58 protein-coding genes and 1 pseudogene (1 of these 59 running past the window's edge) are annotated in these 57443 nt (G+C 70.2%); 35 read left to right on the top strand and 24 right to left on the bottom strand.

Going from position 1 to position 57443, the window contains the following annotated elements; all coding sequences use genetic code 11:
- The 3 genes from KG102_RS16140 to KG102_RS16150 all read left to right on the top strand — a co-directional run.
- Window positions 1-806, top strand: the end of a protein-coding gene (locus KG102_RS16140; RefSeq protein ID WP_208288099.1) for a type I restriction-modification system subunit M. Its footprint begins 1165 nt before the window's first position; 806 of the gene's 1971 nt are visible here — the last part of the coding sequence; its start codon lies off the left edge, out of view; it ends in the stop codon at window positions 804-806.
- A gap of 461 nt (window positions 807-1267) precedes the next feature.
- Window positions 1268-2119, top strand: coding sequence for a restriction endonuclease subunit S (locus KG102_RS16145; protein ID WP_208288098.1), 852 nt, complete (start codon window positions 1268-1270; stop codon window positions 2117-2119).
- Window positions 2119-5307: a type I restriction endonuclease subunit R gene (locus KG102_RS16150; protein WP_208288097.1), complete on the top strand. Its 3189-nt coding sequence runs from the start codon at window positions 2119-2121 to the stop codon at window positions 5305-5307. The genes KG102_RS16145 and KG102_RS16150 overlap by 1 nt, the downstream gene beginning before the upstream one ends.
- Window positions 5308-5406: 99 nt before the next feature.
- On the opposite strand, the gene KG102_RS16155 is transcribed toward KG102_RS16150, so the two are convergent.
- Both KG102_RS16155 and KG102_RS16160 read right to left on the bottom strand, forming a co-directional pair.
- Complete coding sequence (locus KG102_RS16155) at window positions 5407-6582, bottom strand: hypothetical protein (RefSeq protein ID WP_208288096.1); 1176 nt, start codon at window positions 6580-6582, stop codon at window positions 5407-5409.
- A 280-nt stretch (window positions 6583-6862) separates the two neighbouring features.
- The gene (locus tag KG102_RS16160; RefSeq protein ID WP_208288095.1) at window positions 6863-7840 is read right to left on the bottom strand and encodes an FRG domain-containing protein; all 978 of its coding nucleotides are present in this window, start codon (window positions 7838-7840) and stop codon (window positions 6863-6865) included.
- A gap of 140 nt (window positions 7841-7980) precedes the next feature.
- Here KG102_RS16160 and KG102_RS16165 point away from each other — a divergent pair, with 140 nt between their 5' ends.
- The 6 genes from KG102_RS16165 to KG102_RS16190 all read left to right on the top strand — a co-directional run bounded on the left by KG102_RS16165 (window position 7981) and on the right by KG102_RS16190 (window position 15024).
- Entirely contained in the window at window positions 7981-8142 is a 162-nt protein-coding gene (locus KG102_RS16165) for a hypothetical protein (RefSeq protein ID WP_208288094.1), read from the top strand.
- Between the two features lie 22 nt (window positions 8143-8164).
- Entirely contained in the window at window positions 8165-8791 is a 627-nt protein-coding gene (locus tag KG102_RS16170) for a hypothetical protein (protein ID WP_208288093.1), read from the top strand.
- A gap of 896 nt (window positions 8792-9687) precedes the next feature.
- Complete coding sequence (locus tag KG102_RS16175) at window positions 9688-11040, top strand: phospholipase D-like domain-containing protein (RefSeq protein WP_208288092.1); 1353 nt, start codon at window positions 9688-9690, stop codon at window positions 11038-11040.
- A 697-nt stretch (window positions 11041-11737) separates the two neighbouring features.
- Window positions 11738-12775 (top strand): hypothetical protein, encoded by a 1038-nt coding sequence (locus KG102_RS16180; RefSeq protein WP_208288091.1) that lies wholly within the window; start codon window positions 11738-11740, stop codon window positions 12773-12775.
- A gap of 915 nt (window positions 12776-13690) precedes the next feature.
- Window positions 13691-14344: a hypothetical protein gene (locus KG102_RS16185; protein WP_213363007.1), complete on the top strand. Its 654-nt coding sequence runs from the start codon at window positions 13691-13693 to the stop codon at window positions 14342-14344.
- Between the two features lie 239 nt (window positions 14345-14583).
- On the top strand, window positions 14584-15024 hold the full coding sequence (locus KG102_RS16190) for a hypothetical protein (protein WP_208288089.1): 441 nt from the start codon (window positions 14584-14586) through the stop codon (window positions 15022-15024).
- A 28-nt stretch (window positions 15025-15052) separates the two neighbouring features.
- On the opposite strand, the pseudogene KG102_RS19060 reads toward KG102_RS16190, so the two are convergent.
- Both KG102_RS19060 and KG102_RS16195 read right to left on the bottom strand, forming a co-directional pair.
- A pseudogene (locus tag KG102_RS19060) lies at window positions 15053-15181 on the bottom strand (IS5/IS1182 family transposase); the annotation flags it as partial.
- Window positions 15182-15387: 206 nt separating this feature from the next.
- A complete protein-coding gene (locus KG102_RS16195; RefSeq protein WP_208288088.1) occupies window positions 15388-15912 on the bottom strand; it encodes a GNAT family N-acetyltransferase in 525 nt (174 codons plus the stop codon).
- 320 nt (window positions 15913-16232) lie between these two features.
- Between KG102_RS16195 and KG102_RS16200 the strand changes: the two genes are divergently transcribed.
- The 5 genes from KG102_RS16200 to KG102_RS16220 all read left to right on the top strand — a co-directional run bounded on the left by KG102_RS16200 (window position 16233) and on the right by KG102_RS16220 (window position 21866).
- Window positions 16233-17393: a hypothetical protein gene (locus KG102_RS16200; RefSeq protein WP_208288087.1), complete on the top strand. Its 1161-nt coding sequence runs from the start codon at window positions 16233-16235 to the stop codon at window positions 17391-17393.
- A 404-nt stretch (window positions 17394-17797) separates the two neighbouring features.
- Complete coding sequence (locus tag KG102_RS16205; protein WP_208288086.1) at window positions 17798-19096, top strand: MFS transporter; 1299 nt, start codon at window positions 17798-17800, stop codon at window positions 19094-19096.
- Window positions 19097-19158: 62 nt separating this feature from the next.
- Entirely contained in the window at window positions 19159-20136 is a 978-nt protein-coding gene (locus tag KG102_RS16210) for a DNA polymerase III subunit beta family protein (protein ID WP_208288085.1), read from the top strand.
- A 287-nt stretch (window positions 20137-20423) separates the two neighbouring features.
- Window positions 20424-20774: a hypothetical protein gene (locus KG102_RS16215; protein WP_208288084.1), complete on the top strand. Its 351-nt coding sequence runs from the start codon at window positions 20424-20426 to the stop codon at window positions 20772-20774.
- A 747-nt stretch (window positions 20775-21521) separates the two neighbouring features.
- Complete coding sequence (locus KG102_RS16220; RefSeq protein ID WP_213363008.1) at window positions 21522-21866, top strand: hypothetical protein; 345 nt, start codon at window positions 21522-21524, stop codon at window positions 21864-21866.
- Window positions 21867-22140: 274 nt separating this feature from the next.
- Here KG102_RS16220 and KG102_RS16225 read toward each other — a convergent pair whose 3' ends face one another.
- Window positions 22141-22824: an MOSC domain-containing protein gene (locus KG102_RS16225; RefSeq protein ID WP_208290380.1), complete on the bottom strand. Its 684-nt coding sequence runs from the start codon at window positions 22822-22824 to the stop codon at window positions 22141-22143.
- 212 nt (window positions 22825-23036) lie between these two features.
- On the opposite strand from KG102_RS16225, the gene KG102_RS16230 reads away from it, so the two are divergent.
- The gene (locus KG102_RS16230; RefSeq protein ID WP_208290379.1) at window positions 23037-23345 is read left to right on the top strand and encodes a hypothetical protein; all 309 of its coding nucleotides are present in this window, start codon (window positions 23037-23039) and stop codon (window positions 23343-23345) included.
- 90 nt (window positions 23346-23435) lie between these two features.
- A complete protein-coding gene (locus KG102_RS16235; RefSeq protein WP_208212961.1) occupies window positions 23436-24272 on the top strand; it encodes an alpha/beta fold hydrolase in 837 nt (278 codons plus the stop codon).
- A 165-nt stretch (window positions 24273-24437) separates the two neighbouring features.
- On the opposite strand, the gene KG102_RS16240 is transcribed toward KG102_RS16235, so the two are convergent.
- Together KG102_RS16240 and KG102_RS16245 are read right to left on the bottom strand one after the other, a co-directional pair.
- On the bottom strand, window positions 24438-25037 hold the full coding sequence (locus KG102_RS16240) for an ATP-binding protein (RefSeq protein WP_208212962.1): 600 nt from the start codon (window positions 25035-25037) through the stop codon (window positions 24438-24440).
- Between the two features lie 62 nt (window positions 25038-25099).
- Window positions 25100-25807, bottom strand: coding sequence for a DUF72 domain-containing protein (locus tag KG102_RS16245; RefSeq protein WP_256440363.1), 708 nt, complete (start codon window positions 25805-25807; stop codon window positions 25100-25102).
- A gap of 221 nt (window positions 25808-26028) precedes the next feature.
- On the opposite strand from KG102_RS16245, the gene KG102_RS16250 reads away from it, so the two are divergent.
- Window positions 26029-26454: a hypothetical protein gene (locus KG102_RS16250; protein WP_208212963.1), complete on the top strand. Its 426-nt coding sequence runs from the start codon at window positions 26029-26031 to the stop codon at window positions 26452-26454.
- A gap of 66 nt (window positions 26455-26520) precedes the next feature.
- On the opposite strand, the gene KG102_RS16255 is transcribed toward KG102_RS16250, so the two are convergent.
- Window positions 26521-27390, bottom strand: a complete 870-nt coding sequence (locus KG102_RS16255; RefSeq protein WP_208290378.1) for an AraC family transcriptional regulator — start codon at window positions 27388-27390, stop codon at window positions 26521-26523.
- Window positions 27391-27517: 127 nt separating this feature from the next.
- Here KG102_RS16255 and KG102_RS16260 point away from each other — a divergent pair, with 127 nt between their 5' ends.
- From KG102_RS16260 to KG102_RS16270, 3 genes are all read left to right on the top strand, one after another.
- Window positions 27518-27877, top strand: coding sequence for a VOC family protein (locus KG102_RS16260; protein ID WP_208212965.1), 360 nt, complete (start codon window positions 27518-27520; stop codon window positions 27875-27877).
- Window positions 27878-28096: 219 nt separating this feature from the next.
- Window positions 28097-30841: a glycoside hydrolase family 9 protein gene (locus KG102_RS16265; protein WP_208290377.1), complete on the top strand. Its 2745-nt coding sequence runs from the start codon at window positions 28097-28099 to the stop codon at window positions 30839-30841.
- 82 nt (window positions 30842-30923) lie between these two features.
- On the top strand, window positions 30924-31181 hold the full coding sequence (locus KG102_RS16270) for a VOC family protein (RefSeq protein ID WP_249667364.1): 258 nt from the start codon (window positions 30924-30926) through the stop codon (window positions 31179-31181).
- Here the strand turns inward: KG102_RS16270 and KG102_RS16275 are convergent.
- The 9 genes from KG102_RS16275 to KG102_RS16315 all read right to left on the bottom strand — a co-directional run bounded on the left by KG102_RS16275 (window position 31171) and on the right by KG102_RS16315 (window position 40258).
- Entirely contained in the window at window positions 31171-32235 is a 1065-nt protein-coding gene (locus tag KG102_RS16275) for a S66 peptidase family protein (RefSeq protein ID WP_213363009.1), read from the bottom strand. The genes KG102_RS16270 and KG102_RS16275 overlap by 11 nt on opposite strands.
- Window positions 32236-32379: 144 nt before the next feature.
- A complete protein-coding gene (locus KG102_RS16280) occupies window positions 32380-32928 on the bottom strand; it encodes a cysteine hydrolase family protein (protein ID WP_249667365.1) in 549 nt (182 codons plus the stop codon).
- Window positions 32925-34427, bottom strand: coding sequence for a purine-cytosine permease family protein (locus KG102_RS16285; RefSeq protein WP_208290406.1), 1503 nt, complete (start codon window positions 34425-34427; stop codon window positions 32925-32927). Before KG102_RS16285 ends, KG102_RS16280 begins: the two co-directional genes overlap by 4 nt.
- 157 nt (window positions 34428-34584) lie before the next feature.
- Window positions 34585-35751 carry a hypothetical protein gene (locus KG102_RS16290; protein ID WP_208290375.1) on the bottom strand — a complete coding sequence of 389 codons (1167 nt, stop codon included), beginning with the start codon at window positions 35749-35751 and terminating at the stop codon, window positions 34585-34587.
- Window positions 35748-36827 carry a VWA domain-containing protein gene (locus tag KG102_RS16295; RefSeq protein WP_208290374.1) on the bottom strand — a complete coding sequence of 360 codons (1080 nt, stop codon included), beginning with the start codon at window positions 36825-36827 and terminating at the stop codon, window positions 35748-35750. Before KG102_RS16295 ends, KG102_RS16290 begins: the two co-directional genes overlap by 4 nt.
- Entirely contained in the window at window positions 36824-37819 is a 996-nt protein-coding gene (locus KG102_RS16300; RefSeq protein WP_208290373.1) for a VWA domain-containing protein, read from the bottom strand. Before KG102_RS16300 ends, KG102_RS16295 begins: the two co-directional genes overlap by 4 nt.
- Window positions 37813-38310 carry a hypothetical protein gene (locus tag KG102_RS16305; protein WP_208290372.1) on the bottom strand — a complete coding sequence of 166 codons (498 nt, stop codon included), beginning with the start codon at window positions 38308-38310 and terminating at the stop codon, window positions 37813-37815. Before KG102_RS16305 ends, KG102_RS16300 begins: the two co-directional genes overlap by 7 nt.
- Window positions 38297-39262, bottom strand: coding sequence for a DUF58 domain-containing protein (locus tag KG102_RS16310; RefSeq protein ID WP_208290371.1), 966 nt, complete (start codon window positions 39260-39262; stop codon window positions 38297-38299). Before KG102_RS16310 ends, KG102_RS16305 begins: the two co-directional genes overlap by 14 nt.
- A 3-nt stretch (window positions 39263-39265) precedes the next feature.
- Window positions 39266-40258, bottom strand: coding sequence for an AAA family ATPase (locus tag KG102_RS16315; RefSeq protein ID WP_307802410.1), 993 nt, complete (start codon window positions 40256-40258; stop codon window positions 39266-39268).
- Window positions 40259-40442: 184 nt separating this feature from the next.
- On the opposite strand from KG102_RS16315, the gene KG102_RS16320 reads away from it, so the two are divergent.
- The 5 genes from KG102_RS16320 (at window position 40443) to KG102_RS16340 (ending at window position 42695) form a co-directional block, all read left to right on the top strand.
- Window positions 40443-40784 carry a YciI family protein gene (locus tag KG102_RS16320; protein ID WP_208290370.1) on the top strand — a complete coding sequence of 114 codons (342 nt, stop codon included), beginning with the start codon at window positions 40443-40445 and terminating at the stop codon, window positions 40782-40784.
- 209 nt (window positions 40785-40993) lie between these two features.
- Complete coding sequence (locus KG102_RS16325) at window positions 40994-41341, top strand: hypothetical protein (protein ID WP_213363010.1); 348 nt, start codon at window positions 40994-40996, stop codon at window positions 41339-41341.
- Window positions 41342-41352: 11 nt separating this feature from the next.
- Window positions 41353-41577 carry a hypothetical protein gene (locus tag KG102_RS16330; protein WP_208290369.1) on the top strand — a complete coding sequence of 75 codons (225 nt, stop codon included), beginning with the start codon at window positions 41353-41355 and terminating at the stop codon, window positions 41575-41577.
- 127 nt (window positions 41578-41704) lie between these two features.
- Window positions 41705-42283: a dihydrofolate reductase family protein gene (locus KG102_RS16335; RefSeq protein ID WP_208290368.1), complete on the top strand. Its 579-nt coding sequence runs from the start codon at window positions 41705-41707 to the stop codon at window positions 42281-42283.
- Window positions 42273-42695 (top strand): RidA family protein, encoded by a 423-nt coding sequence (locus KG102_RS16340; RefSeq protein ID WP_208212977.1) that lies wholly within the window; start codon window positions 42273-42275, stop codon window positions 42693-42695. The genes KG102_RS16335 and KG102_RS16340 overlap by 11 nt, the downstream gene beginning before the upstream one ends.
- Here the strand turns inward: KG102_RS16340 and KG102_RS16345 are convergent.
- Both KG102_RS16345 and KG102_RS16350 read right to left on the bottom strand, forming a co-directional pair.
- Complete coding sequence (locus tag KG102_RS16345) at window positions 42619-43188, bottom strand: HIT family protein (RefSeq protein WP_249667366.1); 570 nt, start codon at window positions 43186-43188, stop codon at window positions 42619-42621. The two genes, KG102_RS16340 and KG102_RS16345, sit on opposite strands and share 77 nt — an antisense overlap.
- Window positions 43185-43676 (bottom strand): DUF402 domain-containing protein, encoded by a 492-nt coding sequence (locus KG102_RS16350; RefSeq protein WP_208290366.1) that lies wholly within the window; start codon window positions 43674-43676, stop codon window positions 43185-43187. The genes KG102_RS16345 and KG102_RS16350 overlap by 4 nt, the downstream gene beginning before the upstream one ends.
- A gap of 244 nt (window positions 43677-43920) precedes the next feature.
- On the opposite strand from KG102_RS16350, the gene KG102_RS16355 reads away from it, so the two are divergent.
- From KG102_RS16355 to KG102_RS16380, 6 genes are all read left to right on the top strand, one after another.
- On the top strand, window positions 43921-45507 hold the full coding sequence (locus KG102_RS16355) for a cellulase family glycosylhydrolase (RefSeq protein WP_208290365.1): 1587 nt from the start codon (window positions 43921-43923) through the stop codon (window positions 45505-45507).
- Between the two features lie 33 nt (window positions 45508-45540).
- On the top strand, window positions 45541-46521 hold the full coding sequence (locus tag KG102_RS16360; RefSeq protein WP_208290364.1) for a DUF2332 domain-containing protein: 981 nt from the start codon (window positions 45541-45543) through the stop codon (window positions 46519-46521).
- A gap of 116 nt (window positions 46522-46637) precedes the next feature.
- Window positions 46638-47186, top strand: a complete 549-nt coding sequence (locus KG102_RS16365; RefSeq protein ID WP_208290363.1) for an AAA family ATPase — start codon at window positions 46638-46640, stop codon at window positions 47184-47186.
- A 45-nt stretch (window positions 47187-47231) separates the two neighbouring features.
- Entirely contained in the window at window positions 47232-47729 is a 498-nt protein-coding gene (locus KG102_RS16370; RefSeq protein WP_208290362.1) for an AAA family ATPase, read from the top strand.
- A gap of 413 nt (window positions 47730-48142) precedes the next feature.
- Window positions 48143-48382 (top strand): hypothetical protein, encoded by a 240-nt coding sequence (locus KG102_RS16375; protein WP_208290361.1) that lies wholly within the window; start codon window positions 48143-48145, stop codon window positions 48380-48382.
- A 378-nt stretch (window positions 48383-48760) separates the two neighbouring features.
- The gene (locus KG102_RS16380) at window positions 48761-49570 is read left to right on the top strand and encodes a Nif3-like dinuclear metal center hexameric protein (RefSeq protein ID WP_208290360.1); all 810 of its coding nucleotides are present in this window, start codon (window positions 48761-48763) and stop codon (window positions 49568-49570) included.
- A 7-nt stretch (window positions 49571-49577) separates the two neighbouring features.
- On the opposite strand, the gene KG102_RS16385 is transcribed toward KG102_RS16380, so the two are convergent.
- Window positions 49578-50513, bottom strand: coding sequence for a cold-shock protein (locus tag KG102_RS16385; protein WP_208290359.1), 936 nt, complete (start codon window positions 50511-50513; stop codon window positions 49578-49580).
- Window positions 50514-50617: 104 nt separating this feature from the next.
- Here KG102_RS16385 and KG102_RS16390 point away from each other — a divergent pair, with 104 nt between their 5' ends.
- Together KG102_RS16390 and KG102_RS16395 are read left to right on the top strand one after the other, a co-directional pair.
- Window positions 50618-51019, top strand: a complete 402-nt coding sequence (locus KG102_RS16390) for a VOC family protein (protein WP_208290358.1) — start codon at window positions 50618-50620, stop codon at window positions 51017-51019.
- Window positions 51020-51088: 69 nt separating this feature from the next.
- Entirely contained in the window at window positions 51089-51526 is a 438-nt protein-coding gene (locus KG102_RS16395; RefSeq protein WP_208290357.1) for an NUDIX hydrolase, read from the top strand.
- A 37-nt stretch (window positions 51527-51563) separates the two neighbouring features.
- Here the strand turns inward: KG102_RS16395 and KG102_RS16400 are convergent, their stop codons facing one another.
- Window positions 51564-52532, bottom strand: a complete 969-nt coding sequence (locus tag KG102_RS16400; RefSeq protein ID WP_208290356.1) for a helix-turn-helix transcriptional regulator — start codon at window positions 52530-52532, stop codon at window positions 51564-51566.
- 91 nt (window positions 52533-52623) lie between these two features.
- Between KG102_RS16400 and KG102_RS16405 the strand changes: the two genes are divergently transcribed.
- Window positions 52624-53037, top strand: a complete 414-nt coding sequence (locus KG102_RS16405; RefSeq protein WP_208290355.1) for a VOC family protein — start codon at window positions 52624-52626, stop codon at window positions 53035-53037.
- Between the two features lie 85 nt (window positions 53038-53122).
- Window positions 53123-53647, top strand: coding sequence for a GNAT family N-acetyltransferase (locus KG102_RS16410; RefSeq protein ID WP_208290354.1), 525 nt, complete (start codon window positions 53123-53125; stop codon window positions 53645-53647).
- A 64-nt stretch (window positions 53648-53711) separates the two neighbouring features.
- On the opposite strand, the gene KG102_RS16415 is transcribed toward KG102_RS16410, so the two are convergent.
- The 3 genes from KG102_RS16415 to KG102_RS16425 form a co-directional block, all read right to left on the bottom strand.
- Window positions 53712-55592: an FtsX-like permease family protein gene (locus tag KG102_RS16415; protein ID WP_243885143.1), complete on the bottom strand. Its 1881-nt coding sequence runs from the start codon at window positions 55590-55592 to the stop codon at window positions 53712-53714.
- A gap of 5 nt (window positions 55593-55597) precedes the next feature.
- Window positions 55598-56347 carry an ABC transporter ATP-binding protein gene (locus KG102_RS16420; protein WP_208212994.1) on the bottom strand — a complete coding sequence of 250 codons (750 nt, stop codon included), beginning with the start codon at window positions 56345-56347 and terminating at the stop codon, window positions 55598-55600.
- A gap of 152 nt (window positions 56348-56499) precedes the next feature.
- Window positions 56500-57336: an alpha/beta fold hydrolase gene (locus tag KG102_RS16425; protein ID WP_208290352.1), complete on the bottom strand. Its 837-nt coding sequence runs from the start codon at window positions 57334-57336 to the stop codon at window positions 56500-56502.
- Between the last annotated feature and the right edge of the window lie 107 nt (window positions 57337-57443).

Genomic DNA, 57443 nt, shown 5'->3' on the forward strand with positions numbered 1-57443 from the left:
TCTGGGTGCTCGATAACACCAAGGCACCCGAGCGCTCCGGCAAGGTCCAGCTCATCGACGGGTCCAAGCGGTCCACCAAGATGCGCAAGTCCCTGGGCTCCAAACGGGTCGAGATCAGCGACGACGACCGCGCCGCGATCTTGGCCGACTACGCCGCGTTCGAGCCGAGAGCGACCTCGAAGATCTTCGACACTCAGGACTTCGGCTACTGGAGCATCACGGTTGAACGCCCGCTGCGCCTGAACTTCGCCTGCACGTCTGAGCGCGTCGAGCGGGTAAGCAACGACCCGAAGCTCAAGGGCACCGACCGCCATCGTCTCGCTGAGGTCCTCGCCACGTTCGGCGAGCTTGTCTACCGAAACCGTGACGCCTTCATGCACGACCTGGGCAAGCACCTCGGCTCGAACGGCATCGGGCTGACCACTGCCCAGCGACGGTCCCTGTGGCTCGCCCTCGGGGAACGTGACGAGACCGCCGACGAGGTCCGCGACGTCAAGGGCGACCCGGAACCGGATTCGAAGCTCCGCGACACAGAAAACATCCCGTTCGGGTGGAACAGCACGCCCAAGACCGCCGCCGCTGAGGGCGCCACCAGCGCGGTCATCGAGGCGTACATGGCTGCCGAGGTCCTGCCCCACGTCCCCGACGCCTGGGTTGATCAGACCAAGACGAGGGTCGGGTACGAGGTCCCGTTCACCCGGCACTTCTACACGTACATGCCGCCGCGGCCGCTTTCGGAGATCGACGCCGACCTCAACAAGATCGTCGCCCAGATCCTAAACCTGCTCTCGGAGGTCGAGGCGTGAGGCGGCCCTACGCAAGTTACCGGGATGAGGAAGTTCTGTGGCTCAAGCAGGTCCCAGCGCATTGGCGAGTGGCGCCCCTTTTCGCCGTGATTGACGAGCGCCTCGCACCCAACTTGGGCATGAAAGAGTCCAACCTACTTTCACTGAGCTACGGGCGTATAATCAGGAAAGATATTGAGTCCGCGGAAGGACTCCTCCCGGAGTCGTTCGAGACTTACCAAGTTGTGGACCCTGGAGACATAGTATTTCGGTTCACCGACCTACAGAACGATCAGCGGAGCCTCCGAACGGCACTCGTGAACGAGCGCGGCATCATCACCTCGGCTTACCTCGCAGTCACTCCTCGAGACATTAGTTCTCGGTACCTTGCATACTTGATGCGAGCGTACGACTCGAACAAGGTCTTCTACGGCATGGGAGCTGGGGTCAGACAGTCTCTTCGGTTCGCTGACGTCAAGCGCATGCCAGTGTTCGTTCCGCCGCCCGACGAGCAGCGAGCAATTACAGACTTCCTCGACGAGCAAACGTCGCGAATCGACGCGCTGATCGCAAAGCAGACCCAACTCATCACCACCCTCCGCGAACGGCGCACCGCCGCTGTCATGACGGTCCTGGCGAGTGGCTTGAGAGGGGGCGAGGCTCGACCCGACGGGCGTATCAGTTGGCTCACCTCCGTACCCGTCAGCTGGACAGTGTCACGCCTGTCCTGGGTCTTCGGTCAGATTGGCAGCGGGACGACGCCAGCCAACGAGGACCAACTCGACGCTGAAGCGGGAGACGTCGCTTGGGTTACGACCAGCGAGCTGCGAGAGGCGACGATCACAGCAACGCGTAGGACGGTTTCGCTACAAACGGTCGCGAATCTCAGCGCGCTTCAGGTCTACCCGCAAGGCTCCCTGCTCATCGCAATGTATGGAGCGACCGTGGGTAGAATCGGAACCCTTGGGATCCCGGCAGCAACGAACCAAGCATGTTGCGCGCTCGCGAAATGCACGAGCGGCTCTGCCCGTTTCTTTTATTTTGTCCTGCTTGCCGCTCGCGAACACCTAATCGCTCGAGCGGTTGGTGCTGGCCAGCCGAATATCAATCAGGATACCATTCGTTCACTTCGCGTCCCGGTGCCGCCGCATCATGAGCAGTTCGAGATCGCAGCACATTTGGACCAGTTGACCGCGCGAATTGACAGGCTGATCGACGAGACTGAGCAGCATATCGCGCTCGCCACAGAGCGCCGCGCGGCGCTGATCGCGGCGGCAGTTGCGGGCCAATTTAACGTGCGGCTACGCGAGGGTGTGGCCGAGGAAGTGGCGTGATGGCGGACTACAAGGAGCAGCCGTTCGAGTCGGAGCTTTGTGCGCACCTCGCGGCGCACGGATGGGCGTACTCATCCTCGGACCACGAGCCTGGCGCGATATACGACCGGGAACGAGCGATCATTCCGGAGGACGTGTTCGGCTGGTTGGCGGACACGCAGCCAGAGGAGTTCGCGAAGGCGGTCAAGGCAGGGACGGCGCACGAGTCGAGCGCACGCAGAGGTTTGCTGGACCGGTTGTGCAAGGTGCTGGACACCCCGGTGGACCAGGGTGGCGGGACGTTGAACGTGCTGCGGCGCGGGTTCAAGCACGTGTCGTCGTCGCTGCGGATGTGCCAGTTCCGGCCGGCAACCGGCCTGAACGCGACCACGCTGGCGGACTACGCGAAGGTCCGCGTACGCGTGATGCGGCAGGTGCACTTCTCGACCAAGGACAACCGGTCGCTCGACCTGGTGCTGTTCGTCAACGGGTTGCCGGTAGCGACGCTGGAACTGAAGACGGACTTCACGCAGTCCGTCGCCGAGGCGATCGAGCAGTACAAGAAGGCACGCCAGCCCAAGGACCCCGGCGGGCACGTGCAGCCGCTGCTCGGGTTCGGAAACCGGGCGCTGGTGCACTTCGCGGTGTCCAACGAGGAGGCGTGGATGACCACGCACCTGGATGGGGACAAGACGTACTTCTTGCCGTTCAACGCCGGCGACGGGCACGGTGGCAAGGGCAACGCGCCCAACCCGCACGGGTCGGCGACCTCCTACCTGTGGGAGAAGGTGCTCGACCGGGACAACTGGCTGATGATCCTGGGAAAGTTCTGCCACGTGGAGACCAAGCAGACCCGCGACCCGATCAGCGGTGCGGTCTCTAAGTCCACGACGCTGCTGTTCCCGCGCTACCACCAGTGGGAGGCCGTCACGGCGATGGTGTCCCACGCGCGCGAGCACGGAGCCGGGCAAAGCTACCTGATCCAGCACTCGGCTGGCTCGGGCAAGACGAACTCGATCGCGTGGACCGCGCACCGCCTGGCCCGGCTCTTCGACGAGAACGACCACAAGGTCTTCGACACGGTCATCGTCGTCACCGACCGCACGGTCCTCGACGACCAGCTCCAGGTCGCCGTACGGCAGATCGACTCGGCCGACACCGGCTCGGCAAGCGGCGAGGGCATCATCGCGACGGTCGACGAGACCGAGGCCCGCAAGGCCGGGTCGAAGTCGTCGGCGCTGGCCGACGCCCTGACCGGCGGAAAGCTCATCGTCGTCGTGACCCTGCAGACGTTCCCGTTCGCGATGGACGCCATCGCGCAGAACAAGGGTCTGGCCGGTAAGCGGTTTGCCGTGATTGCCGACGAGGCGCACTCGTCGCAGTCGGGCACGACGGCTGGCAAGATCCGCGAGATCCTGTCGGACGCCGAGCTGGCCGACCTCGACGACGGCGGCGAGGTCTCGGCTGAGGACCAGCTCGCCGCGTTGATGACCGCCCGCGCGACGACGCCGAACGTGTCGTTCTTTGCATTCACCGCGACCCCGAAGGCCAAGACGCTGGAGCTCTTCGGCACCCCGGACGCCGACAGGATCCCGCACCCGTTCCACACGTACACGATGAAGCAGGCCATCGAGGAGGAGTTCATCCTCGACGTGCTGCGCGGCTACCAGACCTACGACACCGCGTTCCAGATCGCGCGCACAGCGGTGGACAGCGGGCTCGCCGAGGAAGCCGAGCTCGAGCCTTCGGTCCCCGAGGAGGCCGTCAAGGACCTGCTCGTCGACAAGTCCGCGGCGACCAAGGGCCTGATGCGCTGGGTCAAGCTCCACCCGACGAACATCAGCCAGAAGTGCGCGATCATCGTCGAGCACTTCCGGGAGAACGTGGCCCACCTGCTTGATGGGCACGCCAAGGCGATGGTGGTCACCGACTCGCGCAAAGCGGCCGTCCGGTACAAGACGCAGATCGACGCGTACATCGCCAAGCGCGGCTACACGGGCATCGGGACGCTGGTCGCGTTCTCTGGGTCGGTGGACGACCCTGAGACCGGTCCCGAGCCGTTCACCGAGACCTCGATGAACCCGACCAAGATCGGCTCCCAGATCGCCACCGCCTTCGCCGGCCCCGAGTACAAGGTCATGCTCGTCGCCAACAAGTTCCAGACCGGGTTCGACCAGCCCCTGCTGTGCGCGATGTACGTCGACAAGCGCCTGTCCGGCGTGCTGGCAGTGCAGACCCTGTCACGCCTCAACCGGACCTACCGGGCGCCATCCGGTGAGCGTAAGGACGTCACGTTCGTCCTGGACTTCGTCAACGACCCCGAAGAGATCCGCAAGTCCTTCGAGCCGTACTACACCGACGCCCGCCTCGAGACGACGACCGACCCGAACGTCGTCCACGACATCTCCGCCAAGCTCGATCAGGCCGCCGTGTTCACCGAAGCCCAGGTCGACGCCTGCGCGACAGCCTGGCTCAACCGCGCTGGCAACAATGCCCTCGCGGCGATCATCAAGCCGCCCCGTGACGAGTTCGCCAAGCGGTACACCGACGCCCTCAAGCGCGACGACACCAGCGAGATCGATGCTCTCGACCAGTTCCGCAAGGACGTCGGCACCTTCGTGCGGCTCTACGACTTCATGAGCCAGGTCGTCGACTACGCCGACGCCCAGCTGGAGAAGCGCGCCATCTTCCTGCGTCTGCTCGAGCGGTACATCCGCCCGACTACCGTGACCGCCGACATCGACCTGACCGACGTCGTGCTTACGAAGATCAAGCACACCAAGGGCGACCAGCTCGACATCAGCCTCGGCGACGGCACCGGCCTGCGCGGCGTCGTCGCCGCCGGCTCCGGCACCACCCCCGACCCCGTGCTCGTCGCGTTCCAGGCCGTCATCGACCGACTCAACGACCTGTTCGGTGCCGAGTTCTCCCGCGCTCAGGTCGAGGGCTTCGTCGACACCCTCGGCGCCGTCTTGCTCGAGGACGAGGACCTCGTCGGCCAGGCACGCGCCAACTCCCGCGCCCAGTTCCTCGAGTCACCCGACCTCGGCGACGCCGTCGTCGACGCCGTGTTCGCCAACCAGCACTCCCACAACGCGATCGCCGACTACATCGCCTCCGGCCACGCCGACGCCCACAAGGTCATCGTCGAGGTCGGCGCCATGATCCACGCTGCCGTCGCCGCACAGCTGAACGCGCCGGCCAGCTAGATCCCGACCCGCTACCCGCCCAGAAGTAGTCTCGGTGTGCGTGCGCTTTGCTTTGGTACCTGCCGCTCGGGGGAGCTTCGGGCAGACGGTGACCAGCGCTCAATCCGGTCGGTACACCGTCATGTACGTAAAGTTGTCGCCCGGAGCGAGGCCAGGGCTGTCACTGAGCTCGACCCCTGAGGCCCGCTCATCGAGTAGCGCGCTGGCGAACTCGATCAATGTCTGCCGCAGTGCCGCCAAAGGAACCGGCATCCACAAACCAAACTCCGCGAGTTGATGGGTGAACTTGGAGAACTCCTGCCCGTCGATGTCTATCCGCAAATCGAGCCGTCCGTTGGACCGCTCCGGCACCAGCGCGACAACCGAACCGTCGTGGTCGAACTCCGCGGCGAGACCGCCCACGTCGGCAAGCCTCACCAATTGCAGTGCACCCTCAAGCAGTCGCGACCGGTATTCACCGCCAATCGGGTAACTGGACGGCGCCATCAGACGGTAGCTCGCAGTTTCGATCAGTTCGGAGTAGAACGCAATCGCCGTGTGCGCCGCCTCCCCGCCCTTGGGTACGACATCCATGAACTGCTCCGGCGTCGAATCGGAGATAGCGGCCACGAGGGTATCGGCTGGCCCGAGCGAGTACGCCGCGGTACCGGACGGGGATGCATCGCACCTGTCGAGCAGGTCGGCGACCGCGTCCCAGTCAGGGGTCGGCAGCGACATTTCGTATGCCTGCCGCACGATGTCGCCTTCGTCGATTCGGCTGGCAGTCAGATAGGTCTCGACCTGTTCACCACGCCGCCGCTGTCGGGCAAGCCGCCCGGTCGTCGCCTCCCGCGCCGGGACAGGCCGGTTCTTGCACTCAAGCACCACCACTCCGTCACCGCTCAAGCCGACGATGTCACCAACGCCAATGAGGGTGGTCAAGTCACTGATGATCGGGGTCAGGCCCAAGCTCAAGAGTCCGTTCGCCTGTTCAAAGACGAAGTCGAAATCCACGCCCTGCGCCGAAAGGGACGCTGGCTTGCCCGGGTGACGTGACAGCGACCGAATGGTGTGTTCGGGCAGCAGCGAATGCACTAGCCCGTCGGCAATCACCCGTAGCAGGTGTCTGTGCCACCTGGCTTCTGCCCGGTCGACGCCAGCCGGGGGACTCTCCGCGTCGATGATCGCGTCAGCCAGACGCCGCTGCCACTGCAGGAGGTCACCCTCCCGAGGTAGCGCAGCCAACTCCAGCATTAGCGCATGCCGGGTCTGCACCCAGGACGAGGGAACTGCCACGCACCCATCCTCGTCGGCGGCCCACCCGGGTACGCGCACTGACTCGCCGCGGCGAGCCAGTCGAATCAGACCGGATGGCGCGCAAACGGCCCGCGAGCGTACGACGCAGGCGCCGGACGATTCCGCTGACGAGAAGCTCGGCCCAACGTCCGCGCAGGCACGCCCGCCGGTGTGCCTTGCCCTCGAGTGCGAGACCACCCACAACTCTCAGATTGCAGTCACCGCCCGAGGCCACCCGGCACCTATCCGTGCAGCAGGACGCCAGAGGATTCGTGTCGGGTCAGTCGCCGCGACCGAGCCGAGCGACAACGGCATAGTTGGCGAGCCGCCAGACTTCGTCGAGCGGTGGGTACATCGTGTCGCGACGTATCGAGTCCGCCTCCGCATTCAGCAGTTCTCGCAGTCGTGGCTTCCACTCTGCCTTCACAAGAACGGTCCACCCGGTCGCGGGCCAACACTGATTTCGCGTCCCCGCTCTGGTCAGGAAGTTGATGCCGAGCGTCGTCACGTCTGCATACAGCTCACTCGGGACCTTGCTGGTTGGCGCGTGCCTACTCTCGCGGGCGAACATGTCTCGCCCGCCGTACCGGCGGTTGAGCCCGCCCACGAGAAACACCCCCGCCTGCGCGACCATTCGCGGATCAAGGTCGTCGGGGTCAACGAGGGCAACGGTCTGCGTCCATGCCGAGGACGCGTACTCGTCACCGCGAGCGAGGTTCTCCCAGGGCAGTGCACGCGACCCATCCGCCGCGAAGTCAAGGTTCACCGTCATCGAGCCTCTGTGGCCATGAGCGTGGACGACAAAAAGGCGTCCGTCGATCGTGTCGTGGTTCTCGACTGCGAAGTAGAGCGCTTCGAGCGGGGTCCGAGAGAAGTCGAGCAGCCGAGTTGGCACGCCATGGTGCTGAAGCACGGAAAGTAGTTGTCCATCGCTCATCCGGCGGCCAATGCCTTCGGCGCGCATATCGTTGATCAGCTGAGCTTCGACCCCGGCGATGGTTCGCTCCGAAACGCCGTTGGGGCGCGCCTCGCGACAGAGACGGTACAGCGACGATGTGAGCCCGTAGGAGGATCGCGCCTGACCCCTGTAGACGACTTCAGAGCCCGACGGCAGCGCCGTTGCTCCCCCAGCCACTGGGGAGGTTGCGCCAGCCCTCACCCAGTCCCACAGCGCACCCGCGGTTCCCAGTCCGAACCGTTCGTTCACGTCGGTCCGACTGAAGAATTGCTCGGGAACTGTCTGCGCTATGAAGCTCACGCGCCGACCGTATCGGAGCACCGCCGAGACCGGACGACAACCGAGAGCGAGCCCCCTGCAACCGCCAAACCAGTCGGGGTCGCCTCGTCAGGAGGCCGTCGTTCTGTACACGTCGAAGACTGCAGGGCTACCTTCCGGCCATGACAGAGCAGACTTGGACTATGGCTGCGCTCGAGGACGAGCTCGCTCGGTTCGAGCGGGCGTTGAGGGCCGCTGGCAAGGCACCCGACACGGTGGACACCTATGTCGGCCGCAGCAGGATCTTCCTTCGGTGGCTCGCCGACGACTACGTTCCGCGCTGATATGGGCCGGTACGCGCCGAGCGTGCCCGAGGGCTACTACTCAGCACTGGGCCGCCTCGTGGCGATCTCCTCACTCGCGGAGACGCAGCTGGCGCTCTGCGGATGGGCCGCCGAGACCGGGTACGCCTACACAGATGAGTGGGCGTTTGATCGCTACCCCGGCGGTGCGACGAAGTACGCGAGGAAGCGCGTCCGCTACCTCGACACCGATCAGCGCTCCGATCTTCGACACCTACTCGCGACCTACGCGGAACTCGTCGGTGTCCGTCACCAGGCTGTGCATGGCGTGCTATTGCTCGACCCGACGCTCACGCCAGACGAGCAGTGGCTCGTGCAGAGCGCCCGCCATGGTGTTGCGGCGCTGACAGTCCTCTTGGACGCCATGGAGGACGCGACCGTGCGACTCCATGGTTTCGTGAGGTCTGCGAACCAACTCCGAAACGCGATAGCGGCGCGACCCTCGGCTGCTCGGCGGCGACAGGAGAAGCCGCTCCGAGAGGCTGAATCTGCACTGATTACGCTGATGTCGAAGCGCCGAGAGACGCCTAACGACGAGGCACAGCTCGTCGCCCATGACCCCGCCTCCACTGTTCCCACGGTGCCCGCAGGCCCTGCTGCCGATGGACCGCTGAATGCGCTAGAGCCGTAACCCGGGCGCGACGCGTCACCGAAAAGCGCCGCTTGGTGCGTGGACAGCGCTGCATGACCGAACGCTGGCTGCGTGCGCCCGTCACTGCCACACGACGGCGCCTCGTCGCAACGTGACGTCCTGAGCTAGCGGGGCAGCGTCATGCTGGCGTGGATCAGGTGCAACGTGACTTGGCGCAGGTCGGGCGCAAGGAACCGCTTAGGCGCCGTGTGGTCCACCGTGCCAATTGCTTGCTTACCATCCGGTGCCGTGTAGGTAACCGCGTGGGCGACTGCGTTGCGCCGTTTGACGGCCGGCCGGCCGACATTCGCCACCCAGTCCACCTGGTCAGCTCTACCCGCCTCCCGGGCGAGCTGCTCAAGCGCCGCTACGGCTTGACCGAGAGTCCTTGTGAACGGCTCGTCCGAGGCAGCGCCACGGTGCCGATTGATGGCATCTCGCACTCCAGCGTGGAGGCGTGCGGACGCCCACGTAACCCGCCCCAGCTCGAGGAATAGGTCTCCGTCACCTGGCATCGAGTCGACGTAGCTCTCGGGAGGGAGGTTCACGACCAAACACTCCCACGCGCGATTCAGCGGCATGAGCGGACTCGTCGCTACTAGATCCACGTCACCCTGATCGATTCCGAGCTCGTCGCGAGTGGCCGAACGAGCGTGCAACCGCTGGCCCGTCGCAGTTGGCCCGCTGGTCTGCAACGCTAAGCGGCTCGCACCTGAGCCTGATGGCTACGTACCCGCCTTCCCGCAGCGGCAAGGTCATCCAAAGTGTGCCCGATCAGCGACACGATCGACTCCGCTCGACTCTCTCGCCCCAGGTCTGATGGGAGCCGTCGGCAAAGATCGTGGTGTTGACTGGATTCAGCGCAGACTCGTCGAGACCGCTTCGAGGTGATCACGGTGGCCGCTGACGAGTTCCTCGCGCGGGACGCCTACAACGCATGGGTGCGCCTAGTGGAGCGCGCCGAGTCCGCCGTGTGGGTCCTTACCCCGTACCTGGACGACCAGGTGGTTCGGCTGCTGAAGCGATCAAGCGTCCCGGCTGATCAGGTAACCGTCGTCACCGACCTGTCGCCAGGGAGCGGCCCAGCGAACTACCGGAAGAAGTTGCTCGCGCTCAGGAAGCTAGTAGTCGCGGGTATCCAAGTGCGCACCTTGGCGAGGTTGCACGCCAAGGTGCTCGCCGTTGACGGGTCCAGATTTGCGATCGGATCGCAGAACTTCACCGGTTACGCACGACGCAGCCGCGAGGCGACGGTAGCGCCGCGCGAGGCAGTTCTCGACGAGAAGTTCCGCGACAAGATCCGGGAGTGGGTCGAGGCCGCTGAAGCAGTCACGGAGGATGACCTCGACCGACTGATCGAGCAGCTCAGTGATCAGATGGATCTCGTTGACTCTTCGGTGGCCGATCTGGTGGCGCATTTCGAGGCCGCTGATCAAGTCCGTCAAGACCGCCTGGCTGCGGAGCGCGAGGTAGAGCGCCAGCGAGCTAGAGCGAGGGCCCGCGCCACTGAGAAGCGACGTCGTGAAGTGGAACGGGCACAGCGCGAGCAGCAGATCGCTGATCTCCTAGCTCGCCGGGTGCGGTCCTCGCCGTACCGCCACCATCGGGGTGCCGCCTACGGCCGGCTTGTCGACGTGTGGGACCAAGGGGGCTACTTCAAGGTCGATTCGGGCGAGTCCTTGACCGCGTGGTTCGGCGCAGACGGGAGGAGCATCGACCTGACGAGGCTCGAGTTCATCCCGATGATCCTGTCCCCGACGGGCAAGCTTGCGCTCGTACGCGTGGCACACGGTCAGATGAGTTACGCGACCCAAAACTTCTCATTGGGGTCCCGCGTCTCCATTGGCGGGGAGCCCCTCCACCTGCAGATTCGATTCCCGGATCCGGTGACCACCGAAGGAGTCAACGTCATCGCCGTCGCGCGGGAGCACGCGTGGTCTACATCGATCACGATCCACATGATGTTCGACCTCGAGACGCTAGATCTCCACCACATCGAGCAGGAAGACCGCGTCCGGACCAGTCCGGTCGAGCGGTTCGATTCTGACGAACTCCGGGATCTCGCGCTGCAGATTGTCGACGACGAGGCCGAGCGCGATGCGTTCCTCGAGCGCGTCTTCCGACCGACTGCACTAACTGGCTTCAAGTGCCGCGGCCGGACGATCGGATCATTCTTGGCCGACGGGCGGTACAAGATCGATCTCCTCGAGGCGGCCGGCGGGCTCTTCCTGACGGCACGACGCGGGTGAGAGGTGCCGAGCCCTCTTCGACGGATTGAATAGGTGCACGTGGCGTACGGAGGTGAGGACGCCAGCGCCGAGGCCTCTTCGACGGGATGCAACTGCGCGCCGTACGCGTGCCTCGCCGGCCAGCACCTGCTCTGGCAGTCCGCCGCGCAAGGCCGCACCGAGGGCGTGGCGACCCACAACGAGGCGGATCAGGCTCCCAACGCCCGGCTCGCGATGTCACCGCACTACCGCCGGTCGGGACGGCAGTGCCTGGCAGCTTTGGTCTGTCTCCGCCAGGCACCACCGCCCGTCAGGTGCGCGACCTCAGAATGCGGGCCAGATCAGTGAGGTCATGCAGGAGCCGACGCGTGTGACGGCGGCGTGCCGGCGACGGGACGATCGCCGAACCGAGGGCGATCAGAACGGCTGCGAACACCACGAGCAGCAGAGGCGCGACGACGGCCAACGCCGCGAGCGAGACGACCGTCGACGGATGGTCAGGAATCGGTGACATGTGGCACCCTCCAAGGGTCCGAGTGCGTTGGCTCGTTCCATCCGGTGCTTTCTCAGGGCGAACCGGTGTGGGGCGAGCCTTCGTGCGTGCTGGACGCGGCTGCGGCAGCACGTAGAGGTCTATCGGTTTGCCTGGCTCTTTGTCGCCCCCTGGGCGTACGATGCCAATGCGTCTTGGACGCGCCGGTCGATCAATGAGGTATCCATGGAGAACCAAGAGGGATCACAGAGCGTCCAAGCGGTAGCGGTCAATCTCGCGAAATCCGACCAGCGCACGCGTCGTGATCGCACCGTCCAGAGGGTCGAGAAGCTCGATCTCCTTGCGGTCGACATCGCCAAGGCCAGTCAGGCGCTCCAACAGGTGCACGCGCACGGGGGCCTCCGGAGGGGAGGCATCGCCGTTCGCCCGGCGTTCGTTCGGCGTCGTCTGCCGGCCAGTGGCGAGATGTCTGACAGGCGTCGCCCCAAGGCTCCCAACCCGCCGGTGATCGACCTCATCTCCCCGAACGGCGTAGCGCAGCAGTTCATGTTGGCGGCGCTCTTCGTTGCACAGATTCACGGCGTCCAGAAAGGCAACGTCGTCGATCTCGGGCTCCCGCTCGAAGGTGGCGCCGACGCTGATCAATGGATCGACCTCGTCGTACCTCACTCGGGGCATGACGAGAAGGCCGTGCGCGCTGCGTCACTGCGCGACAACCGCCTCCGCCAGGTCAAGCAAACGCTGAAGACGCTCGCGCACAAATCGCTGGTGGAACTGCCGCACGCAAGTAACGCACGCGGCAAGTTCGAGGGATTTCGACTGCTCGACGAGGGAGGGGCGCGACCCACGGGGCTCCCGGCGCCGTACACCGTGCCCAAGCACCCGGAGCAATCGATCGACATCCCCGTCGGGTTCTTCCTCAACGGCTGGCTCTACGCCCTGACCAAGAGCGAGATCGCCCTTTGGCTGATGCTGCGCGACCTTACGCGACTGGGAAGTGACGACGGCTGGGTCCACATCACGGGCATCGATCGTCTGCGGATCTACGGCCTGTCGCACGATGCATACAAGACCTGGCCGATGCTGCACGCTACGGGGTTGATGGAGGTATACATCGACCCGAACCGGAGGGGAGATGGAACGCTCGAGGGCGGATTCAGCGCTGACAATCCGGCGCTGTGCCACCGGTTCCGACTGACCGATGCCGGTCTCGATCAGCCGGCCGGGTACGCCGTCAAGGCCGCGTTGGCTGACCAGTTCTAGTGTCAGCGACACGCGGCTGGCGGCGGGAACGGATCTGCCGCAGACACACGAGCGCTGGACCTGAGGCAAGCGGGGGCAACGGCGCAAGTTCGTATGCCCAGGCCCACACCGATCGCAGCTTTAGGACCATGAAGGGGTGGACGTCGGCGCGTTGCACATCGTTCGCCTTCAGGAACCCGCCCGTGCTCGCTTCCGTTGCCGGCGCGACCGGGATACGGCTTCGACAGACCGCTGTTGAAGGTGCGCGGTCCCTTCGGGGCGGACCCAATCGGGGATTCGGTCCCAGGGCGGCTTGCGACCCTTGACAGCCTTCGAGGTGAGATGCCACCCGTCGCAGACGTCGCACGGGTAGGTCCGCATCGGCAGCGGGGTGCGCTTGCCCTTCTTGGCCGCCTTCTCGTGGATGCTCGCCAGCGCAAGGTGCGCTGCGGCCTGGTCCGCGTAGAACGCCTTGTCGCAGGTTCGCACCGCGCCAGTCTTCACTTCCCATCGACTGCAGCTCCAGACCCACTTGGGGGACCGATTATGAGGATTGGGACAGAAACATGAGATGTCCGTCGTCTCACTCACCTGTCCACGCGCAGGTCATGGCCAGGCCATGCGGACAACTCCGCTGAGTTCCTACAGCATCGACGTGGGTCTGCCTCTGCGAGGCGATCCGCACCGGTCGGACGAAGCGGGACGACGTCCCGGACCACCTTCCGATGCAGCTCACCAAGACTCAGATGGTGTCGGCGCTGGCCATGAGGCCCAGGAGGACCGGCGCAAGAGGTCGATGTTGCGGTCCTTGCGTGGCTAGGGACAGGCGTTGCCGAGGGCGGCAGGCGGAGCCTGGCAACTGATCGGTGCGGAAGCGGCTTGAGGACGTGGAACCAGAGCTGGCGATCGTCCCGTCCCTGCTGCGATCCTCCGGTCGTGACGAATGAGCCGTGGTTCCAGGACGCGTCGTGGGTCCGCGCTGCGTTCCCGGGGGCGCTGGGCCCGGAAGCCGCCGAGGTCGCGCAGCTCCTGCCGCCGTACGACGACCCCTGGGGCGCCAGCGCTTTCACCGCCACTGCCACCGCCCACGCTGTGCCCTTCGCCCTCGAGGGGGAGATGCTCGCTTTCCCGTCCCGCATCTACCACGGCGCCCTACCGGCGGACACGTCATTCGTCATGTCGCTGTCGCCGGTCGTAGCTGCGTGCGCCTACACGCGCCACCACGACGGCCACGTGCGGCAGAGGGCGCTGCAAACGCTGCTTCGCGGGCCCAGCGCCATGGCGCCGTGGGTCGTCCCGTACGTCGTCAAGCTCGTGGACGAGTACGTCGTCGAGATCGTCGAGGACGTCGCGGCGTTCCTCACCGAGGTGGGCGTCGAGGGTTCGCCGCAGCAGCGCGCCTACGGGCGGGTACTGGTTCAGAACCCCGAGATGCTGCGCTTGCTGCGGGCGCGGGCGAGCAGTTACTGGGACTGCTACTACCGCCGGCGCTACCGCCGCCTCGAGGAGTACCCGGGACACCGCCTCGCCCTGGCCCTGTCCCGCGCCGCGGCGTTCGAGGGGGCACCATGGCCGCCCCCACGGCCGTAGGCGCGCGGGTGGCGTGATGCGCAGCGATTTGAGGATCTGGACAGATAGGTGAGACGGGCCGCGTCTCACCTATCTGTCCATCAGCAGGTCAAGTGATCGCGCGTCGGACAACTCGCGCGAGTTCCTACAGGAGTGCTGGCCTGGCACCTGCACGTACCGATCCGCCGCGGTGCTCGAACACTCTGGAGCAGCCGTCCTGTTGTGGGGACCTGCGGAGGGCGCCGTGGGACGCTCCTCACGTGACGAAGCGCCCGAAGACGGATCCCCTGCACCTCGAGATCGTCCGCGCCCGCGAAGCGCAGCGGGTCTGGGTCGACGCGTGGTCGGCGCCCCTCGGGACGTCGTTCGACGATGTCGCCCGCCGCGCAGGCCTGGAGCCGCTCGGTGACCAGTGGGAGACGTTGGGCCGCGCGGCCGCCGTCGACCTCCTGGCGCTGCTGCTTCATCGTGACCTCGCGTACAGCGGAATCGCCGCCCCGGCAACGCAGGCACGCGAGCTCGCGGAGGGTTTCGTCGGGTCGTTCGGTCCGGAGGAGTGCCGCTACGCGACCAACCGACCCCTGCGAGGCGGGCGCTTCGCACCCTCCTGGAACCCCGCGACGTCATTCACGTTCGACGCTGGTGTGATCGTCGTCGGCCGTGAGCGGGCCGGGGTGCTCTGGGTCGCTGACGAAGACTGAGGAGCTTCGCGGACGTCGGCGCTGCCGTTGCGCCAGGTCGTCCGCCGTGGCGGCCGCGTCGTTGGCGGGCGGCGATGGTGTCGGACTTCTCGGGGATCACGACCTGGATGCCTCGTGCGTGCAGCGCCCGCCGGTAGGCGCCGGCGGAGTAGGCCGCCCCTCGTTCGAGGGCAGCAACGGCTCGATCCGCGCCCACCGCTCGTGAGAGAACACCTGATACCGCGAAGTTGACGTCAGACCACAGACTGCCGCGCGCCTCACCGCAGAAATGGGAGACGCGCCCTAGTTGGCGTCGCTCTCACCCACGGCGCGGCCAGCTCGACGGCGCACCCGCACCGGGGAGGCTCAGACCGCTCCGCGACGTCAGACCGAGGCTATGTTGAACTCGTCTGCTGTGATCACGAACTGCCTGTAGTGGGTGTGCTCGCCCAGGTAGGTGCCGCCGTTCCCATTGCCGGTCTCCCGCATCCCGAGCCGTCGGAGGATGCGTACGGACGGTTCGTTGGCGTCCAGCGCTTCCGCCCAGATCTCGCGAAGGCCGATGTCAGCGAAGCCGTACTCCAGACCTGCAGCAGCGGCGACCGTTCCTACGCCTTTACCCCACAGGCGTCGCTCGCCGATCAGGTACCCCAGTTCCCGTCGGTCGGGCTCATCGCCGTGAAGGTCGACGTAGCCGATCAAGTGACCTCCGTGAACCACCCCAAGCCGCAGGAGGTCGGCGGGAGGCTCTGAAATCGAACGACGGTAGAAGGACGAGTAGAACTCGAGGCCGCGTCCTACGGGCCACTCCGCAGCCCGGCAGAACTCCTCATCCCGGGCCCACGAAGCGATCGCTCCAGCGTCGTCGACAGTGAGAGGTCGCAGGGACACGGTCGGGGTCTCAAGCACTCCAAGAGGCTAGTCCGGCGTACTGAACCTCACCCACGTCCGCGATGTCCTCGGCCACCGATCATGGACGGCGCTGGCTCGGCCGGCGTCCTCGAACGCGGAACGCGGTGGGTGTGTGCGCCCGGCATCGCTGAACTCGGAGCAGAGCGAGGATCGGCGCCGGATCTCCGTGACCGTCGAGAGGGAGGAACGGTGAGTGCGAGAGCAAGCAGGGGATCGGGATCTCATCGGAGTTGTCCAAAACTCACGTGATTGTCCACTCCGCGCCTCAGACGCCGGGCAGGATGACCGTCAGGTCCCCACGGGCGGAGGTCGTGACGATGCGAGTGCTGCTGGACGAACTGGTCAGCGTCGACTACGGGTTCATGACGATCGAGCCGTTCGGCGGTGCCCTGAGCCCCAAGTTGAGCGAATCACGAGGCGGCCAGCGGAACGGGCTGTGCGGTGCGGCGCTCCCCGGTGCGCTGTCGTTCGTCGTCGGTCTGAACACCGGATCCGTCCCGGTCCGCATCGAGCTCCACGACGACGCTCCGCCGCCCGACCCTGACTGGGAGGACGTCGTCGAGGCCTCCCTGACCCCGGTCGAGGCCGAGCCGTACCTGCTCTCCAGCTTCGACCACGCGGAGCCGCTCGACCTGCCCACCGACAGGTCCTTGCGCGCGCGCTGGAGTGCGCATGGGATGGACGAGGCCCATCAGTGCGGAGCCGAGGAGGGGGAGCCGCCGGTCGACCGGTACCTTCTGCAGCTTTGGCCTGCTCCACCCGCGGCCGACAGGGTGGTGCGGTGCGGCAGCGAGGAGGCGCGGTACTGGCACTGCGTCGCCGAGCAGACGCCCCCGCCGCCGACACCCGAGGAACGCGAGCGTGCGCGGATCGCTCAGGAGGCGGCGGACCAGGCTCGCGAGGAGGCTGCGCGTCGCGCGTGGGACGAGCGCGAGGAGACCGCTGCCTGGGGTGGTCGGCCACCGAGCGACGACCTCCGGGCCTGGGGGTGGCGCGCCCGTCAGCTCGCGGGGCAGGACCGCGACCTCGTCGACGCGATCGCCGGGCTCGACCCCGACCAGCAGCGCGCCCTGGCGGCCTGGGCGGCGACCCGGGCGTGCGAACGGGCCGCGATCCTCGACCGGCCGGGGGTCGCCGCGGCGCTCGCCGACATCGCACGCGGTGCGACGCCGGCCGCGCCCTGGACGGGCTTTGGCGAGGCGTGGGATGCCCTGTTCCCGCCGGAGCCCGACGACCAGGACGACGCCGGGGCGCCGCTCTCCGCGGTCGTCATGACGATCTCGCTGAGTCCGGCGTCCGCGGCACGGACGCCACTCGCGCCCGAGGCCGCGGCGATCGACGCCATCCTCTCGGCCGCGGATCCGCACCCGGGCACGGCGGCGGCGGGAGCGGTCGACGGTCTCGGGTCCGGGGCACTCGACCGGGACGCCTGCTTCGCCGAGGCGCTCGCGGTCGTGCGGTCGCTCGGCGCGCGGTGATGCGGACGGCCGCGGCGGAGCGGGTGGCGAGGCCGCAATGGCATCTCGCACGTTCCGCCGCGAACGGTCCCCGCGAGAGCAGATCGCCGTCGTCTGGTACTGCGTGCGGCAAGGCGGCGTCGGGATCAGGCGACCGCTAAGCGTCCAACGACGGTCGCCCCGATCACAGCGCATCCGGGAAGGCGATTCGGCGTGCGAGGCGTGCTTGCCTCACATCCCGAGATCGGCTGTCACCAGGCGGTAGCCGGCGTCCAGCTCGTAGAGCTCAAGGAGGTCGGCGTGCCGCTCGGCCCACACACCTGTTGCGATGTCGCTCGCAGGGTCTTCCAGCCCGCGACGGAGCTCCGCTTCGTCGACATGGCTCGGTTTGACCCTCGACCAGGTCGAGGCGCCAACGTGCGGCCATGACCGTCACAGACCTGCCACCGGGCGCGCTCCCCCGCTCCTACCTCACCTGGCTGACGGGGTTCACCGTCTCGCGGCTGGGCGACGCCGTGTTGATGTTCGCGCTCGGCTGGGCAGCCTCCGGGCTGGGAGGCACAACAGCGGCCCTCGTCCTCACCCTCACCGGACTTCCTCGCGTGATCTTGCTGGTCGTGGGCGGCGCTGTCGCCGACCGCGTCGGTGCACGACGCATCCTCATCGCCGGCGAGGCCGCGATGCTCGCGCTGAGCGTTGCCCTGGCCGTGGCGCTCGCGCGCTTCGGAACTCCCACCTGGCTTCTTCTGACATCTTCGCTCGCGCTCGGCACAGTCACGGCGTTCTGCCTCCCCGCTGCGGGCTCCCAGCCGCGGCGCTTGGTTCCAGACGATCAGCTCCCCCGTGCGCTCGCCCTGCGCCAGGGCTCGGGCCAGGCCGTGCTGATGGGAGCAGCGCCGCTAGGAGGTCTTCTGGTCGGCACGGTCGGACTTCCGGCGATCGCGTGGGGTGACGCAGTGACGCTGGGCGTCGGGCTCTGTGTCCTTGTCGCCGTTCGCGACATGTCGAGCCCGGCGTCAGATGCGGTGTCGACGGCCGCGTCGCGTACCGTCCGGCTCGACCTGGTCGACGGCTTCCGCGTCGTGGGGAGGACTCCAGGCCTGCGCAGGGCTCTCATTCTTGTGGGTGCCGGCGCGGCGCTGATGCTGCCCGTGCCGTCTCTGCTCGTGCCGCTGCTCGGAAGAGCGTCGAGCTGGGGGCCGGGCTCGACGGGCGTCGTGGCCGGCGCTGTGGGTGTGGGAGTGATCAGCGCTGCTGTCCTCACGGCCCGACGCCGTCGTCCACCGCCTCGCACGGCCGGAGGGGCGCGTGCTGCTGCGGGGCTCGCGGTGAGCGCGGTCGGTGCCTTCCTCCTCGCCACTGGTCCGGCGCTCGTCGGTCCGGATGGTGTCGCGGTCGCGATCGTCGGCGCCCTGGTTTTCGGGTTCGGGAACGGGACGTTCGTCGCGCGACTGGCGCCCCTGGTCTTGGGCAGCGCACCGCGGACTCACCTCGCCCGCGTGCAGGCACTCGTCGGGCTGGTGCAGCTGGTGCCCGTGATGGTGACGAACACGATCCTCGGCGCACTGGCCCAGCACGCCTCGCCGGGCTGGGCACTCGGGGCAACGAGCGCCGGCCTGGCGGCATGCGCCGCGTGGGCGTACCGGCTCCGGTTGTACGACGACGGTGTGTCTGCCGGCCCGGCAGCGCGGGAACAGCATGACGATCGCCTACCGGCTCGGTGAGTTCGTACCCGCATGTCGGCTCCGCTTGACCCTCACCTGGGTCGAGGGCTCACAGTTGGCCCGTGCACGACGACCTGCTCAGCATCGGAGCGCTGGCCCGCGCCGGCGGCCCGCCCGTTTCAGCGCTCCGGTTCTACGACGCGGCCGGTGTACTGCGGCCGGCGCACGTCGACCCGGCCACGGGCTACCGCTGGTACACCTCCGCACAGGTTCACACCGCTCGGCTGATCGCCAGCCTGCGGCAGGCAGGGCTTCCGGTGGTTGATCTGGTCGCCGTGCTCGAGACTCCGCACGCGGCGGCGGACGTCCTGGCCCGTCACCGACGCCGCCTCGAGGAAGACCTCACCGCGGCTCACGCGCACCTGGACGCGGCCGTAGACATCCTGGCCCAGCCCGGAAGGTGCTGGGTCGCGGCCGAGGATCTACTCGGGGCGATCGCCGCGGTCCGCCACGCGGTGGGCGCCGACGCGGCGTGGCCTGGACTCGCCGGCGTTCTGCTGCATCTCGACGGGGCCACGCTCCGGCTCGTCGCCTGCGACCGATCACGAGTCGCTGTCGCGACGGTGCCGACGCGACAGCCCTCAGGCCCTCAGGTCCGCGTGGTGGCGCCGCTGGCGTTCCTCGACCGGATCGCGTCTGCCGCGCTGCCCCACGACGGACAGGTCGTCCTAGGAGCGCACCGTCTCGAGATCCTGGGCGTTCATGGCCAGCCGCTCGAGGCCGGGTTTCCGGACTACCAGCAGCTCCTGCGGTGGGGCGGGTCGGTAAGCGTCACCATCGCGTCCGGGGAGCTGGTCGCAAGCGCCGAAGCGGCAGACGACATCGTCGTTGTGCGCCTCGACGGGGGTCGGGTGGATCTCGCTCCTCCGGGCGCAGGAGACGCGTTTGCCTTCTCGCGGACGTTCCTTCTGGACGCAGTCCGCGCGGCCGCGGCTGAGCACGTCGCCTTGGCACTCGACGAGCGGTACGCCCTGAGCGTGGCCCCAGCAGACCGCCCGGACGACATCGGCCTGATGATGCCGATCCGCCTGCTCCACTAAATCTCCAGCGCTAAGCGATGGCGCGTGCCATGTACCCGCTCGAGCGAATCCTGAGGGTACGGACAAGTACATGAGACGAGCACCGTCTCATGAAGTTGTCCCAGTGGAGGTCAGAGCGTGGCCCATGGACGAACCGCGTGAGTCCCTACGCTTCTTCTCCGCCGAACGCCCTCTTGCGATCGGTGCCACCTGCCGCGGGAAGACGCTCGATGAGCGATGCTGCCTGACGCCTTGAGCAGAGGTTCGGCAACGTTCCTGGTACCAGGCTCGGGAAGGACGCCGAACGAGTGGAAGGAGTTCCTTCACCGCCCTGGACCTTGCGATCATCGTTCGATGAGCTCGTCGCAGGCCGCCCGGTCGACACGGAACTGAGCGACGCGATCGTCGCGTATGTCGGAATGATCCATGATCGCCCCGAGGTTCTCGCCGCCCACGCCGTTCGCCGATCGCCTCAGGAACTGCAGGCAGCGATCCACTCCCTGCGCTCCGAACTGTGGAGTGTCCCGGTCGAGGCCCGGGGCATCACTGTCTGGGAGGAGTGCCGACGCAAGCACGACGTGTTCGCACCGCAGCACCCTGAGCTTTCAGAGGAGGCACTGAGCGCACTGATGATGCGCTACGCCTGGGCGAACCGCTGAGGTATCGCCTGTACGCCCGGTACCCGGGCAGCCAGGGCAAACTCAGGCGCAGTCCACTCTCGAAGATTCGGACAAGTAGGTGAGACGGACGCCGTCGCGCCTACGTGTCCCCTCGCAGGTCGGAGCCTCGGACCCCGGACAACTCCGGTGAGTTCCTACACGCATCGACGTGGGTCTGCCTTCTGCGAGGCGATCCGCACCGGTCGGACGAAGCGGGACGACGTCCCGGACCACCTCCCGATGCAGCTCACCAAGACTCAGATGGTGTCGGCGCTGACCCATGAGGCCCAGGAGGACCGGCGCAAGAGGTCGATGTTGCGGCCCTTGCGTGGCTAGGGACAGGCGTTGGCGAGGGCGGCAGGCGGAGCCTGGCAACTGATCGGGGCGAAGCGGCTTGAGGACGTGGAACCAGAGCTGGCGATCGTCCCGTCGCTGCTGCGATCCTCCGATCGTGACGAATGAGCCGTGGTTCCAGGACGCGTCGTGGGTCGGCGCGGCGTTCCCGGCGCTGCTGCGCTCGGAGGCTGCCGAGGTCGCGCAGGCCCTCCCGCCGTACGACGACCCCTGGGGCGCCAGGCCTTCACCGCCACCGCCACCGCCCACACCGTCCCCGTCGCCCTCGATGGGGAGATCCTCGCTTTCCCGTACCGCATCTACCACGGCGCCCTACCCGCGAACACGTCGTTCGTCATGTCGTTGTCGCCGGTCGTAGCCGCGTGCGCCTACACGCGCCACCACGATGGCCAGGTGCGGCAGAGGGCGCTGCAAACGCTGCTTCGCGGGCCCAGCGCCATGGCGCCGTGGGTCGTCCCGTACGTCGTCAAGCTCGTGGACGAGTACGTCGTCGAGATCGTCGAGGACGTCGCGGCGTTCCTCACCGAGGTGGACGTCGAGGGTTCGCCGCAGCAGCGCGCCTACGGGCGGGTACTGGTTCAGAACCCCGAGATGCTGCGCTTGCTGCGGGCGCGGGCGAGCAGTTACTGGGACTGCTACTACCGCCGGCGCTACCGCCGCCTCGAGGAGTACCCGGGGCACCGCCTCGCCCTGACCCTGTCCCGCGCCGCGGCGTTCGAGGGGGCACCATGGCCGTAGGCGCGCGGGCGGCGTGATGCGCGGCGATTTGAGGATCCGGACAGATAGGTGAGACGAGCCGCGTCTCCCTTATCTGTCCCTCAGCAGGTCAGGCGATCGCACGCCGGACAACGCGCGCGAGTTCCTACAATCGAGCCTGTCCGCGTCGCGTGAGCGTGTCCGGCCGCCGACCTGCTGGCGCATCGAGCGAGTCCCATCGCAGGTCACAGCACCGCGGCGCCCGAGCGCCGCCTGACGCACCCTGTCCGGTCAGATGTTGCGGCCCATCCTCGGCTCAGAGCACAGAGATCTCGTCACCGAGGGTGATCACACCCGGTCGGCTGACGTCGGCGTAAACCGCGAGGTACAGATCCCGCTCGGAGCCGAGCGACCGGAGCCATGGGGCACGCGGGCTGGTCCCGTCCTGCTCGACATCGATCATCCGGCACCGTGGGATCCGCTCCACGACCGTCAGCGCGGCGGACCCGAGGGCGATCTGGTGGCCGACCCACGTCTCCTCGATGAACGGCGTCTGCGTCTCCACGACGATGTTGACGCGCAGCCGCCGAGGGTCGTCGCTGCCGCCCCACCGGGCCGCGCACCATGCGATCGTCGCGGTGCCGACGAGGGAGACGGCACCGGCGTCCTGGTGCGAGACGGCAGCCTCGGGCAGGACGCGTTGCTCGCTCCCCATGGCGGTGGTGAGGTGCCGGTCGAGCAGCGGGTCGCCCACGAGCCAGCTCGTGTCGTCCGAGCGAACCTCGACCTGGCCGTCCGCCGTCGTCGACGCCGTGTAGCGCACGACGGCGTCCCGCCGGCGGAACCGGCGGGTGTCCTTGACCGACGCGAACCGGCCGTCGCCGTCCACGACGGCGTACCAGCGGTCCCTGTGGAACCCGCGATGGTCCAGCTCGGCTGAGGCCAGTGCCTCTCCACCCATCGACTTGACCGGGTAGCGGCGCAGGGAGGTGACGACCACGATCTCGACCCTAGCGAGTCGCTCACGGTGATCAGTGCTCCTGAGCGTCCTGACGCGCCGACCGGTGCCACCTCCCAGGGAAGACGCGATGAGCGATGCTGTCTGACGCCTTGAGCAGGGGTCTGGCGATGTTCCCGGTGCCGGGCTCGGGAGGGACGCCGAACGAGTGGAACGAGTTCCTTCACCACCCTGCACCTTGCGATCATCGTTCGATGAGTTCGTCGCAGCCTGCCGTCCCGGTCGACACGGAACTGAGCGACGCGATGGCCGCGTATGTCGGAATGGGTCGTGATCGCCCTGAAGCGCTCGCCGCCCACGCCGTTAGCCGATCACCTAAGGAACTGCGGGCGCTGATCGACTCCCTGCGCTCCGAGCTGTGGCGTGTCCCGGTCGATGCACGGGTCACCACGGTCTGGGAGGAGTGGCAGCTCAGGCGCGACGTGTTCGCGGCGCAGCACCCGGAGCTGTCAGAACGGGCACTGAACGCACTGATGATGCGCTACGCGTGGGTGAACCGCTGACAGCATGGCCCGACCGCACAGCTGCGCCCATCGCGACTTGTCGACGCCGCGACGGTCGACTTCCTGCTCCGGGACGTGACAGCGTGAGCCATGCGCCATCACATCGAGCTGAGCGCGGGCCGCATCGACTACGAGGACACGGGCGGCGACGGACCCGTGCTCGTCCTGGCGCACGGCGTCCCCATGAATGAGACGCAGTGGCGCAAGGTCGTGCCACTGCTCGTCGGGTGCCGGTGCATCCTGCCGACCCTCCCGCTCGGTGGCCACCGGCAGCCGATGCGGGAGGGTGCGGACCTGTCCCACCGCGGCGTGGCGCTGCTGCTCGGCGAGCTCCTCGAGCGGCTGGACCTCACGGACGTGACGCTCGTGCTCAACGACTGGGGCGGTGGCCAGTTCCTGGTCTCCGAGGGCCGGGCGCAACGGGTCGGGCGGATGGTGCTGGTGGCGTGCGAGGCGTTCGACAACTTCCCGCCCGCACCGGCGAAGGCCCTGGCGGCGGCCGCCCGGGTGCCGGGCGGGATCTGGCTGGTCATGCAGCTGCTGCGATCCCGCCGGTTCCGGCACAGCCGACGCGGCTACGGAGCCATGAGCCTGCGCGGCATCCCGGACGCGGTCCTCGACGACTGGTTCGCGCCCGCGACGAGGTCCCGGGCGATCCGGCGCGACTTCGCGGCGTTCGCGTCCTCGGCACCGGATCGCGCGACGCTCCTGTCCTGGTCCGACCGGCTCGCCGACTTCACGGGTCCCGTCCTGGTCGTCTGGGCACAAGACGACCCGATGATGCCTCGCGCGCACGGGCCCCGGCTCGCGGCCCTCTACCCAGGGGGACGCCTGGTCGAGATCGCGGACTCCTCGACCCTCGTCCCGGAGGACCAGCCCGAGAGACTCGCCGAGGTGATCCTCGCGTTCCTCGGTGATCCGGGCTGAGGCCCGGGCCACCGAGCGGGGGTGCCGCGCCGAGGATTCGGCCGTCGGGCTTGCGTGCCCGGGCCGCCAGTGAGTGTTCAGGCGTCGTCGACACGCGCGGGGCGCAGGTCGGGATCGTGCAGGTTCAGCCGATGTTGGTGCGGAGCCGAGTCATGAGGGTGTCCGTCATCGGAGATCGATCTGCAACGCGGGGAACCCGGTGAGGTCGCTGTCGACGAGGGACTCCGGCCCCTGAACCTCGGCACCAACGCGGAAGGTCACTGAGGTACCGGTGGCCGTCGACGGGGTGACGGCGCGGAGCTCGTCGTCCGGCACGCCGCGCCGATAGGTCTGCGACCACGCGCCGCTCGCGAGGTGGTTCTCATGGACGAGTACCGGGCTCATCGCTGACACGACCGACATCCCGCGTCGTGGCAGGCCATCGGGGAGCCGCGCACCGTCCTCCGCATCGAAGAATCGGACGTCCCGGGTCGACATCACCGGCTTGCGGATCACGTCGCCATGTTCGTCGATCCGAGTGTCAGTGCCGCGCCCGTCGTCCGCGACGGTCACCGTACCGTCGGCTCGCATCGTCACGACCGCGTGACCCATGCGCCCACGCGACTCCGCCTCTTCGTTCGCGTACGCGAGCACCTCGAGGATGAGGTGGCGTCGACCACCCGCCCCGTAGAGCGTCGGACGCGATCGGATCTCGGCGAGGTGCGCGAGGTCGAGATCGCTCGACCACGCGTGTGTGGTCGTCACCCATGACGCTCTGTCGCTCACGCATCTCAGGCTATCGAGGACTCCTACACGCATGTCGCGATGTCGTCACGCATGTGCCTCGATCAGAGCAGGGCGAGGAACCGCTCCGCGTCGCCTACCCGCGGCAGGTTGTTGAACATGACGTAGGGCGATGGTCGGCCGTCGACCATGTCCCGCAGCCGGCGCAGCTCATCATCGGTGTGGACGTGCCGCGAGCCGGACGTGCCGTGCAGGCGGTAATAGGTCTGCTCCGGCGTCACGGTCTCGGTCTGCATCGGGTCGACGACGTGAACAAGATCCAGCTCGGCGCAGAGCTCCGTGAGCAGCTGCGGGGGCCACTCACCGCGGGGTTCCCACAGCAGCCGCGCCGCCGGCCGCTCCACCTGCGTCATGAAGGTGCGCAACCGTCCGACGTTGTCGGCCGTCGGGCGAAAGCTCTTCGGACACTGAAGTAGTACGGCGGTGGCCCGCAGGATCCGGGCACACTCAAGGGTCCGCTGCCATCCCGCGAGGACCGGAGGCGTGGTCCGGAAGGCTCCGACCTGGCCGCGCGCGCTGTCCGGCAGAGGCTGCTTCATCCGCCGGTAGGTAGGGCTGTTGGACTCGTGGGTGACGATCTGCCACGCCTTGATCGTGAACTCGAAGCTGGCTGGCACCTGGGTCCGCCACCGGGTCAGCACGGCGTCAGACGGCGGTTCGTAGAACGTGTGCTGCACCTCCACGACGGGGAAGCGACCTACATACGAAGCCTGGGAGACCGTCCACCCACACAGCCCGACGCGAACGCCCACCTGCCTATCCCTCCCGGGTGTAGAGAACTCGAACCAACGCCCCACCGCAGCGAGAACCTCGCACCCTCCTGCACGCTGTCACCGTAAGAGCAGAGCGACGGGGACGCACGGTCGTCGGCATGAGCGGCCCGACGCCCCGGGGTCGTTGACGTGTCAGCGGCGGGGCGGGCACGCTCGACGAGCGGCACCGCGCCGCGGATCACGTCCGTCGGGGGGCCGGCATGACGAGGATCGAACGCCTGTGGGTGATCCAGACGACCTCGACCGCTGCGGACGCGAACACCGACGAGGGGTTCGCGCTCGAGCTCAAGCGAGAGACGCCCGACGGGGGTTGGCTGAGCATGCCGTTCCCCGATCTCCCGCACGACGAGCGGGAGCGGGGACGCACGGACCAGTACGAGTTCGTCCTACCCTCCGAGGAGAACTTCACGCTGGGCAACATCAGCGGGTCCTTCGTCCGCATACGGATCCGAGGCGACGACGCCTGGCTCCCCTCGTCGGTCTGGGTCATCGCCCGAGGCCCGGACCAAGGCGAGTTCACCCAGTGGAAGCTGATCGCGCACGCCACCCCCTGGCCGCGGGGCGACTGGTTCAGCACCGACACCGCAGAGGGCCAACCGACGCGCCTCCTCCGCGTGCCCGAGTAGCGGGCACGCGGAGGAGGCGCCGCGGGAGGCACTCACCGAGGGCTCCCTGAGAGCGCCGCCACCGTGTCAGCTGGGATCGACCGGCAGCCAGAGCTCGACCGTCGCCGTGCTGAAGTCGTCGGCGCGGTCGATCACGGCGACCACCTCGGGACCCGGCCGGAGCCGCCACGGGTTCGACGGGAACCACTCGGTCGCCGTCGCGGACCACAGCGCCTGGACGGTGCCGGGGTAGGCACCCGTTGCTCGGAAGACGGCCCACGAGCCGGCCGCGACGGGGAGGACGTCGAGATCGTCCGGGACCTGCACCGCATCCGTCACGGCGACGCCGTGCAGGTACGTGAGCTCCGAACCCTCTCGACGGTCCGGGTCGATGTCGGTGCTGACCGCGAGCAGTCCGTACGGCTCGGCGTCGCCCAACGCCTTCAGGCGCCGGTGCTCGTCCGGGCCAAGGGAGGTGACGTGCTCCTGGATGGCGGTGTTGACCTCGCTGTGGACGAGCGGCACGCGTGTCGCGTGCCCGGCGAGGCGGAAAGCGGGTCGAGCGGCGATTCGGACGTCCATGGGGAGTGCTCCTTCGACAGTCAGGCGGAACCTGAGGCGCGGTTGGGTTCGGAAGGGGCCGCCGTCACGTCGGGCTCGACCGGGGCTGACGCCGTGCACGGACTGGAACGCCCGAGCGAAGGCTTCCGCCGAGCCGTATCCGTACCGCACGGCGATGCGCAGCAGGTCGTCCGACCCGGAGATGAGCTCCCCCGCAGCCACGGTCATGCGCCGGCGCCGCACGTACTCCGACAGCGGCATGCCCGCCAGCGACGAGAACATGCGACGCAGGTGGTACTCGGTGGTCCCGAGCGCAGCTGCGAGGCGGACGACGTCGAGCTCCTCGGTGAGGTCTTCTTCCACGAGGTCCACGAGCCGGTTGAGCCAGGCGATCACGGCGGCCTCCTTCCACGACAACTCTGGCGTCCGGACGCGCCGCCGAACCCGATCATCGCTGCCCGTTGTGATCAGGGCGCTGGACCGGGCACCCATGAGCCGCGATCATGAAGCGGAGGGGGCCGTCATGACCACACTGCGCCACGGCAAGATCTGCCACGTCGAGCTGCCGGCGGACGATCCGCAGGCGGCGGCGGAGTTCTACGCCCGCGTCTTCGACTGGAAGGTGCGCTCCGCGAACGGCACGTACTTCTTCGAGGACTCGACCGACGAGGTCAGTGGCCACTGGGTCGCTCACCGGGAGCCGACCCCGCCCGGGGTGCTCGTCTACGTCTGGGTCGACGACATCGCCGCGGCCGTCGAGCGGGTCGTCGCCGAGGGGTGCGAGCTCGTCCAGCCGGTCGGCGGCGATCCGGGTGAGCTGACCGCTCGGTTCCGGGACCCCGGCGGCAGCATCGTCGGTCTGTACCAGGAGCCGCCGGGCTGAGCGAGGCCGGACCGACTCGCGCGACGACGAGCTCCACGGTCGACGCAGAGCTCCGCGGGTGCACCTAATCGATTCCGCTCCCCCAGGCCGGCCAGGCGGACCCGCACGCGGCCCTACCGTGGCCGGAGCGCTCCCACGACGGCCGTGTCCCAGCGCTGGGCAGGTGCCGGGCGTGGTGATCCGCCGTCCACCACGTCGCCCGCTCCGCAGAGGACCGCCATGTCACCGACTACCCACCGTCGCCGCGCCGCCGGGCTGGCGGTCGCCGCCGCCCTCGCCGTCTCCGGGCTCGTCGCCTCGTCGCAGGCCGCGGTCGCGGCGCCCGACCCCGGCTCGCCGGTCAAGGTGAACCAGGTCGCCTACGTGCCGGGTGTCGCCAAGGTCGCGACCCTGGTCAGCTCGTCGACGGCGCCGGTCGCGTGGACGCTGCGGAACGCGGCCGGCACGGTCGTGGCGTCGGGCCAGTCGACGGTCAAGGGCGCCGACGCGCTGTCCGGCGACTCGACGCACCTCATCGACTTCTCGACGTTCGACACGCCAGGCACCGGCTACGTGCTGTCCGCCGCCAACGCCAGCAGCTACCCCTTCGACATCTCGGCCGACCCGGTGAAGAGGCTGCGGTACGACTCGCTCGCGTTCTTCTACCACCAGCGCAGCGGCATCGCGATCGACGCCCGGTACGTCGGCAGCACCTACGCCCGGGCCGCCGGGCACCTGGGTGTCGCGCCCAACCAAGGCGACACGAGCGTGCCGTGCCGCCAGTCGTGCGGCTACAGCCTCGACGTGCGCGGCGGCTGGTACGACGCCGGCGACCAGGGCAAGTACGTGGTCAACGGCGGCATCGCCACGTGGCAGCTGCAGAACGCGTACGAGCGGACGCTCCACGTCGCCGGCGCCGACAAGACGGCGCTGGGCGACGGCACCATGGCGATCCCGGAGCGGGCCAACGGCGCCCCCGACATCCTCGACGAGGCGCGGTGGGAGCTCGAGTTCCTGCTCCGCATGCAGGTGCCGGCCGGGCGGACCGACGCCGGGATGGTGCACCACAAGATGCACGACGAGAACTGGACCGCTCTGCCGACGATCCCCGCGCAGGACAGCCAGCGCCGGGTCCTGTCACCGGTGAGCACCGCGGCGACGCTGAACCTGGCGGCGGTGGCGGCGCAGGCGTCGCGGTTGTGGAAGACGATCGACCCGACGTTCTCGGCGAAGGCCCTGGCTGCGGCGCAGACCGCGTACACCGCCGCCAAGGCGAACCCGAACCGGATCGCGTCCGCGAACGACGGCACCGGTGGCGGCGCCTACAGCGACAGCTCGGTCACGGACGAGTTCTACTGGGCGGCCGCCGAGCTGTACGCGACGACCGGCTCCGACAGCTACCGCGCCGACGTCACCGGGTCGTCGCTGTACAAGGGCCGGAGCTTCGCGCAGCGCGGGTACGACTGGGGCTGGACCGGTGGCCTCGGCGACACGACGCTCGCCCTCGTCCCGACCGGGCTCCCGTCGTCCGACGTGGCGGCCACCCGCGCCGCCATCGTGACGTTCGCCGATTCGGCCCTGGCCCGCGCCACGAGCCAGGCCTACCCGGCGCCCAACAACGCCGGGTCCGTCTACTACTGGGGCTCGAACGGCCAGGTCGCCAACAACGCGAACGCCCTCGCACTCGCGTACGACTTCACCGGCCAGTCGAAGTACCGCACCGGCGTGTACGCCGCGCTCGACTACTTCCAGGGCCGCAACCCGCTCAACCAGTCCTACATCGCGGGGTACGGCGAGAAGGCGGTGCAGAACGTGCACCACCGGTTCTGGGCCCACCAGGCCGACGCGTCGCTGCCCATCGCACCGCCCGGCTCGTTCTCGGGCGGCCCGAACAGCGAGCTGCAGGACCCGATCGCCGCGGCGCAGCTCGCGGGCTGCGCGCCCCAAAAGTGCTTCGTCGACCACATCGAGGCGTACTCCGTCAACGAGGTCGCGATCAACTGGAACTCGGCGCTCGCGTGGCTCGCGACGTGGGCCGCGGAGCACACGGGCGCAGCACCGGCGGTCGACACGACCCCGCCGACCGTCCCCGGCACGCCGCTGGTCTCCGTGAGCGGCATGAACTTCACGTCCGCGGGCCTCTCGTGGACCGCCTCGGCCGACCCGGAGAGCGGGATCGCCGGGTACGACGTCGTGCGCGTCGTAGGCGACTCGCTCGAAGTCGTCGCGACGACCACCGCGACGAACGCGACGGTGAGCCGCCTCCAGCCGGCGACCTCGTACACGTACGTGATCGTGGCCCGCAACGGCGCCGGTCTCTCCTCGACGTCCGCCCCCGTCACCTTCCGGACCGGGGAGGACGTCCCGCCGGTCGACACCCCGCCGACGACGCCGGGCACGCCCGTGGCCTCCGCGGTCACCACGACGGGCGCGACCCTGACGTGGACCGCCTCGACGGACGACACGGGCGTCGCGGGGTACGACGTGCTGCGCGTCTCCGGCGGTGCGTCCACCGTGGTCGCGACGTCGGCCACCCCGACGGTCACGCTCACCGGGCTGACCCCCGGCACCGACCACGTGCTCGCCGTCCGGGCGCGGGACACCGCCGGGCAGCTCTCGTCGGTCTCGCCGACCGTCGCCTTCCGGACCCTGCCCACCGAGACGACACCGCCCAGCACCTGTGCGGTCACGTACTCCGCGAACTCATGGGGCAGCGGGTTCACGGCGTCGATCACCCTGACCAACACCGGATCGACGCCGTGGACGTCGTGGAACCTCGGGTTCACGTTCGCGGGCGACCAGAAGGTCACGCAGGGGTGGAGCGCGAGCTACAGCCAGACCGGCTCGGCCGTGACCGTGACGAACGCGGCGTGGAACGGCAACGTGCCTGCCGGCGGCTCGACGAGCATCGGCTTCAACGGCTCGTACAGCGGCACCAACTCCGCGCCGACGGGCTTCACCGTGAACGGCACGCCCTGCGCCTGAGCAGCCTCACCGCGGTACGCCGAGGGCCGCCGGTCTCCTGACCGGCGGACGACTGCTGTGGAGCCGCGGCACCAGCGTCGGGGTGCAGGTCCCGGGACTGCTGCTCATCCCGCAGCGCGTGGAGGACTACCGCCCTCCGGCGTGGCCCGGCGCGTCGGTCGTGCACCTGGACCTGACGGCCGGTGACCGTCTCGACGAGCCAGTGGAGCGGGCACTCGCCCTCGGTGCCCGGCTGGCCGATCCGCAGCCGGACGAGCGGTGGAGGGTGCTGCTCGACCCCGCGGGCCACCCCTTCTGCATCACCACCGTGTCGCCCTCCCCCGAGCTGTTCACGGGCTGAACCGTGCGACGTCCGCGGCGGTCGGTGCCGCAGGCGGGCGCACCGCCGGCTCGAGCAGCGACAACGTCCGCTGCTGGGCGTCGAGGCGGGCACGGATACCGACCGGCATCGGCAGGTTCGGGCCTGCATGTCCGAACTGGACGTTGCCCAGTACCGGGATGTCCCGGTCGCCGAGGACATCCAGAACGATCTCGGCCAGGGTCGGCGACGCGTCGGGCGACTCGAGTCCGGCGATCTCGCGCGGGATTCCCACGACCATGCCGGAGATCAGGTCGAGGATGCCGGCGTGCCTCAGCACGTGCAGATAGCTCCACACGTACGAGTTCAGGCCACCCATCTCCTCCCAGAACAGCACGGCACCGTCGAACCACTCGAGCGGCACGGCGAACCGCGTGGCCTGCACGAGTGCGATGCGGTTGATCACGCCCCCGATCAGCGGGCCCTCGGCGCGTCCCGGACGCCAGCACTCCCAGGACGGGCCCCCGGGCAGCGCGCCGATCGCGTCGGTGCCGGTCAGCAGCTGGGAGTAGAGCGTCTCGAGCTCCGCTCGGCGCGGCGGCGGCGCGGACTGCCAGCCGTCGCCGAAGCCCGGAGTCGCCATGTCGGCATGGAACCCGACCAGGCCCGTGCGTGCGTAGAGGGCCAGATGCAGCAGCGAGATGTCGCTGTACCCGAGGATCGGCTTCGGATCGGTCCTGATCGCCTCGAGGTCGATCAGGTCGAGGTATCCGAACGCGGTCTGCCCGCCGTCATTCGCGATGATCGCGCGGACCTCGGGATCTCGCAGCAGACCGTTGAGCTCGGCGGCGATCTCGGCGGGTTCGGCCGCGCTCCACCAGTGGCTCCTCCCGACCTCGAGCAGCGGTGCTCGACGCGGACGGAACCCCATGTGCTCGAGCACGCCCACCGTCTTCTGCACGTTGGGCTCGTACTGCGCGATGAGCGGTCCGGAGAGCGATGCGATCACGACGAGGTCGCCGGCCTGCAGAGCACGCGGTCGGAGCGGCGGAGACGGTGCGGCGGCAGTCATCGAACGAAGTATCCGCGCGCGCACCCTTCCGATGCGACGGGTTTTCGGGTGCGTCTCGCTCGGCAGTCGGACCCCGTGGGTGTGTGCCGCGGTCCCTGGATACCGCCCTCGCCGAGGGGGACCGATCCATCGCGCCCTCGCTCCGCAAGGCGCTGCCCGGCGGGTGGCTCAACGCCGGGCGAGCACCTCGTCGACCGTCGTGATCTCGATCAGCGGTGCGTAGAGCGCCATAGCGTCGAGGGCCCGTTGGTGGTCGTCCTCGCTGGCCCCGGCGCACGCGTCCGCGACGACGCGCACGTGCACGCCGGCATCGGCCGCGGCCAGCGCCGTGGACAGCACGCAGCAGTCGGTCGACACCCCGGTCAGCACGATCTCGGTGACCCCCGGGAGCGCGGCGGCCGTCGCGGCGTCCCACTTGCCGAAGGTCGGACGGTCCAGGACGACCGCGTCGGCGACGGGCAGGTCGGGGACCAGCTCGTACAGCGGGATGTTCGCCGGGTCCAGGGCGAACGGCCAGGCCGCGTAATACGGCCCCCACGCGCCGGTCGGACGGCCCGCCGGGCGGAACCGGGTCAGTGCCACGCGTGGGCCGAACGCTCCGCGCAGCCGCAGCGTGCCGGCGAGCGCGTCCGCGAACCGCGGCGTGCACCACGGGCTTGTCGGGTCGGCGAAGACCTGCTGGAGGTCGACGGCCATGAGCCAGGGCGACCCGCTCACGCGACCGGGCCTGCCGCGGACCCGGCGGGCAGCGGCTGCTCGGTGGCCGGCAGGGCCTCCTGGGCACGCACCGCGCGACGGCTGAGCAGCAGCGTGCCGACGAAGCCGAGCGCGAGGGCCGCGAGCACGCCCAGGTTGGCGTACGCCCACGCGCCCTCACGCCCACCCAGGCCGAACGGCGCGAGCAGGTAGCCCTGCCAGCCGAGCCAGCCCGCGAACCCGTTGGTCACCAGGCCCCAGCCGAGCACCGAGCCCAGCACGACGAGCGCCACCGGGACGAGCCGCACCGAGCCGTAGCGGCCCCGCGGGTCAAACAGGTCCCGCACGTCGTACCCGCTGCGCCGCAGGGCGACGTCGGCCATGAACACGCCGCACCACGCCGCGATCGGGACGCCGAGGGTGATGAGGAAGCCCTGGAACGGTCCGAGGAAGTCGGAGGCGAAGAACACCACGTAGACCGCCCCGAGGATCATCAGCACCCCGTCGATCCCGGCCGCGACGGGCCGCGGGACCTTGACCCCGACGCTCAGCAGCGCGAGCCCCGAGGAGTAGATGTCGAGCACGGCTCCTCCGACCAGGCCCAGCACGGCCACGAGCGCGAACGGCACGAGGAACCACGTGGGCAGCAGCAACGCGAGCGCGCCGATCGGGTCGGCGGCGATCGCGGCGTTCAGGTCGGGCGAGGACCCGGCCAGCAGGAGCCCGAAGACCAGCAGCAGGAGCGGGGCGAGCGAGGCACCGAACGTGGTCCAGCCGACCACCCCGGCGCTCGAGGACCGCGCCGGCAGGTAGCGGGAGTAGTCGGCCGCCGCGTTGACCCACCCCAGGCCGAAGCCCGTCATCATGAACACGAACCCGCCGATGACCTGCGGCGCGCTGCCGGCGGGGATAGCGGTCACGGTGCCGAGGTCGATCGTGTCGAGCACCAGCACCGCGTAGACGACCGTCAGCACACCGGTGACGACGGTGATCCACTTCTGCAGCTTCATGATGAACTCGAAGCCGAGCACGCCACCGACGATGATCAGCGCGGCGACCACCGCCAGCGGGAGCAGCCGGGTCGCGGTCCCCGAGGCCCAGCCCAGCGAGCTGAACACGGTCGCCGTCGCGAGCACGGCCAGGGAGGCCAGGACCGTCTCCCAGCCGACGGTCAGCAGCCAGGACAGCGCGGAGGGCAGCCGGTTGCCGTTGACCCCGAACGCCGCCCGGCTCAGCGTCATCGTCGGCGCGTGGCCGCGCTTGCCTGCCAGCGCGACGAACCCGCAGAAGAGGAAGGACACGACGATGCCGACGACACCGACCGCCGTGGCCTGCGCGAACGAGATCCCGAAGTCGAGCAGGAACGAGCCGTAGGCGATCCCCAGCACGGAGACGTTCGCCGCGAACCACGGCCAGAACAGGTCACGCGGCCGGCCCTTGTGCTCGGCCACCTCGATCGCGTTGATGCCGTTGAGCTCGATCCCGCCCGCTGCTGCCTGGGGCGGGGCTGGAGGGACCATCGGATGGGCGCTCAAGGCTGCCTCGTTTCACGCCGTCGGGGAGACCTGGGCGGAGGGGACCAGGCCGTGCATGCGGAAAGTAGGTCGCGGTACGGGCGGTGTCAACGGGTGTGCCGGTGTGCGCAGACGCGGGCCGCCCGGCCATCGGGCGCGCCGGTCACCAGTTGCGCCCGCCGCCACCCGCGCCGGTCCCGGGCTCGGTGCCACCGCCGGGAGCCGACCCGGACCCGTCGGCGGGACCCGGCTCTTGCCCGGCCCCACCGCCGCCGGCCTGCCCGTTGCGCTCGGCGAGCTGCTCCTGGCGCTCGGCCTCGGCCTCTGCCGGGCTCTGCGCGTCCTGCTCGCCGTCGCCGAGCGTCGGGGCCCCCTCGAGCGTGCCGTCCGCGGCGGCCTGCGCGATGCGCTCGACCTCGCCTGCCAGCTCGAGCAGGTCCTGCATGCGCTGCTCGGCGGCCGCCTGGGGGTCGCCCCCCTCGCCGCCGCCGCCCTCTTCCTGCTCCTCGTCCTGCCCACCGCCGCCGCCCTGCGACGGGGGCGGTGCGCACGCCGGGTCGGCCAGCGCCTCGGCCGCGAGCGCCGCGTCGTCGGCCGCGATACGGAACAGGTAGCCCGCAAACTGCAGCTCGTCGGCGAGCACGGGCGCCTCGGCACCCTCGTACGGTGGCTCGAGGAGCTGCGCGTCGAACGGCTCGCCGGCCTCCTGCGCCGCCAACGCCTCGGCGAGGGCCTGCGTCTCGGCCAGGTGCTCCTCGGCGTACTCCAGGTTGTCCCTCTCCCGGGCCTGGAACGTGAGGGCACGGTTGGTCTGCACGTCGCAGCGGTGCGCACGAGGCACGGTCTGCAGGGCCTCGTCGAGGTACTCGATCGCCCGGTCGTGCCGGTCCGCGCGGTAGAAGGCCGTGCCGGCGTTGAACGCCCCCTTCCAGCCCTCGACGACGGCCCACACGTCGACGAGCTCGAACGCGTCGGCCGCGTCCCACGGGTCGCCCTCGTCGTACGCCGCACGCGCGTCGCGGTACCCCGGGCCGAGCGCCGCCAGGTTCCAGGCGAAGCTCAGCAGCAGCAGCGCGGGCAGCCAGCTCCACCGCAGCAGGCGGCGTCGCCTCCGCGCGTGCGGGGGCATCGCCTGCAGGCGGGCGCGCTTCGCCGCGCGGCGCCGCGCGTCGGTCTGCTGCTTCCCGCCGCGCTGGGCTCGGGTCTGCCGCTTCCCGCGGCCCGTGCCGTCGGCGATGCGGCGGCTCGTCTCGGCGGCCTCGGCCAAGGCGGCGATCTGCTGCGCAGCGGCCTCGCGTCGGGCGCGCCGGGCATCGGCGCGGCGGCTCATCGTCGTCCCCGCAGCCGGCTCGACGCGCGCGCCCACGTCCACGCCTCGGCGGCGAGCAGCACGCCCGCGAGCAGCGCGAACGGCCACACGAGGTCACGGCGCGTGCTCAGGTCCGTGCGGCCGTCGGCGGTGATCGCCTCGACGTCGACGCCGGCGACCAGGTCCGCCGTGCTCGTCGGGCCGTCGCGGTGCACGTACGGCACACCCAGCTCGGCGGCGACCTCGCGCAGCGCGGTCTCGTCCGCGACGGACACGGCGGGGCGTGACGGGTCGTCGGGGTCGGGGATGTACGGCGCGTCGAGATCGACGGTGCCGTCGAACACCCGCATCGGAGCACCCTGCGCCGTGCCGTACCCCAGCACCGCGCCCCCGTCGACGAGCGGCGCGATCCGCGTGAACGACCCCGGCTCGTCGACCTCGGTCGTCTGCTCGCCGTCGGACAGGTAGAACACGAGGCGCACCATCCCGGGGTCGCGGTCCTGCGCGTCCTGCAACGAGCGCTCCAGGACGTCCAGCGCGCGGTCGCGGCTCGTGCCCGCGGAACCGGCCGTGACCTCCTGCGTCACGGTCTGGGCCCACGCCCGCACGGCCGTCGCGTCGTCCGTCAGCGGCAGCTGCGTGCCGGCCTCGTCGGCGAACGCGACCACCGAGTAGAACGCGCCCGGAACGTCGCGGGTCAGCGCGACGACGTCGTGCCGCACGCCATCGAGGCGCTGCACGGCCGGCACCGGGTCGAGGCCGGGCGCCCGCACGACGTCGTCGCCGGGCCCCCAGTCCTCGGCGGCCATCGAGCCCGTGCGGTCGACGACGAACCACAGCTGGATGCCGACGCGCGCACCGCCGGCCTGCGTCGAGGCGACCGTGGGCGTCAGGCCGACCACCGCCAGCGCGCCGACGAGCACGGCGCGCCGGGACCACGTCCACGCACCGGCACGCGGCGCATCGGCCCGCCGGACACCGCGGTGCCCCCGGTGCAGACCCAGGTGCAGACCCAGCGCCTGCCCGACGCACAGCGCGAGCACGGGCAGCGCCGTGAGGAGCACGAGCGCGACCGGGACCACCGCGCGGGCGCTCATGCGCGCACCCGCCACGCCAGGACGACGACCGCGAGACCGGTGACGTACAGCAGCCACACCCACGGGTCGTCGTCGTCCGTGACGACCTGCTCGGGGTCCACCTGCATCGCCGTGAGCTGGCTGTCCTGCACGCGGTCGAGGATCGTCGGCACCGCACCGGGGTCCGCGACCGCCGCGAACGTGCCGCCCGTGCCCTCCGCCGCGATCCGCAGCTCGGCTGCCGTCGACGCACCGAGGAACTCGTCGTCGTCGACGGGGTACAGGGCGTACACGACGACGCCCCGGGACGTCGCGAGGTCGGCCGCCGCGGGCATCGTGTACACCGGGGAGCCCCACACCTCGTTGTCGGTGGCGAGGACGACCGAGCGGGACCGAGTGGCGTCGTACTGGTCGAACAGGAGCGTGCACGACGCGACGCCGTCGCCGACGAGCGAGGCCTGCCCCTCGATCCCGGCCGTGCCACGGAAGACGTCGGCCTGCTCGTCCTCGTCGTCGCCTGCGAACGCCTCGCGCGCCCTGCGCAGCTCGGACGTCACCAGCTCGTAGTCGTCCGTCAGTGGGAACACCGTGGCGGACGTCGAGTCGAACACCGACAGGGCCACGCGCTCACCGGTGAAGCCCTCGACGAGCTGCTCGAACGTCGCGACGACGCGCTCGTCGTACTCCAGCATCGAGCCCGACACGTCGAGGCACAGGACGATGTCGCGGGTGGCGAGCTCCCGCGTGCGCTCCTGCACCGTGACGGGCCGCGCCGCGAGGACGGCCGCGGCGACCGCGGCCACCGCGACGGCCAGCGCCACGCCCACGCGCAGCACCCGGTACCGCACTCGCCAGGCGCGCAGCGCGGGCACGCGGCGCAGGTCGTCGGTGTTGGCCACGGGCGTCGTCCCGCGTCGGTCCCGCAGCAGCAGGCCCACGACCAGGGCCACGACGACGACGACCAGGACCGCCGGCACCAGCCACGGGACCTCCAGCCCCGCGCGCGTCACCACGCCCGCACCAGCTTGCGCGCCTGGTCGAGGGTCCGGCCGACCCGCGTGCGGGACGTGGAGGCGAACGCCGGGAGCGACGAGTTCTCCAGCAGCGACGCGAGCGGCCGCGTGCGGCGGTCGAGGCGTGCCGTCTCCGCCGTCATCGCCGTGGTGTCCACGCCCGTGCGGCCCGTCGCGAACTCGCGCAGCGCCCACCGCATCTCGAGGTTCACGCCACGCACGTCGATCTCCTGCGCGCGGTACCGGCGCTCGACCTCGTCGAGCCGGGCCAGCGTCGTGCCGCGCAGCGCTGCGTACGGGTCGGACTGCGCGCGCGCGTGCGGGCGGTTGGTCTGGGTCGCCGGGAGCGTGGCGGGCGGGGCCTGCGCGGGCGCACGCGTCGAGCGCACCACCCACACGTACCAGGCGACCACCACGAGGACGATCCCGAGCGCCACCCACGGCCACCAGCCGGCGTAGGGGATCGGGTCGACCAGCTCAGCGCCCGGCACGACGGACCCTCCCCAGCAGCGCGACCATCTCGTCCAGCACGTCGTGCGTGCTCTCCACGCTCACCGACGTCACGCCCAGGCGGCGCACGCGCTGCTGGACCTCCGCGTGCCGTGCGGTGCGGGCCGCCGCGACCGCCTCCCGCACGCCACGCCGCCCCCGCAGGTACGCGGGCAGCGACCACCCGCTGACGACGTCGCGCACGCCCCGGTCCCTCGGCGGCGCGACGACCGGCCGCCCGCGGTCCGCGGCGGTCGAGGCTCCCGCGAGCGTGCCCGGCGCCGCGCCGAGGGTCCCCGCGAACAGGTCCGCGTCCACGACCTGCACGACCATCACCTCGTGCCGGGTGCGCAGCCGCGCCAACGCACGCTCGTCGGCGGCACCGGGCCGCGCCTCGTCCGTCACCACGACGACCAACGAGCGGCGCGCGGTGCGACGCAGCACGCGGTCCAGCAGACGCGCCAGGTCGCCCTCGGGGGCGTCGGCGTCGAACGTGCGCTCCAGGCGGCGCAGCAGCACCTCGAGGTGCGTGGTCCCCGCGCCAGCGGGCAGCTCCACGACGCGGCCCGCATCACCCGCGACCAGCGACACCCGGTCCCCGCGCTGGTGCGCGAGTTGCGCGACCACGTCCGCCACCAGCTGCGCGACCTCGTGCTTGGGCTCGCCGCCCGCCGACGTCGCGCACATGTGCCGGCCCGTGTCGACGACGAGGACGAGCGCGACGTTCGACGTCGCCTCGTAGCGCTTGACGACCGGCTGGGCCGAGCGGGCCGACGCCCGCCAGTCGATGTCGCCCACGTCATCGCCGGGGGTGTAGACGTGCAGGTCGTCGACCTCGTCACCGTGACCCTTCCAGACCGCGCGGTGCCGCCCGTCGAGCAGGCCGGTGGCGCGCCGCAGCACGGGTAGCTGCAGGCGCGCGCGCACCAGCGCGAGGCGGGACCGGGCGGGCACGCGTCAGGGCGCCGGGACGGCGTCGAACACAGACGTGACGATCGACTCGGTGGACACGTCGTCCGCGATCGCGTCGTAGGTCCGCACGATGCGGTGGCGCAGCACGGCGTTGCGCAGCGCGTGGACGTCCTCCGGGACGACGTGCCCGCGCCCGGCCCGCAGCGCGACGGCCTGCGCGACGCGCATCAGCGAGATCGATCCGCGAGGGCTCGCGCCCATCCGCACCAGCCGGTCGAGGCCCGGGACCTTCACCGGCCCGCGTCCGCGGGTCGTGGCAACCAGGTCCACCACGTACCGGCGGATGGACTTGTCGACGTACACCTGGTCGACGACGCGCTGCAGCCACGCGACCTCGTCGAGCGTGAGCCTGTCGGCGCGCAGCGCCCGCGTCATGCGCCCGTCGGAGATGCGGTCGAGGATCTCGACCTCCTCCTCCGGTCCCGGGTAGTCGAGGACCTCCTTGAGCAGGAACCGGTCCATCTGGGCCTCGGGCAGGACGTGCGTGCCCTCCTCCTCGATGGGGTTCTGCGTCGCGAGCACCATGAACGGCGACGGCACCCGGTGGACCTCGCCCGCGATCGTCGTCTGCCGCTCCTGCATCGCCTCGAGCATCGCGGACTGCGTCTTCGCTGAGGACCGGTTGATCTCGTCCAGCAGGACGACGTTGGCGTGCACCGGGCCCAGCTGCGTCGTGAACTGCGAGGTCCCGTAGTTGAAGACCTGCGTCCCGACGATGTCCGACGGCATGAGGTCGGGCGTGCACTGGATGCGGTGGAACGTGCCGGACACCGCCTGCGCGAGCGTCTGCGCGGCCGTCGTCTTGGCCAGCCCCGGGACGGACTCCAGCAGGACGTGCCCCCCGCACATCAGCGCGACGACGAGCGACGTACGCAGCTGCGTCTGCCCGACGACTCGCTGGTCGAAGACCCCCTCGATGCGCTCGCACAGCGCACCGGCTCGGGAGCGGTCGGACGGGGACACGGTGTCGCGGCTCACCGCGCGCACGTTACAGGCCGGTCCGGACCGTTCGACCCGTCGACAGGGTGATGTCCCGACACGTGGGTGTCCGACCGCACGGTCGGACGGCTCCGGAGTCCTACAACCCGCCTGTCGATTCCGGCAGGGCCCGTCCGTCACAGTGATGACACGCCACACGGGGCGGCCTCATGGGAGGAGCGACATGACGCAGTACGCCATCTACTTCAACCAGCAGTGGGTCGGGGACCACCCGGCCGAGTGGTTCCAGACCCGCGTGGAGCCCAGCACGGCGGTCGTCCGTGACATGGAGGCGGCCGGGGTCCTGGTCTTCGCAGGCGGGCTCGAGGAGAACCTGGCCGACGCGTTCAGCGCCGACGCCACGAGTGGGTCCGTGTCGATCACTGACGGCCCCTACACCGAGACCACCGAGTACCTGGGCGGGATCACCATCATCGACGTGCCCGACCTGGAGACGGCCAAGGTGTGGGCGGGCCGGGTCGCCGAGGGGTGCGGCTGGCCCCAGGAGGTCCGGGTCATCAGGTAGGTCCCCGAGGTCGGGCGTGCAGCGCGGATCGGGCTCTTGCGCGCCGACTGCTGAGTATCCGGACACGATGGTGAGACGACGGCTCCCGCGCTCGAACCGAGCCGCTCGGGGCTGATCAGGCTCGGTCGGCGCGCCCGGCCCGTCGGCCCGCGAATCGGCCGAGCAAGACGCCGCCAGCCGCGCCCACCACGCCTCCCGCCACAACCGTCGTGGCGACCACCGTCACGGGACGCGCTCACGATCTCGGACGGGCCGCGCACCTCGACGTCGTCGACCACCCAACCCTGCGCCGCGAGCGCCGTCACCACGTCCTCGCCCGTGACCTCCGTGTCGCCCGCGACGTCCAGCATCGCCGTCCCGCGGTCGAACGACGGCATCCCGCGTCCGTCGACCCGCGGTTCACCAGCGACGAGACCGTCGACGGCGATCTCGCCCGCCTCGGCGATGAGCTCAGCGTCGCTCGGTTGCACGACGTACCAGTGCAGCGCGACCGCAACGAGCGCGCCCACTCCGGCCAGCGGGACCGCGCGGCGCTCCCGCGAACTACCGCGGGCTGATCCTCGCCTGGGTGGGGGACGGCGTGCAGAGCGAACTCGACGTCGATGTGGCGGACCGGGTGGAAGCAGCACAGTGGGAGTCCGACGAGACAGCGCTCTCGGCGGCACTCGACGACATGAGGGCGACGACGGCGCCCAACACCTATGGCGAGTTTCGTGACGACGGCTCGCTCGCGACCTGGCTGCACAACCCCGAGGTGATCCACGACCTGCTCTTCGTCGGAAGCGAGGCCTGACGAGGGTTCCGGATCTGCACCGGTGCCGATCCGCCTGATCGCCGGGCCGGTGACGTCACCGTCCGATCCCTTGCCGGTGCCTCCGCGTCGCTGCCAACCTTGGGTCCTCGTCCGACCGGAGGAACTCATGGGCAAGCTGATCTACGCGGCCAACACCTCGCTCGACGGCTACCTGGAGGACGAGAACGGCTCCTTCGACTGGTCGGTACCCGACGAGGAGGTGCACGCGTTCTGGAACGAGCACGAGCGGGCCATCGGCACCTCGCTCTACGGCCGCCGCATGTACGAGACGATGCGCGTCTGGGAGGACGACGACTGGCTGGCGGACGAGCCGGCCGTCGTCCGGGAGTACGCGGGGATCTGGCGCGACGCCGACAAGGTCGTCTACTCCACGACGCTCGACGCGGTGTCGACGGCGCGGACGCGGATCGAGCGGCAGTTCGACCCGGAGGCCGTACGACGGCTCAAGGAGACGTCCAGCGCGGACCTGAGCATCGGCGGCGCGGCCCTCGGGGCTGAGGCGTTCCGGCACGGGCTCGTCGACGAGTGCGTGCTGCTCCTGGCCCCGGCCGTCGTGGGCGGCGGCAAGCCGGCGCTGCCGCGGGGCATCCGAGTCGACCTGGAGCTGCTGGATCACGGACGGTTCGGCAACGGCGTGATCTACGTGCACCACGCCGTGCGAAGCGGTACCTCACATGTCGCCTGAGCCCGCGATCACCTTCGTCCGACCCGAGCAGCTGACGGCGAAGGCGCCCTACGCCTACGCCGCGATCACCGGGCCCGGCCAGTTCGTCTTCACCGCCGGCGCCTGCCCACTGGACGCCGACGGCAACACCGTTGCTGTGGGCGACGTCGCCGGGCAGGCCCGCCAGGTCATGGCCAACCTCGTCACCGCACTGCAGGCGGCCGGCGCGCAGCTGACCGATGTCGTCAAGACCACCGTCTACGTCGCCTCGTCCCAGCAGGCCGACCTCGGCATCGCCTGGGGCGTCGTCCGTGCCGCCTTCGGCGCGCATGATGCTCCCAGCACGCTGCTCGGAGTCAGCGTGCTGGGCTACGACGACCAGCTGGTCGAGGTGGAGGCGGTCGCAGTTCGTCCGGGGTCGAGCGCGATGTGATCCCTCTGCCGAAGGCATGGTCGCGCAGACGGTCCAGCTCGGCAGCCAGCGCTCGTGCGTACCGGGCACGCTCGTCGGCGGCGACCCATCGCGCCTCGAGATCCCGTTCGTACAGGCGGTCGCCGCCGTGGCGCGGGAAGACATGGACGTGCAGGTGCCAGACGTCCTGGCCGCCCGCCGGCTCGTTGTGCTGCCGGATGGAGATCCCGTCGCACGCATAGGCCGTGCGCATCGCGACGGCCACCTCCTGGACCAGGTCCCACACGGCGTGCCCCGTCGCCCGAGGAAGGTCGTAGAGGTTCTCGTGATGCTCCCGAGGGATGACCAGTGCCGCCCCGGGGTTGGCCGGCCACCACTTGGGCGAGACGCGGGCGAGTGCGAGGTCGGTGGTCGCGACGATGTCGCTCTGCTGGTTGTGCTCGTCGGCGACTCCGCGCTGGAGCAGGCAGAACGGGCAGTCGTAGTCGGCCGGTTCGTGGCTCGACCTGGTCACGGGGTCCAGCCGTCCCATCGTCTCCACCAGTGGGTGTTCGAATCGAGCTGGTCGGTGACCTCGGCGGCCGCCGCCAGAACGAGGCCGACGGTGCCCTCGTCGATGCGTCCGGTGACGCGCTGCCAGTGCAGGTCGGCCACGTCCTTCCACTCGCGCCGGCCATCCGCGTGAACGATGAGATCGAGACCGTGGTCGTCCGTCTGGAACCCGTCGCGTTCGCGCACGATGGGCGACTCGAAGTTGATGTACCAGTGCAGGAACGTCCCGGCGGGGTCGAAGAACTTCCAGGCTCCGTAGTGGTCGCCGGCCCGGTGGAGCTGGAGCACCACGGTCGATTCCCAGGCGGAGTGCGATCGCCACGGATGGGGGCCGAACGGGTGCGGGGGAAAGGCGAAGCGAGAGCCGGGATCGAGGCGGACCGCCAGAGTCGCACCGTCGTCGGACACGACAGTCACCGGATGCTGCATCCACACGCGCTCGTGCAGCACCTCGAGGCGTTGGATGGACGATCCCGGCTCATAGGTCCACACGGTCGACGACACTATCGGCGGGCTTCGCCGACCGTTGCGCCCACTGCGGCCGAGCGTCTGCCAACGTCGACGTGCCCTCGCTTGGGGTGGCGTGAATCGCTTCACACGGCTGCGGGCCCGACGTCCGTCTGGTGGGCTTGCCACTCCGTCGCCCGGCCGCCCGTGGCCCGTGGACGCTCACGTTCCTGAGAGGGATTCCCCCGTGCTCTCACTACGCAAGGTGCTCGCCGTAGCCGCGGCGTCCGCGGTCGCCGTCGTCGGTTCGATCGCCGTCACCGGTCAGGCGAGCGCGGCCGCCGGGTGCCGTGTCGACTACACGGTGACCAACCAGTGGCAGGGCGGGTTCGGCGCCGACGTGCGGGTGACCAACCTGGGCGATCCGATCACCGGCTGGGACGTCCGCTTCTCCTTCGGCGCCGGGCAGCGGGTCTCGCAGCTGTGGAACGGCTCCGTCACCCAGTCCGGCGCGGAGGTGTCGGTACGCAACGCGGGGTGGAACGGTGCGCTCGGGACCAACGGCACCACGTCGTTCGGCTTCAACGGCGCGTTCACGGGGACCAACCCTGCGCCGAGCGCGTTCACGCTCAACGGTGTCGCGTGCACCGGCGCGGTCACCCCGAGCGGCTCGCCGACGACGTCGCCGTCGGCCACGCCGTCCCAGTCGCCGAGGCCGACGACCACGCCGACAAGCGGACCGGTCACGGGCAGCGCCGCACAGCTCGTCGCCGACCTGGGCAAGGGCTGGAACCTGGGCAACCAGCTGGAAGCCAACATCAACGGGATGCCCAGCGAGACGGCGTGGGGCAACCCGGTGGTGACGTCCGCCCTCATCGACCGGGTGAAGGCCGCCGGCTTCCGGACGATCCGGATCCCGGTGTCCTACCTGGGCAAGATCGGCTCCGCCCCCAGCTACACGGTCGACGCCGCCTGGCTCAGCCGGATCCAGGAGGTCGTGGACCTGGCCTACGACCGCGGGCTGCACGTGATCATCAACATGCACGGCGACGGGTACAAGAGCGTCGCCGGCTCCTGGCTCATCTGCGACGCGTCCGGGCAGGACACGATCAAGGACAAGTACCAGAAGGTCTGGCAGCAGGTGGCGTCGAGGTTCAGCGGCTACGGCGGACGCCTGATCCTCGAGTCCATGAACGAGAACTTCGACGGGCAGTACGGCGCCCCCACGCAGCCGTGCTACTCCAACATCAACGCGTACAACCAGGTGTTCGTCGACACGGTGCGCCGGACCGGCGGCAACAACACCTCCCGGTGGCTGCTCGTGCCGGGTTGGAACACCAACATCGACTACACCACCGGCAGCTACGGGTTCGTCGTGCCGACCGACCAGTACCGGTCGTCCGCCATCCCCAGCAGCGAGCGCCGCCTCATGATCTCCGCGCACTTCTACGACCCGTGGGACTTCACCGGGACGGAGAGTGGCGCCATCACGCAGTGGGGTCCCAACGCGACCGACGCGGCGAGGAAGTCGACGTGGGGCCAGCAGGACTTCATGGACGCGCAGCTGAAGAAGATGCACGACACGTTCACCGTGAACGGGTACCCGGTGTTCATCGGGGAGTACGGCTCGATCGACAAGACGTCGTCCGACCCGTCGAACAACAGGTACCGCGCCGACTACGCACGGACCCTCGTCGCCACCGCCAAGAAGTACGGTGCGGCCACCGCCTACTGGGACAACGGGCACAACGGGCAGTACGGGTTCGCGCTGTTCGACCGGAGCTCCGCGACGGTGACCCAGCAGGGCATCATCGACGCCATCATGGGCTCGTGACCTCTGCTCCGTGACGTCGGGCATCCTGTGCCGATGGATCCGACGACCCACCTCGGCAGCACGCCCGTCGTCCAGGCCTATCGTGCGTTCGGCGAGCGAGAAGCGCGGGGCGTCTCGGCGACCTACGAGTCCTGGGCGATCGGCGTCAGCGAGGACCCTGTCGTCGCTGACCTGATCGCAACGCTGCCGCGCGCCAAGCGTCAGCCGAACCTCGTGTTCGCGGCTGCCCGGTGGAACGGCGCCCGAGGCACCTACGGCGACTTCCGTACGACTCTGATCGAGCTGTGGCCGCAGGTCCGGGCGACGATCCTCGCGCGCGCCACCCAGACCAACGAGGCGAACCGCTGCGCGGTGCTCCTGCCGTTCCTCGCGGAGCTGCCGCAGCCACTCGCCCTGCTGGAGGTCGGCGCCGCCGCAGGGCTGTGCCTGCTCCCCGACCGGTACTCCTACCGCTACGACGACGGCACGGCTCTCGACCCCGACGAGGGCCCGTCGGACGCGGTCCTCCCCTGCGCGATCGGGCCCGGAGTCGCTGTGCCGGACCGGCTGCCGGAGGTCGCCTGGCGGGCCGGCATCGACCTGGAACCCGTCGACGTGCACGACGACGACTCCCGCGCCTGGCTCGAGACGCTGGTCTGGCCGGAGCACGACGACCGACGCACCCGCCTGCGTGCGGCGCTCGACGTCGCCCGCCGCGACCCGCCGCGCGTCGTGCGCGGCGACCTGCTCGACGTGCTGCCCGCTCTCGCGGCCGAGGCACCCCGCGACGCGACGCTCGTCGTCTTCCACAGCGCCGTCCTCGCCTACCTGGACGCCGAGGCGCGGTCGGCGTTCGTCGACACGGTCAGCGCGTTGCCCGGGCACTGGATCAGCAACGAGGGCGCACGAGTCCTCCCTGCCACCACCCACCTGGCGGCGGGCGACCGCGGCGACGGCTTCGTCGTCACGGTGGACGGCGTGCCCCGTGCCTACGCCCACCCGCACGGACGGGCCGTGGCCGAACTGCACGACTGAGCGGACCCGCGCCCGCGTCGCGGCCTCGATGCTGCTGGCTCCGGGCCTCTCTCGGGCGGCTGACCTCGGACACCCTTCGCTGGCACGATCAGCAGCGACACACCACAGGAGGACCGATGACCGCCCGACCCAACCTCTTCCTCATGGTCGGCCTGCCCGGTACCGGGAAGACGACGGAGGCGCGGCGCATCGAGGTCGAGGACGGGGCACTTCGACTGACGAAGGACGAATGGGTCAAGGCGCTGTACGGACAGGCAAATCCTGCGTCCGCGACGGCCGTCATCGAGGGCCGGTTGATCTCCGTCGCGCTGCGTGCCCTCGACCTCGGCGTCGACGTCGTGCTCGACTTCGGCCTGTGGAGCCGGGACGAGCGCACCGCTCTTCGACAGGCGGCCGAGACCGTCGGCGCCGACGCGCACCTCCGCTACTGCGCCCTCGACGCGGACGAACAGCGCAGGCGGATCGATCGCCGCCACGCCGACGAGCCGCACACCACCTGGCACATGTCGGACGACGAGCTCGCGCGGTGGTCCGTCGCCTTCGACGTTCCCACCCCACGAGAGCTCGACGGCAGCGGGCCGCTCGACGAGCCCCCCGCGGGGTTCGCCACCTGGGACACGTGGCGCACGAGCCGCTGGCCATCGTCGGTCGATCCCGGCGCCTGAGAATCGGTCGGGCCTCTGCACCCGGCCAGGGCTAGGGTCCGTCGCGTGGGCAGGGCCAACTACCTCGTCGAGGGCCTCTCCGGCACGGGGAAGACCTCCGTGTGCGACGAGCTCCGCAGGCGCGGGTTCCAGGCGATCCACGGCGACCGCGAGCTGGCCTACCCCGGCGATCCTCGGACGGGTGAGCCGTTCGGGACCAGCGGCCGCGACGACCACATCTGGGACGTCGCCAAGGTCCGCGCACTCGTCGCCGACCAGCACGAGGCGATCACGTTCTTCTGCGGCGGGTCGAGGAACTTCCCGGGGTTCCTCGACGCGTTCGACGCCGTCTTCGTCCTCGAGGTGGACCTGCCGACGCTGCACCGGCGTCTCGACGCGCGGCCGGACGAGGAGTGGCGCGATGGGAAGCCGACAGACCGTGCGCTGATCACGCGGTGGCACCAGACCAAGGAGAGCGTCCCGGCTGGTGTCCCGATCGACGCGACGGCACCGGTCGAGCGGGTCGTCGACGAGATCCTTCGCCGCTGCGGCGCTGCCCGGTAGTCACCGGCCCCGCACACAGTCGTTGCGAGACCGTGAGGACGGCGAGCGCCGGCACGCACCCCCGCCGACCCGGTCTCACGGACCTGGTCAACTGGCGGGCCGAACCTGCCGATAAGCCCGTCGTGGGAGAGGGTCGTTGGTCCGAGAGGCTCGAGTCGCGGTGGGCAGAGCGCCGGCTCGGTCGGGCGCCGGGCGCTCAGTTTGAAGCCGTGTCCCGGTTCCCCACGGAAGCGACCCTCGTCATCCCCGCCGCACGTGCTGCTGTCTGGACTGCCGCGGCCGACCCGCACGAGGGTGAGGATCCCGGGTCCTGCCAACACATCGTGGGCGCGCCTGAGTCCGGCGTGGGTGCCACGCACCTCCACCTCTGGCCACCGGCGCCCCCGTTCGGGCTGCGGACGGTGGTGTACAGCGTGGTGACTGCGGAGCAGGAGGGCCACTGGCGGTCCGTGCAGACGCACGCGGGGACGTGGACGCACGAAGAGACGTGGCACTTCACCGACGCTCCGGACGGCCGGACGACGGTGCGGATCACGGGCTGGCACTTGCGGCCAAAGGCGGCGGGGACCAGCACTGCGTTGCAGTCAGCGCTGAACGGCCTGGCGGCCGACGCCTTGAACCGGCTGGCGGAGCGCGTCGCGGAGCGCGCTTGACGTGGCGGTGACACCGAGGTGCTGTTCGGGGCGAGCGCGTTGCGCAGCCCGCGCGCCGACTCGCTCATGTTCGGGCTGTCGTCGATGCCGGCGCCGGCCTGCGGCACGTCGGGACCGCGCGAGCCGGTGCCTACTTCTCGGTCGCGCCGTTCTTCGGCGCGGTGCTGGCCGTCACGCTCGGCGACCCGGTCACGTGGCAGATGCTCCTGGCCGGGGTCTGATGGCCGTGGGCACGTGGCTGCACCTGAGCGAGTCCGGCATCGTCACGTCCACACGCACGACGCGGTGACCCACACCCACGAGCACTACCCCGACGCCCACCACCGCCACGACCACGGAACGACGGGCGGCACGGGCTCGCGATCGTAGGGTGGCGCCGTGACAGTGACCGCGCGGCAGGTGGTGGAGCGGATCGGCGCGCACGTGGGGGTGCCGCCGAGACCGACCACGGTCGACGGCTTCCTCGCCGGCGACCCGGACGCCCCGGTCCGGGGGGTCGCCGTGACGGTGATGGCGACGCTCGACGTGCTGCACCGCGCGGCGGAGCGCGGGCTCGACCTCGTCATCACGCACGAGCCGCTCTACTTCGACCACCACGGTGCGTCGGACGCGGTCCTCGCCGCGGAGTCCGACCCTGTGTACGCGGCGAAGGCGGCTTTCGTCGCCGAGCACGGGCTCGTGGTCGCCCACCTGCACGACGCGTGGCACGACCGCCGACCGGACGGCATCCTGACCGGCACCGCCCGGGCACTCGGCTGGCTCGACGCCGGACGGGCGGGCTCGCCCGGGGTCTACGACCTGCCGCCGACCACCCTGGGCGAGCTCGCCACGCACGTCGCGCGCGCACTGGGCGCTCGTGCGCTGCGCTACGTCGGCGACCCCGGCACCCCCGTGTCCGCCGTCGGCCTGCAGCCCGGCTTCCAGGGGTTCGCGCGGAACCGGCAGCTGCTCGCCCGCCCCGACGTCGACGTGGTCGTCCTCGGCGAGGGCCACGAGTGGGAGACGGGCGAGTACGCCGCCGACGCGGTCACCGCAGGCCTGTGCGCCGGCGTGGTCGTCGTCGGGCACGTGCCGTCCGAGCAGGAGGGCATGGCCGAGCTCGGCCGCTGGCTGGCGGACCTCGTGCCCGAGGTCCCGGTCGAGCTCGTGGCCGCCGCCGACCCCTACCGGACCGTCGTCGAGCCCTGAGCCGGCCTCAGAGCAGCTCGACGCCGTCGGCCTGCGGTCCGCGATCGCTCTGGCGCACCTTGAAGCGGACCCGGTCGCCCTCCTCCAGCACCTCGGCGTCCCGGAGCACGGACACGTGCACGAAAAGGTCCGCACCGCCGTCGTCGGGGGCGATGAAGCCGAAGCCGCGGTCCGCGTCGTAGCGCACGACCACGCCCTCGCCTCCCCGCACGGAGCTCTCGGACGCCGGCCGGCTCGGCCGACCGCGGCCCGGCGCCGCGGGAGCGCCCCGGCGTGCCGGACCCCCCACCCGACGCACGTTGTGGGCCTGCGGACCCCGGTCGCTGTCCGCAGCGTCGAACGTGATGCGGTCACCCTCGGAGAGCTCGGTCAGCCCGCCGGTCAGGTTCCGGGCGTGGACGAAGAGGTCCTCGCCGCCGGCGTCGGGGGTGGCGAACCCGAAGCCCTTGTCGGCGTCGTAGAAGGTCACCGTGCCGTCCGCTCCGTCGGACGCGGTCGGCCGGGCAGCGTCCGCCCGGAGCGGGAGCAGGTGGTCCGCCTGCGGCCCCTTCTCCCCGTCGACGACGAGGAACGCGACCCGCTGGCCTTCGGAGACCACGCCGCCGCCCACGATGGCCGAGCTGTGCAGGAAGATCTCGGCGCTGCCGTCGTCGGGCGTGACGAAGCCGTAGCCCTTGGCCGGCTCGTACCAGGAGACGGTCCCGAGGAGGCCCGCGGGTGCGTCGGCGGCCTGGTCGCCGGTCACCCGGACGCGGCGTGCCTGAGGGCCGCGGTCACCCTCGCCCACCTCGAACTCGACGGTCTGCCCCTCGCGGAGCACCCTCGGCCCGTCGTCGCCGACGATCTCGGACGCATGCACGAACAGGTCGTCGGCCCCGTCCTCGAGCGCGAGGAAGCCGAATCCACGCTCGGCGTCGAACCAGCGGACAGTTCCCTGAGACACATTGACTCCTTGTCGAAAGCAGAAGGTTGCTGCCCCCAGTGTCTCTCCGATCAGGCAGTGCTCGCCCTCGCGCACCTCGCAACTCCTGCACCAGGATGGCGGCCATGGAGGTCCAGCTGAGCATGCTCGGGATCATCGTCGGTGACATGCCGACCGCGCTGCGGTTCTACCGGATGCTCGGCCTGGAGATACCCGCCGAGCAGGACGACAAGCCGTTCGTCATGCATCGGATGGCGAGCGGAGTCTCGATCTTCTTCGACACCGTGTTCGCGGCCCGGTACGACCCCGCCCACGCAGTGCCCAGCGGTGGTGGCTACCGGAGCCTGTTCGAGTTCTACCTGGGCGACGACTCGGCCGTGGACGCCACGTACGCCCGGCTGACCGCCGCCGGTTACCACGGCCGGATGGCCCCCGAGCAGACCTCCGGGCCGTACGCGGCGATGGTGGACGACCCCGACGGGAACGTCGTGCTGCTGACGTCGGACGACGCGCTGGGGGCCTCGTAGCAGCCTGACCGGCCAGGGGCAGGTCCGTCGGCGCGAGTGGTCGAGCGCTCCCGCCCTTACCCTCAGACGGTGACCCTGCGGGTGAGTGCGTACGCCGTGATCGTCGAGGAGCGCGGGATGCTGCTCTCGCGTCTCGCGCCCACGGTGGGCATCGGGCCCCTGTGGACGTTGCCCGGTGGCGGGCTCGACCCGTTCGAGGATCCCGCCGACGCGGCCGTCCGGGAGGTGCGCGAGGAGACCGGGTACGACGTCGAGGTCGACGAGCTCGTGGGCATCTCGTCGCTGGTCGTCGACCCGGCGGTGACGCCGACGAAGCTCACGGAGAAGAGCCAGCTGCTGCGGATCGTCTTCCGGGCGCACGTGGTCGGGGGTGCGCTCGCGTACGAGGTCGACGGCAGCACGGACATCGCCGGGTGGATCGCGCTCACCGAGATCGACGGCCTGCCACGCGTCGAGCTGGTCGATGTCGCCCGTACTTTCGCCGGTCTCCTGCCTTCGTCGATGTGAGCGGGTGGCGGGCCGCCCGTGCGGGGTACTGCCTTGCTCACCCGCTGAGCTGAGCCGCTCGCGTGAAGCGCGCGGCCCAGTCACGCGTGACGTCCGCCAGGGCCGACGGCGAGACCACCGTGAACTCCGCTCCGAGCGAGCCGAGCGCGAACAGCGGCCCCTCGAGCGAGTCTGTCTCCATCGTCAGGGTGCAGCGGCCCGCCGAGTCGGCGCGCACCTGCGCCCAGCGCCCGACGTGAGCACGCACCTGGTCGGCGGAGGCCTCGACCATCACCTCGACCCGGTGCCGTCCGCTGTGCTCATCGCCCAGCACCCGGGCGCGGACGTAGGCGGTGACGTCGTCGAACGGTGGCGTGCGTGGCGCGAAGGACGTGCCCGCGCTCTGCGCGGTGTCGATCCGGTCGATGCGGAACGTGCGCCAGTCGTGCCGGTCCAGGTCGTAGCCGACGAGGTACCACCGCCACCCGAGCGCGACGAGGTGCGCCGGCTCGACCAGCCGCGAGGACGATGCACCCGACGCCGCGACGTACGCGAACCGGACGCGCTCGTGGTCACGACAGCCGAGGGCGAGCGTCGACAGGACGGAGTGGTCGACCGGCGTGACCGACGCGGGACTCCAGGGCGCCGGGGTCGTGGACGTGCGGAGGGCGTCGAGGCGCGCGCGCAGTCGCCGCGGCATCGCCTGCACGACCTTCGACAGCGCCCGCAGTGCGGCGTCGCCACCCTCGCCCGTCGATAGGTGCGACTGGATGGCCACGGCGAGCGCCATCGCCTCGTCGTCGTCGACGACCAGCGGCGGCAACGACGCACCGGCCGCGAGCGCGTAGCCGCCGTCGACTCCGGGGTGCGAGTCCACCGGGTAGCCGAGCTCGCGGAGCCGGTCGACGTCCCGGCGCAGCGTCCTGGGCGAGACCCCCAGCTCGTCGGCCAGCCCTGACCCCGACCAGAAGCGCCGGGCCTGCAGCAACGAGAGGAGCCGCAGGGTGCGCGAGCTGGTGTTCGACATGCACTCCAGTCTTCCAGCATCGCGGTCAGGAAGTGGCCGCAATGGTTCCTAACGTGGTCGTGTCAGCAGCCGCACGATGAGGGGAACCCTTGTGACCATCACGACGACCACGCACCTGAACTTCCGCGGTGACGCACGCGCAGCACTGGAGCTCTACCGGGAGGTGTTCGGCGGGGAGATCGCCCTGGTCACCTACCAGGACGCGCACAATGTGCAGGACCCCGCGGAGGCCGAGCAGATCATGTGGGGCCAGGTGCAGACCGACGCCGGCTTCCACGTCATGGCCTACGACGTCCCGGCCCGCCTGCCCTACGAGCCTGGCGTGAACTCGACCTTCGTCTCGGTGCGGGGCACCGACCCGGAGGAGATCGCGACCTACTGGAAGGGCCTGTCCGCGGGCGCCACGATCGTGCAGGACCTCGCCCCGGCCGGGTGGTCAGCGCTCTACGGCATGCTCCGGGACCGGTTCGGGGTGGTCTGGGTGCTCGACGTCGCCGCCGCGTAGTCGCCGACAGCGGGCCCCGGGGCGCCGATGCCTTCCTGCAGGTCAGCGGCGTCCCGGGGCCGCACCGGACACTAGGGTGGCGCCCATGACGGACCCGATCGCCTGGCTCGCCGCCGCCCCTCTTCGTTCGGCCCGCCTAGTGCTCGAACCGCTGGACCTGGGTCACGTCGACGAGGCGTTCGACGCCTTCGACGACCCCCGCCTGCACACCTACACCGGCGGGCACCCTGCCTCGCTGGACGAGCTCCGCGCCCGCTTCGCCCGGCAGGCGGTCGGCAGCTCCACCGACGGGTCGCAGGGCTGGCTGAACTGGATGCTGCGCCGCCAGGACACGCATGAGCTGGTTGGCACCGTGCAGGCCACGCTCTCGCGCGGCGAGGACGACGAGCTCCAGGCCGAGCTGGCCTGGGTCGTGGCCAGCGACCACCAGGGCCGCGGGTACGCCAGCGAGGCCGCGGTCGCCGTGGCCGGGTGGCTCCGAGAGCACGGCGTCGGCTGCCTGATCGCCGACATCCACCCCGACCACCAGGCGTCGGCGGGTGTCGCGCGGGCGGTGGGGCTCCACGCCACCACGACCGTGGTGGACGGCGAGATCCGCTGGACCACCTGACACCCTCCGGCGCACGGCGAAGCCGCCGGTCTCTCGACCGACGGCTTCCCCCGCGCGTACCGCCCTACGCGACGGCGGTCGCCACCTTCGTCGTCCGGCGTGCCGCCAGGAAGGTCGCAGCGACGGCGAACGCCACCACGGCCGCGCTGACGATGCCGTACGCCGTCAGGTCGACGACGGGTAGACCGTCGAGCAGCCCGGCGCTCACGCCCACCACCGCCGGGGCCACCGCCACCGTGCCGACCACCCACGCCGTCACGCCCGTGATCGTCGCCTCGACCGTGGTCATCGCCATGAGCTGGTGGCGCGTGGTGCCGGTGCGGTGCAGCAGCGCGAGCTCGTCGCGACGCGCCACCGTGGTCATCGCCAGCGTGCTGGCCGCACCGACCGCGACGACCGCGAGCAGGAGCAGGAGCAGCGCGTTCCCGACCTCGTTGTCCCCGCCGGCCTGGAGCACCGTGGAGATGTGGGTCTCCGGGTCGGCGGCGGTCGCGCCCAGGGCGGTGATCGCAGCGGTGGCGTCGGCGAGGTCGGTGCCGGCGGCCACGTCGACGAGCAGGGTGTCGGCCGTGACGGGCAGCCCGTGCGCCTCGGCCGTCGCCGCACCGGTGACGATCCCGCCGACGCCGATGCCACGCGAGAACACCGCGACGACTGTCGCGTCAACGACGTCCTCCCCGAGTCGGATCGTGAGCGTCTCACCCAGGCCGGCGCCGCTCGTGAAGGCCGTGTCGCTGCTGACGGCCACCGTGTCGGGGTCGTCGATCTCTGCCAGCGAACCCGAGACGACGTCGGGGTCGAACGCGGCCGTGTCGGCGGGGACGACCCGCACAGCGGCCGCCTCCCACGTCTCCGCGCCGTCGTCCACGGTGCGGACCTCTCCCGGGACGGTCGCGAGCGGGATGGCTGCCTCGACGCCGGGCACCGCCGCGACCTGCGCCGTCAGGTCCTGCGGCGCGTCCTCGGTCGGCGCGACCACGAGGTCCGTGGAGACCGCGGCGACGAACTCCTGCTGGAAGGCGGTCGTCATCGCGCGACCCACGCTCGTCTGGATGGTCGCGGCCGAGACGACCAGCGCGAGCGGTACGACGACGGTCGTGAGCCGCCGGGAGAAGCCGCGCACGTTGCGGACGGCGAGCATCGTGGCCGGGCGGCCGCCGGACGGGTGCGCCTTGGCCAGGCGGTCGAAGATCCAGCCGACCAGGACCGGGCCGGCGAGCGCAGCGGCACCGATGAGCAGGAAGGCGGACACCGACGCCGCCGCGCTGCCGGTCGTGCCCGGGATCCACAGCGCCGAGAACGCCAGCGCGAGCCCACCGAGGGTCATCGCCAGGGCGGTGATCCGTCGGCCGATCCCTACGTGCCGGTCCTCGACGGCGCTCTGCTGGAGCGCCGCGGTGGGTGCGGTGCGTGCCGCTTCCCGGGCGCCGAGCCTGCCCACGGGCACCGCGGTGACCGCGATCAGCGCGACGGCGACGAGGACGGGCAGCGGCGAGAGGGCGGACGTGAAGTCCGGCGCGACCATGCCGCTGCGCACGAGCATCGGGTCGAGCAGGCGGGCACCGAACAGCCCGGCCACCGCCCCGAGCGGGGCGGCGACCAACGACACGGCCGCCACCTCGAACGTGACGGTGCGCCGCACCTGCGCCGGCGTGGCACCGACCGCGCGCAGCAGCGCGAACTCCCGGCGGCGGCTGCGCAGCGCCAGGCTGACGGTCGCGGCGACGACCATGACCACGACGACGATCAGCGTGCCGGCGTAGGAGGAGGCCAGGGCGACGAGCGTGCCCCCGGAGGCGGGGTCCCCGGCGGACTGCGTGCGCAGGCCCGACTCGAAGATCACGCCCGTGACGGCGAGGACCGCCGCGGCGACGGCGAGGACGACGGCGGTGCCGACGTAGGCCCCGCGGTGGGCGCGGACGCCCGAGGACGCGAGCTGCCACATGGTGCTCACCGACCCTTCGTGAGGAGGCGAGCGGTGACCTGCTCGGCGGTGGGGCGTTCGAGCTGGTCGACGACCAGCCCGTCCGCGAGGACGACGACGCGCTCGGCGGCGGCCGCGACCCCCGCGTCGTGCGTCACGATGACGACGGTCTGGCCGAGCTCCGAGGCGGTGTCACGCAGGACCTGGAGCACCGCGGCCCCGGTCCGGGAGTCCAGCGCGCCCGTCGGCTCGTCGGCGAAGACGACGGCGGGCCGGGTGATGAGCGCCCGGGCGATCGCGACCCGCTGGGCCTGGCCGCCGGACAGCTCGCCAGGCAGCCGGTCCATGAGCTCCGGCACACCGAGGAACTCCAGCAGTGCCGACTCCCACGCCGGGTCCACCTGGCGGCCCGCGAGCACCAGCGGCAGGCGGACGTTCTCGCGGGCCGTCAGGTGCCCGATGAGGTTGTAGGCCTGGAAGACGAAGCCGACGCGCTCGCGGCGGAACCGGGTGAGGTCGTCGGGCCGCAGCGCCGAGAGGTCGTGGCCGCCGACGACGACCGCGCCACGACTGGGGGTGTCGAGCCCGGCCGCGCAGTTCAGCAGGGTGGACTTGCCGGAGCCGGACTGACCGACGACGGCGGTCACGGAGCCGGCGAGCAGCTCCAGGGACACCCCGCGCAGCGCGTGGACGGGCTCGCGGCCCGGGTAGGTCTTGTGGATGTCGATGAGGCGGACGGCGGTGCCCGTCACCTCTGCCGTGGTCTGCGTGCTCATCGTGTGCTCCCGTGGTCGAGGTCGTTGTGTCGATCTCGAACCTAGGAACGACGGGGGTCCCCCATCGAGCCTCTTCGGGAGGCTCCGCGACGGTTCCATCCTTCGATGCAAGAAGGCGGGGCGCCTCGTCGCAGACGCCCCGCCCCGGTGAGTCAGCGGGCGAGGAACGCGAGCAGAGCCTCGTTGACCTCGGCCGTGTGGGTGGTCAGCAGACCGTGCGGCGCGCCCTCGATCTCCACGTACTCGGCCGACGGCAGCGCCTTGTGGAACAGCCGGCCCGTGGCGTCGATGGGCAGGATGCGGTCGCCCGTGCCGTGCAGGATCAGGGCCGGCACGTCGACCTTGGGGATGTCGGCGCGGAAGTCGGTCCCCCACGTCAGCGGCGCGGCGGCCGAGGCGACCGAGCCGGAGCCTGCGGCAACGTTCCAGGCGTTGCGCACCTGCTCGTCGCTGAGTCGCGTGCCGAGGAACTCGTCGGGGTTGAAGAAGTCCCGGTAGAAGTCCGTGAAGTAGGCGTACCGGTCCCTGCGGACGTCCGCCGCGACGTCCTCGAAGAACGAGGCCGGGACCGCGCCCTCGGGGTTGTCGTCCGTCTTGGTGAGGAAGGGCTCGAGGGACGCGAGGAACGCCGCCTTGGCGACGCGGGCCGAGCCGTAGGTGCCCAGGTAGCGTGCCACCTCGCCCGTGCCCATCGAGAAGCCGACCAGGACGACGTCGTGCAGGTCCAGGGTCTCCAGGACCGTGTTGAGGTCCGCCGCGAACGTGTCGTAGTCGTAGCCCACGGACGGCTGGCTGGACTGGCCGAAGCCGCGACGGTCGTAGGTGATGACGCGGTAGCCCGCGTCGAGAAGCGCGGCCGTCTGGCCCTCCCACGAGTTGCCGTCCAGCGGGAAGCCGTGGATGAGGACGACGGGCTGGCCCGATCCCTTGTCCTCGTAGTGCAGCTGGATGTCGACCGTGTTCTCCGTACCGACCGTGATGCGACCCATGACGTGCCCCTTTCCTCCTGAGGAGAACGATCGTTCTCCGGCGATGTCGCCTACGATAGAGAACGCACGTTCTCAGCACAAGGGCTGGGCACGGACCTCAAGGGACG

It is taken from the genome of Cellulomonas fengjieae, assembly GCF_018388465.1.
Classification (GTDB): domain Bacteria; phylum Actinomycetota; class Actinomycetes; order Actinomycetales; family Cellulomonadaceae; genus Cellulomonas; species Cellulomonas fengjieae.

Coding starts and splice junctions, on each gene's coding strand:
- KG102_RS16360 (WP_208290364.1), top strand. CDS start 45,541: ATGGATCCGACGACCCACCTCGGCAGCACGCCCGTCGTCCAGGCCTAT.
- KG102_RS16425 (WP_208290352.1), bottom strand. CDS start 57,336: ATGGGTCGCATCACGGTCGGTACGGAGAACACGGTCGACATCCAGCTG.
- KG102_RS16290 (WP_208290375.1), bottom strand. CDS start 35,751: ATGAGCCGCCGCGCCGATGCCCGGCGCGCCCGACGCGAGGCCGCTGCG.
- KG102_RS16260 (WP_208212965.1), top strand. CDS start 27,518: ATGACCACACTGCGCCACGGCAAGATCTGCCACGTCGAGCTGCCGGCG.
- KG102_RS16335 (WP_208290368.1), top strand. CDS start 41,705: ATGGGCAAGCTGATCTACGCGGCCAACACCTCGCTCGACGGCTACCTG.
- KG102_RS16205 (WP_208288086.1), top strand. CDS start 17,798: ATGACCGTCACAGACCTGCCACCGGGCGCGCTCCCCCGCTCCTACCTC.
- KG102_RS16145 (WP_208288098.1), top strand. CDS start 1,268: ATGCCAGTGTTCGTTCCGCCGCCCGACGAGCAGCGAGCAATTACAGAC.
- KG102_RS16295 (WP_208290374.1), bottom strand. CDS start 36,827: ATGAGCGCCCGCGCGGTGGTCCCGGTCGCGCTCGTGCTCCTCACGGCG.
- KG102_RS16415 (WP_243885143.1), bottom strand. CDS start 55,592: ATGTGGCAGCTCGCGTCCTCGGGCGTCCGCGCCCACCGCGGGGCCTAC.
- KG102_RS16265 (WP_208290377.1), top strand. CDS start 28,097: ATGTCACCGACTACCCACCGTCGCCGCGCCGCCGGGCTGGCGGTCGCC.
- KG102_RS16320 (WP_208290370.1), top strand. CDS start 40,443: ATGACGCAGTACGCCATCTACTTCAACCAGCAGTGGGTCGGGGACCAC.
- KG102_RS16150 (WP_208288097.1), top strand. CDS start 2,119: ATGGCGGACTACAAGGAGCAGCCGTTCGAGTCGGAGCTTTGTGCGCAC.
- KG102_RS16180 (WP_208288091.1), top strand. CDS start 11,738: ATGGAGAACCAAGAGGGATCACAGAGCGTCCAAGCGGTAGCGGTCAAT.
- KG102_RS16235 (WP_208212961.1), top strand. CDS start 23,436: ATGCGCCATCACATCGAGCTGAGCGCGGGCCGCATCGACTACGAGGAC.
- KG102_RS16390 (WP_208290358.1), top strand. CDS start 50,618: ATGGAGGTCCAGCTGAGCATGCTCGGGATCATCGTCGGTGACATGCCG.
- KG102_RS16200 (WP_208288087.1), top strand. CDS start 16,233: ATGCGAGTGCTGCTGGACGAACTGGTCAGCGTCGACTACGGGTTCATG.
- KG102_RS16285 (WP_208290406.1), bottom strand. CDS start 34,427: ATGGTCCCTCCAGCCCCGCCCCAGGCAGCAGCGGGCGGGATCGAGCTC.
- KG102_RS16230 (WP_208290379.1), top strand. CDS start 23,037: ATGAGTTCGTCGCAGCCTGCCGTCCCGGTCGACACGGAACTGAGCGAC.
- KG102_RS16340 (WP_208212977.1), top strand. CDS start 42,273: ATGTCGCCTGAGCCCGCGATCACCTTCGTCCGACCCGAGCAGCTGACG.
- KG102_RS16400 (WP_208290356.1), bottom strand. CDS start 52,532: ATGTCGAACACCAGCTCGCGCACCCTGCGGCTCCTCTCGTTGCTGCAG.
- KG102_RS16410 (WP_208290354.1), top strand. CDS start 53,123: ATGACGGACCCGATCGCCTGGCTCGCCGCCGCCCCTCTTCGTTCGGCC.
- KG102_RS16365 (WP_208290363.1), top strand. CDS start 46,638: ATGACCGCCCGACCCAACCTCTTCCTCATGGTCGGCCTGCCCGGTACC.
- KG102_RS16165 (WP_208288094.1), top strand. CDS start 7,981: ATGACAGAGCAGACTTGGACTATGGCTGCGCTCGAGGACGAGCTCGCT.
- KG102_RS16420 (WP_208212994.1), bottom strand. CDS start 56,347: ATGAGCACGCAGACCACGGCAGAGGTGACGGGCACCGCCGTCCGCCTC.
- KG102_RS16250 (WP_208212963.1), top strand. CDS start 26,029: ATGACGAGGATCGAACGCCTGTGGGTGATCCAGACGACCTCGACCGCT.